The sequence below is a fragment of the Streptomyces sp. NPDC000880 genome (assembly GCF_053599675.1).
In genome coordinates this window covers 1-57,064 of the sequence record NZ_JBSFMS010000002.1, presented here as the reverse complement: position 1 = coordinate 57,064, position 57,064 = coordinate 1, and the positions used below count along the sequence as shown (strand labels likewise).

Here is a 57,064-nt window from a genome sequence, read left to right as displayed (position 1 = left end):
CGACGACGTCCTCAACTCCCGCAAGGTCGCGGTCATCGGCTCCACCACGGCCGCCAATGTGTTCGGCACCGTGGACCCGGTCGGCAAGATCATGGTGCTCGGCGGCACACCGTTCACGGTCGTGGGTGAACTGGCCACCAAGGGCGGCAGCGGATTCCAGGACCCGGACGACGTGGTGATCGCACCCCTGCCCACCGTGCAGAACGCGTTCAGCGGTTTCGGCTCCCTCAACCAGATCCTCGTGCAAGCCGTATCGGCCGACGCGACCACCCCGGCACAGAGCGAGATCACCACCGTCCTGATGGGGAAGCACGGCATCACCAACCCGAACGCGCTGGACTTCCGGGTCAGCAGCCAAACCACCCTGCTGACCACCCAGGCTTCCACCAACGACACATTCACTGTCCTGCTCGGCGCGGTAGCCGCCATCTCGCTGCTGGTCGGCGGGATCGGCATCACCAACATCATGCTGGTGACCGTGACCGAGCGGACCCGGGAGATCGGCATCCGCAAGGCGATCGGCGCCCCCAAGGGCGTCATCCTCGGCCAGTTCCTGACCGAATCCACACTGCTGTCGCTGATCGGTGGCGGCCTGGGGGTCGCCGTCGGGGTGCTGGGCTCCCGGTTCAGCATCGTCGGCATCAAACCAGTGATCATCCCGGCGTCCGTCTACGGCGCCCTCGGGATTGCCGTGGCCATCGGCCTGTTCTTCGGCAGCTACCCGGCGAACCGGGCCGCGAGCCTGCGGCCCATCGACGCGCTACGGCACGAATGACCCGGTCCGCATGACCCCCCGACACCACCAGCGCTCCCGGCGGCGGCCATCGGCCGCCGCCCCCGCGATGACGACGATCCACCGTATGGACAGGAGTACCCGGACATGGCCCGCCACCGCCCCCTTGTGAAGGCTGCCGCCCGCGAACCCGCTCCGGCGCCGCCGGACGAGCCGCTGCCCAGCACGGCTCCCGGCACCCCGGACGCGCCCGATTCCGTTGGCCGGCCCGACTACGCCGAGCAGCCCGAAGACGTGCTCGCAGACCCTCCGGACATGCGGGACATCAGTGCAGAGCTGAACGCCCCGCCCCGGCGCAAACTGCCCTGGCCCGCCCTGCTGCTGAGCAGCGCGGTCATCGCGGCGCTGGCCTTCACCGGCGGCGTGCTGGTGGAGAAGGGCCAGTCGTCCGGCTCCTCCGGGCCGGGCGGTGCCCCGGCGGGGGGCGCGGCGGGCGGGCGCCCCGGGGGCGCCCAGGGCGGCGGGGCGGGCGGACAGGCGTCCGGCGCCGGCAGCGCCTCCGCCGGCGGAAGCGGGATGACGGTCGGCACGGTGAAGGTGATCGATGGCAGCACGATCTACGTCAGCGATCCCCAAGGCGCCATCATCAAGGTGACCACCGGCGAGTCCACTCAGGTCAGCCGTTCCGCGAGCGGCAAAGTCTCCGACCTGAAGCCTGGCCAGACCGTCACCGTGCGCGGCAGCCAGAACTCCTCCGGCGACATCACCGCCACGACGGTGACGGAGGGCGGCGCCATGGGAGGGGGCGGCGGAGGCGGGCAGGCCGGAGGCGGTTCCAGGGGCTGATGCCGCGCGTAGACGGTGAGGCGTAGCGCTCAGCCTTTCGTACATATAAAGAGGCTAGATGTCCAAAGATGCACCCGAGGCCAGTTTGCTGGTCGTCGACGACGAACCCAACATCAGGGAACTGCTGGCGGCATCCCTGCGCTTCGTCGGGTTCAAAGTGGTCTCTGCGGCAACAGGTGCCGAAGCACTGGCAGCGGTGGCCAATGAACCCCCTGACCTGGTTATTTTGGATGTGATGCTGCCAGACATGGACGGTTTCACCGTGGTAAAGCGGCTGCGTGAGGACTCCGGCGCCTACAACCTGACAGCAGCCGCCAGCCGCGAGCATCTACCCGTCCTGTTCCTCACCGCCAAAGACGGCACCGACGACAAAATCAGCGGCCTGACCGCCGGAGGCGACGACTACGTCACCAAACCCTTCAGCCTGGAAGAACTGATCGCGCGCATCCGGGCCATACTGCGCCGCACCGGCGGCCCGGACACCAACGGCACCCTGATGGTCGACGACCTCGAACTCGACCCTGTCGGCCATCAGGTGCTGCGCTCCGGCCGCCCGGTCCCGCTGTCACCCACCGAGTTCAGACTGCTCGAACACCTCATGGCCAACGCCGGCCGGGTGCTGTCCAAAGCGCAGATCCTCGACCACGTCTGGGCCTACGGCTGCAGCGGGGACCTCAGTATCGTCGAGTCGTACATCTCCTACCTGCGCCGCAAGATCGACTCCGGCGAGGACGGCGCCCCCAAACTCATCCACACCGTACGCGGCGTCGGCTACGTGCTGCGCGCCCCGCACGGATGACCGCGATGCGTATCGGATTGGCCCGTTGGACGCGTGCCTGGCGTCCGTCGCCACTCTCCCTGCGGTCCCGGCTCGTCGTGCTGTCCGTCGTGCTGGTCGTAGTCGGCCTCGGCGTGAGCGACACCGTGGTGCTCGGCTACGTTCGGGGCGATCTCGTTCAGCGCGTCGACCAACAGCTCAAAAGGTACGGAGGTCCGTTGGCGCGTCGGCTCGCCAACGGTGGCCCGCCTTCGTCGAACACGCAGAACAACGGCCTCAGCAAGCCCTGGCTGCCCAGCCAGTACGTGGTCGCCTTCGCCGCGTCCGACGGCAAGATCTCCCAGCAACTGAGCGTCCCGGTCTCCCCCGGTGATGCTCGTCCACAGTGGCCGGTCATGGACGCCGCCCAGTTGCGCGCCCGCACCGGCACACCCTTCGAGATCCCCAGTGACCATGGCGAGAGCGACTGGCGGGTGCTCATCCTCCCCGTCCCGGGGGCCACCGCCCGGCACCCGCTTCGGTCCGGCAACGAACAGACCACCGGACACGCAGGCGCCCTCCCCGCGAGGATCGTGGTGGCCGCATCCCTCCACGACGTGACCTCCACGACCGACAGCCTGCGCACCGCCTTCCAGCTGATCGGCGCGGTCGTGGCGGCTCTGCTGGGCCTGGCCGGCTGGTTCGCGATGGGGGCCGGACTCCGCCCGCTGCACCTCATCGAGGCCACCGCCACTGAGATCGCCGCCGGCCGCCCGCTGTCGCACCGGATGCCGTACGCCTCAACGCGTACCGAGGCCGGACGGTTGTCCACCGCGCTCAACATCATGCTCGCGCGGATCGAGTCCGCCTTCGCCGCCCGCGCCGAATCCGAGGCCCGCATGCGGCGCTTCATAGCCGACGCCAGCCACGAACTGCGCACCCCGCTCGTCAGCATCCGTGGCTTCGCCGAGCTGTACCGGATGGGTGCGCTGCCCGACCAGGCCGACGTCAGGCGCACGATGGCCCGAATCGAGAGCGAGGCGATACGGATGGGCGGCCTGGTCGAGGACCTGCTTACCCTGGCCCGCGCCGACGAAAGCCGTCCCCTGCAACTCGCCCCGATGGATCTGCGCACTCTCGCCGCCGACGCCCTGCACGACACCACGGCCCTCGACGCCACCCGGCTTGTCCACCTCACCGGCCCCGGCGGCGACAGCCCGTCGGCACCCGCCGTCGTCCTCGGCGACGAAGCCCGCCTGCGCCAGGTCGTCGCCAATCTCGTCGGCAACGCCATCGCCCACACCCCACCCGGCACCTCCATACGCATCGGCGTCGGCATCGAGAACGGCCACGGCGTCATCGAAGTCGCCGACCAAGGCCCCGGCCTCCAGCCCGACCAAGCCACCCGGGTCTTCGAACGGTTCTACCGCGCAGACGCCGCCCGCACCCGCCGCGAAGGGGGCGGCGCCGGCCTCGGCCTCGCCATCGTCACCGCTCTGGTCACCGCCCACAACGGCCACGTCGACCTCACCACCACCCCAGGAAGAGGTGTGACCTTCCGCGTACGCATCCCATCAGCGGAATGAACACACCTGGGTCCTGGTGAAGTTGGTCGGCCGGTTTTCCCTGTCCTGGGGCGTCCGGTGCCCGCCGGTGCGGCGGGCGGTGCCGTGAGACGCGGATCTTAACGATTGAACCCGAGCCGTAACACTGAGTTAATAAATCTAGGAAACCCTTCCTCCAGAAAATATTTCGGGTAGCGGGAACTTAACTCCACCTGGCGAGATCTCGGCATGCCTTCGCTCGCTCCGACCACTAAGGAACACCTGTGATACGAGTCAGACGTTCGGTAATGGCGGCTTTCGGCCTCGCGGTGCTCGCGCTGACCAGCGCCTGTGGAGGCGGTCCCGCAGCCGGATCGGGTGACACGATCAACATCGGCCAGCTCGAGGACCACTCGGGCAACCTGGCGATCGTCGGCAACCAGAAGTACCACGCGGCCCAGCTGGCCGTGGCGCAACTGAACGCCAAGGGTGGGCTTCTGGGCAAGAAGATCAACCTGATCGCCCCGGACACGCAGTCCGACAACACCCGCATGCAGCAGCTCGCGCGAGAGCTGATCGTCAAGAACAAGGTGCCGGTGATCTTCGGCGCGCAGACCAGCGCCCAGCGCGAGGCCATCCGCCCGATCATCGACCAGTACAAGCAGCTGTACTTCTACACCAACCAGTACGAGGGCGGTGTGTGCGACTCGAACGAATACAACACCGGCGCGGTGCCCGAGCAGCAGGTCGCCACCCTCATGCCCTACCTCGTCGAGCACTTCGGCAAGCGCGTCTACGTCATCGCCGCGGACTACAACTTCGGGCACCTCACCTCCGACTGGGTGAAGGCGATCACCAAGGCCTCCGGCGGCAGCGTCGTCGGGCAGGAGTTCGTTCCGCTGTCGCAGAACGAGTTCAGCAGCTCGATCGCCCGGATCAAGGCGGCCAAGCCCGACGTCCTGATCCCGCTGCTGGTCGGTAACGACCAGTCCTCCTTCTTCCCGCAGTGGGCCTCGTCCGGCATCAAGAACCTGCCCATGGGCTCCACCGTGATCGTGGCCCAGGGCTACGAGCACCTTCGCTTCGCGCCCCCGGCCGCGGCCAACATCTACGTCCCCACCAACTTCATCAAGGAGTTGGGCCAGAACAACCTGCCGTCCGCCAAGCCCTTCGTGGACGAGTGGATGAAGATGTTCCCGAAGGACCCGTACATCAACGAAGAGGCCGAGTCCGAGTACGACGCCATCATGCTGTGGGCCGAGGCCGTCAAGAAGGCCGGCACCACCGACAAGGAGAAGGTAAAGGCCGCGCTCAACAGCGGCCTCACCTACCAGTCCCCGTCGGGCCCGGTGACCATCGACCCCAAGACGCACGCCGCCGTCCGTGACATCTACCTGGCGCACACCACCGAGCAGCAGAAGATCGAGTTCCCGGTGATGTGGAAGGGCGTCCAGCCCAACTGGCTCAGCACGGTCGCCGGCTGTGACCTCACCAAGAAGGACGACACCACGCAGTACACCCCCTCCGCGAAGATGCCGGCGAAGGTGACGCAGGAGCTGAAGGCGATCCCGTTCAAGGCGAAGCCGTGACCGAGGTCCTGTGGCATGGAAGCCGGCACCCCCGAGGGGGCGTGTCATGTCAGCGGTGATCAGCGTCTTCTTCCAGGCGTCCCAGATCTTCGGTGTCTTCCTGATCGTTTCGCTGGGGCTGTCCATCATCTACGGGGTGCTGGGCGTCATGAACCTCGCGCACGGCGAGCTCATGACGATCGGCGCCTACGCGACGGTCCTGGCCGTGAACGCGGGACTCCCGCTCCCCCTGGGAATCCTGCTCGCGACGGTGCTCGTCGCGCTGCTCGGCCTGGTCCTGGACCTGGCCATCATGCGCCGGTTGTACACCCGGCCCACGGACGCGATCGTGGTCACCTTCGGGGTGAGCCTGGTGGTGATCCAGGCGTTGCTGCTCATCTTCGGGTCGACGCAGAGCAGTCGCATCCCGAGTCCCGGAGGCGAACTGACCATCGCGGGTGAGTCCGTCCCCACGTACCGGTTGCTCGTGACGGTCGTCGGCATCATCGCGACCTACGGGCTGTATCTGGCCTTCCAGAAGACGAAGCTGGGGACCAATATCCGGGCGGTGTCCAAGGACGAGGACATGGCGGGCTGCTTCGGGATCGACACCCGCGCCACGTACACCATCGCGTTCGTGCTCGGCGCGGCGCTGGCCGGGCTCGCCGGAGGTCTGGTCGCTCCGACCATCAGCCTCACGCCGAGCCTGGGGCAGGGCTTCGTGGTGTACGCGTTCGTCATCGTCGTCGTGGCCGGTGAACGCACCTTCCAGGGAACCTTCCTGGCCTCGGCCGCGTATGCCCTCCTCGACGCGGTGGTCTCGTACCGATTCGGCAGTTTCTACGGGGTTCTCTCCCTCCTGGGCGCCACCCTGGTGCTGATCCGGATCCTTCCGGGAGGGTTCTCCGCAATTCTCCGGCGACCCCGGTTGGCGGCCATATGACACTCTCAATTGGGCGGCTTCGCCCGTCCGCTCTCGGTATCCAAAGTCGCTCCGGTCATCCCTCACCCGGTGGGTCGAGAATCGCTCTGCTGCTCTGTACGGCCGGTTTCCTGATCTTTCCGTTCGCGGCGCCGGAGTACACGGTTCTCGTCTCGGTCAGCTTCCTGACCTTCGCGATCCTGACCGTGAGTCAGGTGCATGTCTGGGGCTTCGGCGGGATCTTCTCCTTCGCGCAGGCGGCGTTCTACGCTCTGGGCGCGTACGCCTACGCGGTCATCGCGGGCAACCTCGACGCGGACATCGGCCCCATCGTCGCTCTCGTGACCGCTCCGCTCGTGGTGCTTGCGCTGGCCGCATTCTTGGGGTTCTTCATCTTCTACGGGCGGATGGGCGCCCTCCTGCTGGGCATCGTCACCCTCTCGTTCAGCTTGATGCTGGGAACGTTCCTCAACCAGACCGGGGGGGAGAACTACCACATCGGCAAGGTCCTGCTGGGCGGTTACAACGGCATCAACAACGTCGCCCCGTTGTTCGTCGGCGGCGTTCCGGTGGGCACGACGACCCTGTATTTCCTGACCGCCGCCGTGCTGCTGGCGGGGGTCGCCGCAGTGTCGCTGTTGCGTTTTTGGCGCATCGGCATCGGCATCCGGGCGGTGGCGGAGCATCCCGTTCGGGCCGAGCTCTTCGGCTACAACGTGCGGGCCTATCGTTTGGGCATCTTCGTCACCGGGGCCGCGTTCGCGGCGGCCGGCGGCGAGTTCTACGCCCTGTGGGGCTCGTACACCAGTCCCACGCTCCTCACCCTGCAGAGCATCACCCTGCCCGTCGTCATCGCGGCGATTGCGGGCCGCGACCGGGCCATCTCCGCGATGCTCGCCGCGCTCGTCTACTCGCTGGTGTCGCAGAACCTGGCCTCCGGCGGTGCCTCGTACGCACTGATCGTCCTCGGGGTCGGCCTGGTCGTGGTGATGCTCGTGACTCCGGGTGGCGTCGGCGGCTGGGTGACGAAGCAGGTCGGCAGGCTCCTGTCCGGTTCCGGAAAGGACGCGCCCGCACCGCCCTCGAAGGGCTCCGGCCAGGTCGATCGGGTCACGGCCGGGTCGACGGCGGGAGGCGGCGCATGAACGCGACCAAGTACGCGGGTCCGCACGGCGGTTCGCGCAGCTCGGCCGCCTCGCTGGTGGTGAAGGACCTCACCGTGGCGTTCGACGAGTTCCGGGCGCTGGACGGGCTCAGCCTCGAGATCCCCGCGGGAAGCTGCCTGGGTCTCATCGGACCGAACGGAGCCGGGAAGTCCACCCTGTTCCGGGCGGTCCTGGGGCTGGTGCCCGTGGCGTCCGGGACCATCGAGATGGACGGGCAGAACGTCACCGGCTGGTCGATGGTGCGGCGGGTGCGCCGTGGCATCGGGACGACGCTGCAGTCCGGTGGCGTGTTCCTCGGACTGACGGTCCGGGAGAGCCTGGTCATGGCGGCCAGGCGGGGTCCGCGCAAGTGGGACCTGGCCGGTGCGCTCGAGACCCACCATCTGACCGACATGGCTGACCTCCCGGTCTCGGAACTGTCGCACGGCTACCAGCAACGCCTGGAACTGGCCATGGCCGAGGTGTCCTCGCCGAGGATCCTGCTCCTGGACGAGCCCGTCGCCGGGATGAGCGCCGTCGAGACCGAGGCCATGGTGCAGAGCGTCCAGGCGGTCAACCGGGCCGGCATCACGGTCATGTTCATCGACCATGACCTCGCCTTCGTCCGTGCCCTGGCGGAGGAGATCGCGGTGATGCATCAGGGCAAGCTGATCGCCAAGGGGACGCCCGACGAGATATCGGAAGACCCGGAGATCATGTCGATTTACTTCGGTACCGCCGACGGCCACAGGAAAGCGCCTGAGACGTCCGTAGAAGGGGCGACACGATGAAGCCTCTGCTCGAGGTGCGGGGATTGGACGCCGGGTACGGCAAGACCCGCATTCTGCGTGACATCACCTTCTCCGTCGGACCGGAGATCGTGGGCATGGTCGGCCGGAACGGAGTCGGCAAGACCACGCTGGCCCGCACGCTGATGGGAAGCCTTCCGTATCTCGGCGGAGAGGGCACGCTGTTCGGCGATGAATTCCTGAACAAAAGGGCCCACGCTCGCTCCAGGGCGGGTCTGGGATATGTCCCGCAGGGAGCGCGGCTCATCGCCGACCTGAGCGTCCAGGAGAACATCACCCTGGGGCTCTCGTCCGGCGACGTCGATGGCGAACTTCTGGAGATGCTGTACCAGGAATTCCCGCGGCTGCCGAGCCTTCTCGGCCGCCGGGCGGGCAGCCTCAGCGGCGGCGAGCGCGCGGCGGCCGCCTTCGCGCGGTGCCTCGTGCGCCGACCGCGGCTGATGGTGCTCGACGAGCCGACCGAGGGCGTGCAGCCCAACCTCATCCAGGCCATGTCGCGCGTCCTGCGCACGTACGCCGAGCAGGCCGACGCCGGGGTCCTGATGATCGAGCAGGACCTGGACATGGTCGCGGGACTGGCGAGCCGCTGCCTCGTGGTGGACCAGGGGTCGATCGTCGATGAGCTGGCTCCGTCCGAGCTTCTCGTGGAAGAAAACCGCCGTCGGATCCTCGCGCTGTGACCCCTCACGGCGCGCGCGAAAGGAATTGTTTTTATGTCAGAGAGCTCATCGCCCGAGACCATTGTCGTCAAGGCCGGTCCTGAGTACCCATATGTTTACTCCCGTTACCTTGAGCCCATTGTCACGGTGCCGGTCGGCGTTCCCGTTGAGATCTACACCGAGGACGCCTTCGAGGGGCATCTGCACAGCTCGGATCAGCGGCCGACCGAGGTTCTCGGCAAATACCTGAACCCGCAGACGGGGCCGATCTTCGTTGAGGGCGCCGAGCCGGGGGACACCCTGGTGGTGGACATCGCGGATGTCGAGCTGACTCGTGACTGGGCGGTCAGCACCCATATCCCGGACTTCGGGGGGCTGACGTCCACGACGTTCACCCGGACCCTCCAGGACCCGCTTCCCGAGAAGGTGTGGATCTACCGCCGGCAGCCCGACGGGAACTTCGCCTACTCGGACAAGTTCTCGGTCACGCCGCACCCCTTCATGGGCACGATGGGCACCGCTCCCGACCTCGAGGTGCTCTCGGCGCTGACCCCGTCCATGCACGGCGGCAACATGGACGTCCGTGACGTCTGCGCCGGGCGGCGCGTGTACTTCCCGGTGAACGTCCCGGGCGCGTACTTCTACACCGGAGACTGCCACGCCGCGCAGGGCGACGGCGAGGCGTGCGGTGTCGCGCTGGAGATCAGCGGCAAGGTCACCCTCACGTTCGGGCTGATCAAGGGCAAGTCCATCACGTGGCCGCGGATCGAGTCGCCCGATGAGATCATGGTGGTCGGCAGCGCCCGTCCCATGGAGGATGCCGCGAGAATCGCCTACGCGGAGCTGGTCGGCTGGCTCGAAGAGGGCTTCGGCTTCGACAAGTGGGACGCCTACCAGTACATCAGCCAGTGCGGAAAGATGTACGTGGGGAACATGGTCGACACCTACTACTCCGTCGTAGGAAAGATCCGCAAGCCCGGCCCCATCCCCGGTCAGGAGATCGAAGGCCTCGCCCCGTGGGAGGGCGGCGAATGACCGCCTGAGTTGGCCTCGCGCCCCCCAGTTCGACCCCACCCGCGAACGGTCCACAACGACTGACGACGTCCCTCCGATCATCATGATCGGGCGGGACGTCGTCTTTTGTGCATCGAGATGGTGCGTGACCGTTGCGCATGCCGTCCTGGCGAATCGGGCTTCTAATGCGGAATGTCCGCTTCGGTTTCTCGTCGGGAGACACACATGACGAAGGCTGAGCTGCCCCCGCAGACCTCCCGCCTGTCCGAACCCGCGCCCCGTAAGGGGCTCCTGCGCAGGCTCGGTGAATGGTGCGCCCGCCGCTGTGTCTTCGTCCTCGTCGCCTGGCTGGTCGTCCTCGCCGGCCTTCAGGTCCTGCATCACGCGTACGGCGGTGACTATTCCGACGACTTCTCGCTGCCCGGCGTCCAATCGACACAGGGGCTGGACGTGCTCGAGAAGCATCAGCCATCCGCCGGGGGCTACAGCGGCCAGATCGTTCTGCACGACACCTCGAACCCGCTCACCGCCCACGGAACGCAGATGTCCACCGTGATCGGCGATCTGCAGAAGCTGCCGCATGTGATCTCGGCGCAGAATCCGCTGCCTCCCGCCGGGGCCACTCCACCGCCGCAGCCGTCCGGCCAGAACGTCGGTCCGCTGTCCTCGGACGGTTCAACGGCGTACATCACGGTCCGCTTCGACGAGCAGCCCTCCACCTTTGAGGAGTCGTATCTCGACGGGGTGGACAAGGCGGTCCAGCCGCTGCGGGCCGCCGGAGTGGATGTGGAGTACGGCGGTCCGCTGGGTGAGCTGGCCCGGCCCGCGGCCAACGACCGGCTCAGTGAGGTGATCGGCTTCAGCGTGGCGATCGTGGTCCTGCTGGTCGGCTTCGGCAGTGTTCTCGCCGCCCTTGTGCCGCTGCTGACGGCGCTGATCAGCGTGATCTGCGGGCTTGCCCTGCTCGGGATGCTCGCCGCCGCGTTCACCTTCGCGACGGTCTCACCCACGCTGGCCACCATGATCGGCCTCGGTGTGGGTATCGACTACGCGCTGTTCCTGATCACCCGGCACCGGCAGAACCTCATGGACGGCGCAGACCCGGTGAACGCCGCCGGCCAGGCGGTGGCCACCAGCGGCCGGGCGGTGCTCGTCTCGGGTTGCACGGTCATCATCGCCCTGGCCGGACTGTCCGTCTCCGGCGTCAGCTTCATCGCCAAACTCGGGGTGGCCGCCGCCGTCACCGTGGTCACGGCGGTCATCGGCGCGCTCGCGCTGGTGCCCGCTCTGCTGGGGCTGATGGGCCGGCGAATCGACAAGTACCGGGTGCGCAAGCCGATCGCGGAGACGGACGCCGAGCCGGGTGAGGAGGCGCACGGAACCTGGCACCGGTACGCGCAGCGCGTCCAGCGCCGGCCGTGGCAGTTCCTGGCCGGCGGGGTGGCCGTCATCGCGGTGCTCGCCGTACCGCTGTTCTCCATCCAGCTCGGCCATATCGGGGACGGCGCCGACCCGAAGTCCTTCACCGACCGGCGGGCGTTCGACCTGATGTCCGAGGCCTTCGGGCCGGGCTCCAACGGGCCGATGACCCTCGTCATCGACCAGACCTCGGTGGCGTCGGCCGACCGGGCGGCACTCTCCGCGCAGGCCCAGCAGGCGCTCAGCAATGTGCCGGGCGCCGCCACCATCACGCCGCTGCAGCCGACTCAGGACGGGGACGTACTTGTCGCGACCGCCTACTCGCAGCAGGCGCCGCAGGACGAGGAGACCACAAAGCTGGTCAACCGGCTGGTGGACGACGTCATGCCCCAGGCCGTGTCCGGCACCTCCGCCGACGGCTATGTGACTGGCACGACCGCCGCCCAGGTCGACTTCCTGGACATCGTCTCCAGCCGGCTGCCCCTGATCATCGCCGTGGTGGTCGCCCTCGCCTTCATCATCATCCTGATCGTCTTCCGCGGAGTGCTGGTCGCCCTCAAGGCGGCCGCGTTGAACGTCCTTTCCATCGCGGCCTCGTACGGAGTCGTGGTGGCCGTCTTCCAATGGGGCTGGGGCGGCCCGGCGCTGGGGGTGTCGGGCAAGGTACCCGTCGAGAGCTACGTGCCGATGATGATGTTCGCGATCGTCTTCGGTCTGAGCATGGACTACGAGATCTTCCTTCTCTCCCGCGTCCATGAGGCGTGGCTGCGCACCGGCGACCCGCAGGCGAGCGTCGCGCACGCGCTTGAGATCACCGCGCGGGTGATCACCTGCGCTGCGCTGATCATGGTCAGCGTCTTCGCCGCCTTCATCATCAGCGACAGCATCGTCGTGAAGATGCTCGGTCTCGGCCTCGCCGTGAGCGTGCTGATCGACGCGACCGTGGTGCGGCTGCTGCTGGTGCCGGCGGTGATGACGCTGCTCGGGCGGGCTGCCTGGTGGACGCCGCGGTGGCTGGACCGGATCCTGCCGCACGTGGACACCGAGGGCGTGCACGAGACGGCGGTCGCGCCCCGGGGCGGCGGGGGCTGAGCGGCCCCCGCCGGCCCGAGTGGCTCAAGCGGTTCAGGAGACCTGGGCCTTGTCGTAGACGGCCTTGGCCTCATTGCCGAAGTACGGCCCGAACATCCGGTTCGGCAGGAAGGTGTAGCCGAAGCTGTTCACCGAGGCCTGCAGGCCGGTGCCGGTGGCCTCGCTGAACGAGGTGAACCAAGGGCCGCCGCTGGAGCCGCCGGTCATATTGCAGCCCAGGCTGTGGTCCGTCGAGAACAGGAAGTCCTTCGAGGAGTTCCCGCTGCAGTAGATGAGCTTCGTGCCGTCGTACGGAGAGGCCGCGGGGAAGCCGAAGGCGTACATCGCCTTGTTGTAGCCGCCGTTGAAGCTCAGGCCCTGAGCGCCGACCGTCTCGGCGAGCTTCTTGCCGCCCAGCGGGGCGACGACGGCCGCGCCGACGTCGTAGTTGATGTCCTCGCTCGCCACCCACTGGTCGGTGGAGAAGGTCTTGGTGGCGGGCCACTGGCCGTAGGGCGCCTGGCCGTTGTTGTACGCCGGTACGAAGACCCAGTTGGTGTGCCAGCTGCCCTGGTACTTCACGCAATGGCCCGCGGTGATCACGGTGCCGCCGTTCTGGCTGGTGACGGAGTTGCCGGAGCAGGAGGCCGTACGCCCCTGGAAGGTGAAGAACACCCGCCCGGACGTCTTGACCACGGCGCCGCCACCCGTCCACGGGCCGCCGGCCTGCGGGAAGGCGGTGGGCGAGACGGCGGTGGGGGATATGACGGTTTCCTTGCCGCCGCGCTTGGGCGTCCCGAGCGCCTTGAGGCCGTCGCGGGTCAGCGGCAGCAGATCGAGCGGGGTGGCGTTGCGCATCCGCTCAGCGGTCCAGAAGCCCTGCGTCTGCCGCTGCTTGAAGACCGTGGGGGCAGGAGCGGGGGCGGGGGCGGCGTCCGCGGCGGTGGCCGACAGCGCGCCGGCGAGCAGGGCGGCGACGGTCAGCAGGATCCCGGCGGGGGTGCGATGGCGTCTCACGCATGTCTCCTTCTGCCGCGCCCGCGCGTGGTGTCGCGCGGGCAGGGTGGGGGATGAGGCGGTGCGGATCGGCGTGCGTGAGGCAGAGTGCCACGGGAAGCACGTTTATGTCAGGGGCGCGACAAGGGCTTGGCGAAGCAGCGGCTGTTCTCGTACTCCCGGTAGTGGCCGAATTTCGAGCACGGCAGATAGCCGGCCGAGGTGTAGAGCCCGATCGCCTCGGGCTGCATGATGCCGGTCTCCAGCACCATCCGGGTACGGCCGGCGGCGCGGGCGTCGTCCTCCAGGGCGGCCAGGATGCGACGGGCGAGACCGAGGCCGCGCGACTCGGGGACCACGTACATGCGCTTGAGCTCGGCGTCACCGTCCAAGTAGCCCTCGGGGTTCGCGTCCTGCGAGCGCCAGCCGCCGGTCGCGACGGGCCGGCCCTGATCGTCGTACGCGAGGAGGTAGAGGCCGCGGGGCGGCAGGAACATCGAGGGGCCGAGTGGTGTGACATCGCCCTCATCGCCGTACCGCTCGGCGTATTCGAGCTGAACCTGGTCGTTGAGTTTGACGGCGTCGGGGTGGTCGAACGCCATGGCGCGGAAATTCATGGGCAGATCGTACGGGTATGCGAAGGCGGGCTGCCGGTGTGGTGCTCGGTAGGGTGCCGGAATGCTCACCGTGACAACTGTGAATGTGAATGGACTCCGCGCCGCGGCCAAGAAGGGCTTCGTCCAGTGGCTGGCCGGCACCGATGCCGACGCGATCTGCCTGCAGGAGGTCCGGGCCGAGGCCCACCAGCTCCCGGACGAAGTGCGCGAGCCGGACGGCTGGCACACGGTGCACGCCCCGGCCGGGGCGAAGGGGCGCGCGGGTGTCTCCCTCTACACGCGGCGGGAGCCGGACGCGGTGCGGATCGGCTTCGGGTCGACCGAGTTCGACGGAAGCGGGCGGTACGTCGAGGCGGACCTGCCGGGTGTCACGGTGGCGAGCCTGTACCTGCCGTCGGGAGAGGTGGGGACGGACCGCCAGGACGAGAAGATCCGGTTCATGGGCGAGTTCCTGCCCTATCTGCGCGAACTGAAGGCCCGCGCGGCGGCGAACGGGCGCGAGGTGGTGGTCTGCGGCGACTGGAACATCGCGCACCGGGAGGTGGACCTCAAGAACTGGAAGGGCAACAAGAAGAACTCCGGCTTCCTGCCCGAGGAGCGGGAGTGGCTGTCCCGGGTCTTCGACGAGGCGGAGTACGTGGACGTGGTCCGGGCGCTGCACCCGGACCAGGACGGGCCGTACTCGTGGTGGTCGTACCGCGGGCGGGCCTTCGACAACGACACGGGCTGGCGCATCGACTACCAAGTGGCAACGGCGGGCCTGGCGGGGCGCGCGGTGAAGGCGTGGGTGGAGCGTGCGGCGACGCACGGGGAGCGGTGGAGCGACCATGCGCCGGTGACGGCGGTGTACGAGCTGTAGCCGGACTCGCTTTCGCGGACGGCTTCCTCCGCATCCTTAACTGTGGTCGTGGTCCATCGCACCATAGCCATGGATGCGCGCGCCGGTCATGAACTCCCGCTGCGGCACCGCGCTTTGACCAGAAGTGATCAAAATGATCAGCGGGGGCCGGACTCGGGCACCTTGCGCAGATACCGGGCCAGCGCCATCGAAAGTTCCGCGTCCACCACGCTCTTCGCCAGCGGCCGCAGCCTGTCCACTTCGCCCTCCGCGGTGTGAGCGCGCAGGACTTCGACGAAGAGTTCCGCCAGCGCGTCCGCGTGGGCCCGGACCCGGCGGCCGGCGTCCAGGACCGTCGCCAGTGGGACGCCCTCGCGGACCAGGGCGGATGAGACGTCCAGCAGGCGGCGGCTGATGTGGACGATCTCTTCGCCGTCCGTCGCCAGGTAGCCGAGGTCCAGCGCGGCCGCCAGGTTCTCGGGGGTGACCTCGCCCTCGAAGTAGTCGGCGAGTTCCTCGGGGGTGAGGCGGACCGGCTCCTCCTCGGTGGGGGCACCGAGGCCGAGGACGTCACCGACGTCGCGGCCGCTCTCGTAGGCGGTGGCGAGATCGGCGATGCCGTTGAGAGTGTGGCCGCGCTCCAGCAGGGCGGCGATCGTACGGAGCCGGGCCAGGTGATGCTCGTCGTACCAAGCGATACGGCCCTCGCGGCGCGGCGGCGGGATCAGCCCGCGCTCGCGGTAGAAGCGCAGAGTGCGCACCGTGATGCCGGCCTCCCTGGCCAGCTCCTCCATGCGGTACTCGCGTCCGTCTGCCACAGGGGAAGCCTATGTTGTACCGCCGGTAACTTGTTGGGTCCTGCCCCTACCGCTCGGTATGACAGTGCTCTACTCTCCCCATCACGCCAGTGATCGCTGGCGGTTTTTGGCGGTGGCAGGGTTGGGACGTTCCAGCGGGAGGCGGCGGCATGGGCCAGCAGAACGAGCACGTACGGGCGGCGGTGATCGGATCCGGATTCGGCGGCCTGGGGGCCGCGGTCCGGCTGCGCCGCGAGGGGATCACCGACTTCGTCGTCCTGGAACGGGCTGACTCGGTCGGCGGGACCTGGCGGGACAACAGCTATCCGGGGTGCGCATGCGACGTGCCCTCGCACCTCTACTCGTTCTCCTTCGCGCCCAACCCCGACTGGCCGCGCACCTTCTCCGGGCAGGAACACATCCGCGCGTATCTGGAGCATGTCGCGGACATCTTCCGGCTCCGCTCCCACATCCGCTTCAACCATGAAGTGCTGATGACGCGCTGGGACAACGACGAGCTGCGCTGGGAGATCGAGACCTCGCAGGGCACGCTCACCGCCGATGTCGTCGTCTCGGCGACCGGTCCGCTGTCCGACCCGAAGATGCCGGAGATCGACGGTCTTGCCGGCTTCCCCGGGAAGGTCTTCCACTCCTCCCGCTGGGACCATGACTACGACCTGCGCGGCAAGCGCGTCGCGATGATCGGGACCGGCGCTTCGGCGATCCAGATCGTGCCGTCGATCCAGCCGGAGGTCGGGAAGCTGACGCTGTTCCAGCGGACCCCGCCGTGGGTGATGCCGCGGATGGACCGCGCGATCAGTGGGGCCGAGCGCCGGCTGCACCGGCAGTTGCCGTTCACCGGGGCGGCTCGGCGCGGACTGCTGTGGGGCATCAGGGAGTTGCAGGTCAGCGCGTTCACCAAGCGGCCGAAGCAACTGGGACTCGTCGAGTCGCTCGCCAAGGCCAATATGGCCAGGGCCATCAAGGACCCGGCCCTGCGGGCGAAGCTGACGCCCTCGTACCGCATCGGCTGCAAGCGGATCCTGCTGTCGAGCGAGTACTACCCGGCACTCGCGAAGACCAATGTGCATGTGGTGGCTTCGGGGCTGGTGGAGGTGCGCGGTTCGACGGTCGTCGCTGCCGACGGTACGGAAGCCGAGGTCGACGCGATCATCTTCGGCACCGGCTTCCATGTGACCGACCTGCCGATCGCCGAGCGGGTGGTCGGCGCCGACGGGATCACGCTCGCGGAGGCATGGAAGGACGGGATGGAGTCGCTGCGCGGCGCCACCGCGGCGGGCTTCCCCAACTGGATGACGATCATCGGCCCCAACACGGGCCTCGGGAACTCCTCGATGATCCTGATGATCGAGTCGCAGCTGAACTACATGGCCGACTACATGCGGCAGTTGAATGTGCTGGGCGGCCGTGCCGCGCTCGCCGCCCGGCCGTCCGCCGTGGGCGGCTGGAACCGGCGGGTCCAGGAGCGGATGGCCCGGACCGTGTGGAACACCGGCGGCTGCACCAGTTGGTACCTGGACGCCAATGGCCGTAACACGACCATCTGGCCGGGGACGACAAGGGAGTTCCGCAGCGCGACGCGTGAGGTGGACCTCGCCGAGTACGAGGTTGTACGGGTGCCGGCGAAGGACGCGTCGGCGGAGACCGCTGCCGAGACGGTGGAAGCCGCTGCCGAGACCGCGGAGGTTGTTCGATGAGCCTTACGAGCCGGACTCTGATCGCCGTCTCGGCCGACGGGTCACCGATCCATGTCGAGGTGTACGGCCCGGACGGCGCGCCCGCCGTCGTGCTCGCCCACGGCTGGACCTGTTCCACGCTCTTCTGGGCCGCGCAGATACGGGAGTTGGCGGGCGACCACCGGGTGGTTGTCTACGACCAGCGCGGCCACGGCAGCACCCCGTTCGCCGCGGTCGGTACGGATCTCCTTGCCGACGACCTGGAAGCGGTGCTCGGTGCCGTACTGGCTCCGGGCGAGAAGGCCCTGCTGGCCGGGCACTCCATGGGCGGGATGACGCTGATGGCGGCGTCCGGGCGGGCGGCCTTCGCGGAGCACGCGGCCGCGGTGCTGCTGTGCAGTACGGGCAGTTCGCGGCTGGTCGATGAGTCGCTGGTGCTGCCGATGCGCGCCGGGCGGCTGCGGACCCGGATCACTCGGATGGTTCTCGGGGCGCGGGCGCCGCTCGGACCCGTGACGCCGGTCTCCAGGCGGATCCTCAAGTACGGGACGATGGGCCCCGGTTCGGCGCCGGAACGGGTAGCGGAGTGCGCCCGTATCGTGCACGCCTGCCCGCGGCCCGCCCGGGTGGCCTGGGCGCATGTGCTCGCGGTGCTCGATCTCGACAGTGGCGTACGGGAGTTGCGGGTGCCCACGGTCGTGCTGGCGGGCACGGCGGACCGGCTCACCCCGATGGTGCACGCGCGGCGGCTGGCCGCAGAGCTGCCCGACTGCCGTGAGCTGGTGGAGCTCGCCGGGATGGGGCACATGACGCCGGTGGAGGCCCCGGAGGCCGTCACCGCGAAGATCCGCGAGCTCGTCGCTACGTTTGTGAACGCGAGCGCGAAGGCGAAGGAGGAGGCCGTATGAGCAGGACGAGCCTGGAGGGACAGGTCGCGGTCGTCACCGGCGCGGCGCGGGGTGTGGGCGAGCTACTCGCCCGCAAGCTGTCGGCGCGCGGCGCGAAGGTGGCGCTGGTGGGCCTCGAGCCGGACGAGCTGAAGCAGGTCTCGGGCAGGCTGCACACCGAGAGCGACTGGTGGCATGCGGATGTGACCGACCACGAGGCGATGGCGCAGGTCGCGCAAGAGGTCAAGGAGCGCTTCGGCAAGGTCGACATCGTCGTCGCGAACGCGGGGGTGGCCTCGGGCGGTCCCTTCGTGGACTCGGATCCGGTCGCGTGGCGGCGGGTGATCGAGGTGAATCTGATCGGGAGCGCGGTCACGGGCCGGGCGTTCCTGCCGGTGCTGGTGGAGAGCCGGGGGTACTTCCTGCAGATCGCGTCACTGGCCGCGATCACGCCGGCACCGATGATGACGGCGTACTGCGCGTCGAAGTCGGGCGTCGAAGCCTTTGCGCACAGCCTGCGGGCGGAGGTCGGGTACAAGGGCCTGCGGGTGGGTGTCGGCTATCTGTCCTGGACGGATACGGACATGGTGCGCGGGGCCGACCAGGACGAGGTGATGCGGGAGCTGCGGCAGCGGCTGCCCTGGCCGTCGAACCGTACGTATCCGCTGGGCCCGGCGGTGGACCGGATCGTGGCCGGGATCGAACGACGGTCGTCGCATGTGTACGCGCAGTGGTGGCTGCGCGGGATGCAGTCGGTGCGGGGCTGTCTGCCGGGGCTCATCGGGGCGGTCGGCCAGCGGGAGATGCGGCGTTTCGACTCGCGGCTGCCTGGGGTCGGCAAGGGGCTCGTGGGGGCGGGCGGGGCTGCGGACGAGGCTGCGCGGGAGGCGAGTACGCAGCGTCAGTGATCGAAATGCGAGGCATGTGCCGGCGTGCCACGCTGGTGTCGAGGCGCGGGGGGCGTACTGGGCCCCGCCCTCCTCACACCCCCTCTAGGAGTGAACGTTCATGGGCATCGCAGACCAGTTCAAGGACAAGGCTGACGCGCTCGAGGAGCGGGCGCGGAAGGCCGAGGGGGGCGCGAAGAAGGAAGCGTCAAAGCGGTCTGGCAAGCCGAAGGAAGGACCCCGGGAGCGGTCCACCGCGGAGGCCATGCAGGACGCCGAGGACAAGTTCAGGCAGAACTACGACATCTGAATCCACGCAGCAAAGGGGCGCACCCGTGCCGGCGGGCTGCGCCCCTCTTGCGTGCGGGATGCGGGGCTCGCCCACGCCCTTGAGGAGTGCGGCGGTTGCGTGTCGCTGGGGCATACGCGTGGGCACGCTCACCGGTCCCGGGGCGTCACCCGCGACACCCCCCCTCACGCCCTCCTCGGCAGCAGCTTCGGGCGCCGGAGGACCGGGGCCCGGGAGTAGTCCGGCGGCTCTGCCGCCGGGTGGATCTTGAGGAGGTCCTGGGCCAGTTGGATCGCGTCGTCCAGCTGGACGTGGCGGCCCTCCGCCCAGTCCAGGGGGGTGCGCAGCGCGTCCAGGTCCGGGTCCACGCCGTGGTTTTCGATGGACCAGCCGTACTCGTCGAACCATGCCGCGTTCATCGGGACCGTGATCACAGTGCCGTCGACCAGGCGGTGGCGGCCCGTCATGCCCACCACGCCGCCCCAGGTGCGGCTGCCCACCACCGGGCCCAGGTCCAGCAGTTTGAAGGCCGCGGTGATCATGTCGCCGTCCGACGACGTCGCCTCGTCGGCGAGGGCGACAATCGGGCCGCGCGGCGCGTTCGACGCGTACGAGACCGGCTGGGCGTTCCGCGTCAGGTCCCAGCCGAGGATCTTTCTCGTCAGCTTCTCGATGACCAGTTCGCTGATGTGGCCGCCCGCATTGCCGCGTACGTCCACGATCAGCGCCGGCCGGGACACTTCGAGCCGCAGATCGCGGTTGAACTGCGCCCAGCCCGACCCGCCCATGTCCGGGATGTGCAGATACCCGCACTTGTCGCCGCTCAACTCCCGTACCACCTCACGGCGTTTGGCCACCCAGTCCTGGTACCGCAGCGGCCGTTCGTCCACCAGCGGGACGATCGCCACCCGCCGCGCGTGCCCCTCGCCCTCCGCGAGTTGGAAGGTCAGCTCGACCGTCGTGCCGCCCGCCGCCGAGAGCATCGGGTAGGGGCCCGCCACCGGGTCCACGGGGCGGCCGTCGACATGCGTGAGGATCGCGCCCTCGCGGATGCCCGTGCCGGCCAGCGGCGAACGCGCCTTGGAGTCGGACGACTCGCCCGGCAGGATCCGATCGATCAGCCAATTCCCGTCGCGGCAGACCAGGTTCGCGCCCAGCAGGCCCATCGCCCGCTGGTAGTGCGGCGGTCCTTCGTTGCGCCGCGCGGGCGTGACGTATGCATGGGACGTGCCCAGCTCGCCCAGTACTTCGCGCAGCAGATCCGCGAACTCGTCCGGCGTCGCGACCCGTTCGACCAGCGGACGGTACTGGTCGAGCACCGCGTCCCAGTCGATGCCGCACATCCCCGGCTCCCAGAAGTACGCGCGGGTGATGCGGCCGGCCTCCTCGTACGCCTGGCGCCATTCGGACGGCGGGTCCACCTCGTGCAGGATCCGGCGCAGGTCCAGATAGACCGTCGAGTCGCTGTCCCCGGACTCGGTGGCCGGGACCGCGCGCAGCTCCCCGCCGTCCACGACCACCAGCCGGCTGCCGTCGCCGCTGACCGCGAACCAGTCGAGATGGCCGACCAGTTCGGTCTTGCGGGCCTTGGTGATGTCGAAGTGCTCCAGCGTGGGGCGGCCCGAGGTGTCCGCGGGGTTGGCGAACGTCTCGCCGAGCGCCCCGGAGATCGGCCAGCGCAGCCAGACGAGCCCGCCGCCGCCGACCGGACGGAGCGCCGAGTACTTGGAGGCGGTGACGGGGAAGGGGGTGACCCGGTCCGCCAGCCCCTCGACCTCGACCATGACCGTGCCGTCGCCCTCCTCGGATTCGTCCAGCGGGTCGAGCCCGCCCGCCGCGGGCCGTCCGTCCGGCAGTACCGCGAAGGGCGAAGGTGTCGCGGATGACAGCGGTACGAGATAGGGGCGGCAGCCCAGCGGGAAGGACAGGTCCCCCGTGTGCACGTCGTACACCGGGTCGAAGCCCCGCCAGGACAGGAATGCGAGGTAGCGGCCGTCGCGCGTGAAGACCGGATTCTCGTCCTCGAAGCGGCCGTTGGTGACGTCGATGATCGTACGGTCCTTGATGCGGGCCATCTTGATCTGCCGCAGTGAGCGGCCGATGCCCGGGTGTGCCCAGGTGAGCCAGGCGCCGTCCGGCGAGAATGCCAGGTCGCGGACCGGCCCGTTGATGGAGCGGATCAGCTCCGTCACCTCTCCGCTCCCGGAGCCTTCGGCCCCGGGGGTGTCCCCGGGCTCCTCCGTCGTGTCGATCAGCAGCAGCCGGCCGTCGTTCGATGCGATCGCGAGCCGCTCCCCGTCCGGGTCCGACACCATTTCGTGAACGCGTCCCAGCTGCCCCGAGGCCAGTCGGCGCGGCTCCCGTTCGCCGCTCGCCCGCGGCAGATACGCGATCTCGACGGCGTCCTCGCCGTCCGCGCTCGTGACATAGGCGACCTGGCCGCCGCTGCCGAGCATCTCCGGGAGCCGGACCCGTACGCCCGGGGTGTCCGCGATGGTCCGCGCCGGACCGTCGCGGTGCGTGAGCCAGTACAGGCTGCCCCGTACGTTGACGGCGCTGGCCCGCCCGGTCGTGTCGACCGAGATCGCGTCCACGTGGCTGGAGGCGGGCACCTGGTAGGCGCGGCGTCCGGCGCGTGGGCCCCCTAGCCGTACCTCCAGCTTGCGCGGCGCCGCGTCCGGCACCGTCAGATCGTCGACGATCCACACCTCACCCGCGCACTGGTACACAACCCTGCGACCGTCGCTCGAGGCATGCCGGGCATAGAAGGCGTCATGGTCGGTGTGGCGCTGGAGATCGGTCCCGTCGGGCCGGCAGGAGTAGAGATTGCCGACGCCCTCGTGGTCGGAGAGGAACGCGATACGTCCCGAGACGAACATCGGGGAGTCCAGGTGGCCGCCCAGGTCTGCGAGCAGCCGCTCCCCGTGCAGCCAGAGACGGCCCGTCGCTCCGCCCCGGTACCGCTTCCACGCGGCCGGTTCGTGCGGTGGCTTGCCGGTGAGGAGCAGCGAGCGGTGCTCTCCCTCGATGTCCACGACCTGGATGTCGGACGTCGGGCCCCAGGGGAGTCGCCGGCCGGGGGAGCCGTCGGTGGCCACCTTGTAGGCCCACGAGAAGTACGAGAAGGGCTGGCTGTGCGAGGAGACGGCCAGGATGTTGCCGTCCGGGTCCCAGCCGCAGACCCGGGTGTCGGTGGAGCCCCAGTAGGTCAGCCGCCTGGCAGGCCCGCCGGCGACCGGCGCGAGATGTATCTCCGGGTCGAGGCTGCGCCAGGTCGTGTACGCGATGTGCGCGCCGTCGGGGGAGAAGCGCGGATGGCCGATTCTGGTCCGGTCGACGGTGACCCGCCAGGCGCGGCCGGGCCTCTGCCCGGCGGGCACCAGGGGCGCGATCCAGAGATCGTCCTCGGCTGCGAAGCACAGCGATTCGTCGTGCAGGTGCGGGAAGCGGAGATACGCGACGTCGTCAGTCACCCTCCAATGCTTTCCGCGTCAGGGTGGTGCGGCAACTTGTGACGCAGAGCACGATCGAAACGATTTCGTTTCGCAGAGGCTCCGGGTTATCTTCGTACTGTACGAAACCGTTTCGTTCAGGTTGGAGCTCGACCATGGCAGGCAGCAGGATCACGCCCGAGCGTGAGGCGGAACTGTACGAAGCCGTGCTCGACCTGCTGCGTGAGGCCGGCTACGAGGGCCTCACCATGGACGCCATCGCGACCCGCACCCGTGCCAGCAAGGCCACGCTCTACCGCCAGTGGGGGAGCAAGCCGGAGCTGGTCGCCCGCGCGCTGCGCCACAACAAGCCGGTGAGCATCGCGGAGATCGACACCGGCTCGCTGCGCGGCGACTTCCTCGCGGTGGTCGACCGCATGGACGACTGTCAGATGGAGAAGGACTCCGCGCTGATGCGGGGTCTGGCCCATGCCGTCCACGACAACCCCGATCTCCACCGGGCGCTGAGGGACCTGCTGATCGACCCGGAGATCACCGGGCTCGACGCACTGCTGCAGCGCGCCGTGGGCCGGGGTGAACTCCCCGCGGACACCCCCGCGCTGAGCTACGTCCCGCACATGATGCTCGGCGCTTTCGTCGCCCGTCCGCTGATCGAGGACCGGTCGGTCGACCGGGCCTTCATCGCCGCCTACATCGATGCCGTGGTCCTCCCCGCACTCGGCGTCTGATCTCCCCGCACTTCCCCGCAGCACCTCTCCCCGCACCACCCAGCACAGCACCTGACGCGCGCCGCTCTCGTCGTCGGGCCGGCTCCCCATGCCCTGTTCACCTCACACACGGGAGTACGCCGTCGTGGCCTCGTTCCTCTACAAACTCGGGCGGTCCGCCTTCCGGCGCCGCCGCCTCGTCGTCCTGCTGTGGGTGGCGCTGCTGGCACTCGCCGGAGTCGGCGCGGCCAACGCGTCCACCGCCACCTCATCGTCCTTCTCGATTCCGGGCACGGAGGCGCAGAAGGCCTTCGACCTGTTGGAAGAGCGCTTCCCCGGGGCCAGCGCCGACGGCGCGACCGCCCGGGTCGTCTTCAAGGCGTCCGACGGCGGCAAGATGACCGACGCGCCCAACAAGGCCGCGGTGAACAAAGCGGTCGCCGCGCTGAAGGCCGGCTCCGACCAGATCGGCTCCGTCACCGACCCGTACACCGGCAAGGCCGTCTCCAAGGACGGCGCCACCGCGTACGTATCGGTCTCGTACAAGGTCAGCTCGATGGAGCTGACCGACGGGACCCGTACGGCGCTGGAGAAGACCGGCACCGAGGCGCGCGACGCCGGGCTGACCGTGGAGATCGGCGGCGACGCGCTGCAGACCGTCCCGGAGACCGGGGCCGGCGAGATCATCGGCGTCATCGTCGCCGCGGTCGTCCTGGTCATCACCTTCGGCTCGCTGGTCGCCGCCGGGCTTCCCCTGCTCACCGCGATCATCGGTGTGGGCATCGGGATCTCCACGATCACCGCGCTCGCGAACGTACTCGACCTCGGCTCCACCACCTCCACATTGGCGACGATGATCGGCCTCGCGGTCGGCATCGACTACGCGCTCTTCATCGTCTCCCGCTACCGCGCCGAGTTGGCCGAGGGCCGCGAACACGAGGAGGCGGCCGGCCGGGCCGTCGGCACCGCGGGCTCCGCGGTCGTCTTCGCGGGCCTGACCGTGGTCATCGCGCTGGTCGGCCTCGCCGTCGTCAACATCCCGATGCTCAGCAAGATGGGCTTCGCCGCGGCCGGCACGGTCGTGATCGCGGTCCTCATCGCGCTCACCCTGATACCCGCGCTGCTCGGGTTCGCGGGCAACCGGGTGCTCGGCCGCAAGGTCCGCAAGGGCAAGCCGGCCGGCGAGAAGCCGAACATGGGCACCCGCTGGGCACGCTTCGTACTGCGCCGCCCGGTCACTGTGCTGCTCGCCGGCGTGGTGGGCCTCGGCGCTGTCGCCATACCGGCCGCCTCGCTGGAGATGGGTCTGCCCGACGACGGCTCGCAGCCGGTCAGCACCACTCAGCGCAAGGCGTACGACCTGCTGTCCGACGGCTTCGGCCCCAGCTTCAACGGCCCGCTGATGGTCGTCGTGGATGGCGACAAGGCCGCAGCCGACCGAACGGCCAAGAAGATCCAGGGCCTTGACGGTGTCGCGGCCGTCACCCCGCCGACCCTCAACAAGGCGGGCGACACCGCGATGGTCACGGTCGTCCCCAAGGGCCGGCCGTCCTCGGTCCAGACCGAGGGCCTCGTCCACTCCATCCGGGCCGGCAGCGGCGACGATGTGCTGGTCACCGGCGCGACGGCGATGAACATCGACTTCTCGCAGAAGATGAACGACGCACTGCTGCCCTATCTCGCGCTCGTCGTCGGACTCGCCTTCCTGCTGCTGATGGTGGTCTTCCGCTCGGTGCTGGTGCCGCTCAAGGCGGCCCTCGGCTTCCTGCTCTCCGTCGTCGCGGCACTCGGCGCCGTCGTCGCCGTCTTCCAGTGGGGCTGGCTCGGCTCACTGTTCGGTGTGGAACAGACCGGCCCGATCATGTCAATGATGCCGATCTTCATGGTGGGCGTCGTCTTCGGTCTCGCGATGGACTACGAGGTCTTCCTGGTCACGCGGATGCGTGAGGCGTACGTCCACGGGGAGCGGCCCCCCGAGGCGATCGTCACCGGCTTCAACCACGGGGCACGGGTGGTCACCGCCGCCGCGGTGATCATGATGGCGGTCTTCTCCGGCTTCATCGGCTCCAGCGAGCAGATGGTCAAGATGATCGGCTTCGGCCTCGCGATCGCGGTCTTCTTCGACGCGTTCGTGGTCCGGATGGCGATCGTGCCGGCGGTGCTGGCACTGCTGGGCCACAAGGCGTGGTGGCTGCCGCGCCGGCTGGACCGGGCGCTGCCCAATGTCGACGTGGAGGGCGAGAAGCTGCACAAGGAGCTCGCCGACCGTCCCGAGGGCGCCAGCGAAGGCCCGGACGGGGAGCGGCAGTTGGTACGCGTCTGACGCACAAGGGGTACGCGTCTGACGCACGCGACGGCACCGTGGGGACGGGACTCGTCCCGACGGCACCGTGGGGACGGGACCCGTCGCGGTACCCAGTGGCCGCGCTCGTCACCTTTGGGTGGCGGGTGCGGCCATCGTGTATGTGTGCCGCAGGAAGCGGATCAGCGACTTGGTGTCGAACTGCACCACCGCTACGCCGTCCGGGGTATGGAACTCCACAATCGCCTGGACCCGGCCGCAGGGCCAGACCTCGACATCGCCCCGGCGGGCAGGCGCTCGCAGCCCCGTCTCCAGCAGTTCGCGGGGGAAGGTCCACTCGCGGCCGCTGGGGAACGCGAAGCGCACCGAATCAGGGCTGTCGCCGGGGTCGTAGCGGAGGGCGACGCGGACGGACCGGTGCTGCGGAGCGTCGGTGACAATCCGGGCCAATGCGTAATCTTCGACGACTGTGGACATTGCCGCTCCTCCCACTCGCCCGCCTTTGCTCTCTAATGTCCCATATTTCCGGACGGAGTCTCGAACTCTATTAGTGACAGGCACGCTCTTGCGAACTGTTTGCAATAAGGCACAATCATTGAACAGTCATTCATCTGTCCGAAGCGGAGCCCGCCATGCATGTCCCCGACGGATTCATCAACGCCCCGGTATCAGTGGCCGCCGGAGTCACAGCCGCCGGCGCCGTCGCCGTCAGCCTGCGCGGCGCCCGCCGTGAGCTGGGCGCATCCCCGGTCGGGATCGTCGGCGCCGAGCGGACCGCGCCACTGGCCGGACTGGTCGCCGCGTTCATCTTCGCCGTACAGATGCTGAACTTTCCTGTGGCGGCCGGCACCAGCGGACATCTGCTGGGCGGCGCGCTTGCCGCGATCCTCGTCGGTCCATACACCGGCGTGCTCTGCATAGCCGTAGTCCTCCTGATGCAGGGCATCCTGTTCGCGGACGGCGGTCTCACCGCGCTCGGCGTGAACATCACCGTCATGGGCGTGGTCACGGTCCTCGTCGCGTACGCGCTCTTCCGCGGCCTGGTCAAGGTGCTGCCGCGGACCCGCCGCTCGATCACCATCGCGTCATTCGTCGGCGCGCTCGCATCCGTACCTGCCGCGGCCGGCGCCTTCACCCTGATCTACGCCATCGGCGGGACGACGAACGTACCCGTCGGCAAGGTCCTCACCGCGATGGTCGGCGTGCATGTCCTGATCGGCATCGGCGAGGCCGTGATCACCATGCTGACCGTCGGCGCCGTCATCGCCGTCCGGCCCGACCTGGTCTACGGCGCCCGCGGTCTCTCCACCCCGCTCAAGCTGCGCGTCGGCGGCGAACTGGTCGACGCCCAGCCCGCCGCCCACACGCCGGTCGCCGCCCGCTCGCCGAAGGCGGTCTGGGCCACCGGCCTGGTCACCGCCCTCGTCCTTGCGGGCTTCGTCTCCTTCTACGCCTCCGCCAGCCCCGACGGCCTGGAGAAGGTCGCCACCGACCAGGGCATCGACAAAAACGTCGGGGAGCATGCCGCCGTCGGCTCCCCGCTCGCCGACTACGGCGTCAAGGACGTCTCGAACGCCCGGATCTCCGGCGGTCTCGCGGGCGTGATCGGCGTCGGCGCGACGGTCGTGGTGGGCAGCGGCGTCTTCTACGTGGTGCGCCGCCGCCGTACGGACGCGCCCGCATCCGCCGCCGTACGAGAGACCGTCTGACATGGGCGCGGGTCACACCCACAAGCTCTACCGGCAGGGGCACTCACCCGTCCACGACCTGCCCCCGCACTGCAAGCTCGTGGCCGTCTTCTGCTTCGTGCTCGTCGTGGTCTCCACACCGCGCGAGGCCGTGTGGGCTTTCGGCCTGTACGCGGTCCTGCTCGCCGCGGTCGCGGCCGTCGCCCGCATCCCCGCCGGGTTCCTGCTGCGCCGTCTGCTGATCGAGATCCCGTTCGTGGCCTTCGCGCTGCTGATGCCGTTCGTGGTACCGGGCGAGCAGGTCTCCGTACTGGGCATCTCGCTGAGCGTCCCCGGCCTGTGGGGCGCGTGGAACATCCTCGCCAAGGGGACGCTCGGTGTCGCCGCGTCCGTGATCCTCGCCTCGACGACCGAACTGCGTTCGCTGCTGCTCGGACTGCAGCGGCTCAAACTGCCGCCGATGCTGGTCCAGATCGCGTCCTTCATGATCCGTTACGGCGATGTCATCACCGACGAGATGCGCCGGATGTCGATCGCGCGCAGGTCGCGCGGGTTCGAGGCACGCGGCGTGCGCCACTGGGGCGTCCTCGCCAAGTCCGCGGGCGCGCTCTTCATCCGCTCCTACGAACGCGGCGAGCGCGTCCATCTGGCGATGGTGAGCAGGGGGTACGCGGGGACCATGCCGGTCATCGACCAGGTGACCGCCTCACGGGCCCAGTGGTCGTACGCCGTGGCACTCCCGCTGACCGCGTTCGCCGTCTGTCTGCTGGGATGGACCCTATGACTGCGTCTCTTGAAGTGCGGGGCCTCGCCTACGCCTACCCCGACGGCCATCAGGCGCTCTTCGGCGTCGATCTGACGGTCGCGCGCGGGGAGCGGGTTGCCCTGCTCGGACCCAACGGCGCGGGCAAGACCACGCTCGTCCTGCACCTCAACGGCATTCTGGCGGGCGGTGTCGGCTCGGTCTCGGTCGCGGGCCTGCCGGTGGCCAAGGCGAACCTCGCCGAGATCCGCCGACGGGTCGGCATCGTCTTCCAGGACCCGGACGACCAGCTGTTCATGCCGACGGTCCGGGAGGACGTGGCCTTCGGCCCGGCGTCGTCGGGCCTGCGCGGCGCGGAGCTCGAGGCGCGGGTCGTATCGGCCCTCACCCAGGTGGGCATGGCTCAGTACGCGGACCGGCCGCCGCACCATCTCTCCTTCGGCCAGCGCCGCCGGGTCGCGGTCGCCACGGTTCTCGCAATGGAGCCGGAGATCCTCGTACTCGACGAGCCCTCGTCCAACCTCGACCCGGCGTCGCGGCGCGAACTGGCCGACATCCTGCGGTCGCTGGACGTCACCGTGCTGATGGTCACGCACGACCTGCCGTACGCGCTGGAGCTGTGCCCGCGGGCGGTGGTCCTCAGCGAGGGCGTGATCGCGGCGGACGGGCTTACGCGGGAACTGCTGGGCGACGAGGACCTGATGCGGGCGCACCGCCTGGAGCTGCCGTTCGGCTTCAACCCACAGGCGGCGGTCTGACCGGGACGGGCCCCGCGCCTCAAACTCCCCCCAAGACTTCGTCCGGGGGAGATTGAGGACAACGCCCGAAGGGCGTACGGGGGTCCGGGGGCTTGCCCCCAGCTCCACCCACCCCCGCGGCGTCCGCCGCACCCCGCACCCCGCACCATGGAGGGATGAGAACCGCAGGCGTGGAGGTTGTGGCCGGTATGGATGTCCAGGGCACGGTGGCAGCCGGCTTCGAGCCGGTCAGGCACGCCTTCGTACGCAACTTCGAGCAGCGCGGCGAGCGCGGCGCGGCCGTCGCCGTCTACCAGGACGGGCGCAAGGTCGTCGACCTGTGGGCCGGCAGCCGGGACGTGGACGGGCACGAGCCGTGGGCCGTGGACACCGCGCAGGTCGTCCGGTCCGCGACCAAGGGCGTCGCCGCGGCCGTCGTGCTGCTGCTCCACCAGCGCGGCCAGATAGACCTGGACGCCCCGGTCGGCACGTACTGGCCGGAGTTCAAGGCGGCCGGCAAGGAGCGCGTCGTCATACGCCAACTGCTCTCGCACCGCGCCGGGCTGCCGGTGCTCGACCGCCCGCTCACCCCGGCCGAGGCGGCCGACGGCGTATCCGGACCGGCGAGGATCGCCGCGCAGCGCCCCGTCTGGGAGCCCGGCAGCGACCACGGCTACCACGCGCAGACGTACAGCTGGCTGCTCGGCGAACTGGTCCGCCGCGTCACCGGCCGCACCATCGGCCGCTGGGTCGCCGAGGAGATCGCCCGCCCGCTCGGCCTCGACTTCTGGATCGGCCTGCCCGCCGACGAGGCGGGCCGGGTGGGCCGCAGCGGTCCGGTCGAGGAGCCCGCCGCGGCCGACGGCGGCGGCCTCAAGCTGCGGCCCAAGCGCGCGGTCTCCGAGGCCTACCGCGACCCCGAGTCCCTCACCCGCCGCGCCTTCGGGGCGATCGACCCGGCCCCGGACGAGAACGACCCGGCGTTCCGCGCCGCCGAACTTCCGGCTTCGAACGGCATCTCCACCGCCCGCGCGCTGGGCCGCTTCTACGCGTCGACGATCGGCGAGGTCGACGGCGGACCCCGGCTCTTCGCCCCGGCCACCGTCACACTCGCCCGCACCGAGGAATCGACGGGCCCCGACCGCGTCCTGGTCGTCCCCACCCGCTTCGGCCTCGGCTACATGCTGCACGGCCCCGCATCCCCGCTGCTCGGCCCCGGCTCCTTCGGCCACCCCGGCCGCGGCGGCTCGCTCGGCTTCGCCGATCCCGAGTCGGGCATCGCGTTCGGCTACGCAACCAACGGCATGCGCAAGGGAGTTACGGCGGATCCACGTGCCCAGGCACTGATCAGGGCGGTACGTTCAGCGATATGAGCAGCCAGATGAGACGTTTCGAGGGGTACGGCGTACTGATCACGGGCGCGGCGCGCGGCATCGGCGAGGCGACCGCGCGCAGGTTCGCCTCCGAAGGAGCCAAGGTCCTCGTCACCGACGTGGACGCCGAGCGCGCCGCGAAGACGGCCGGGGACATCCCGGGAGCCGCGTCCTTCGGCTGCGACGTGGCCGACCGTACGGCGGTCGAAGCGGCCGTCGCGTACGCCGTCGAGCGCTTCGGCACCCTGGACGTGCTGGTCAACAACGCCTTCTCGTGCAGCCTCGACACCCCGATCTTCGAGGACCAGCCGGACGACACCTGGCACCTGGACCTGGACATCAGCCTGACCGGCGCCTTCCGGTGCGCCCGTGCAGCGCTGCCCCACCTCGCCGCGTCGGGCCGCGGCGCGATCGTCAACATCGGCTCCGTCAACGGCGAGCAGGACTTCGGCAACCACGCCTACAGCGCGGCCAAGGCGGGCCTCGCCTCGTTGACCCGCACCCTGGCGGGGGACGTGGCAGCGCGCGGCGTCCGCGTAAACCAGGTCAACCCGGGGACGGTCCGCACGCCCTCCTGGTCCGGGCGCGAGGCACAGCTCGACGCGGTGAGCCGCCTCTATCCGCTCGGCCGGGTCGGCGAGCCGGAGGACATCGCGGCCGCGGTGGCGTTTCTGGCCTCGCGCGACGCGGCCTGGATCACGGGCACGACGCTGCGCGTCGACGGCGGACTGCTCGCGGTGAACACGGTGTTCAGCGAGGTTGTGGCGGGGGAGTGAGCGACGGGAACTGACGACGGGAGGGCATCGGTCAGGCAGCGCCCGCGGCCGCGGTTCGATCAGCGGTTCGGGCGGGTCAGCTCGCGCGCAGCATCAGGCCGATGGTCACAACCATCGGAAGATCAGCGCCCCGGGATGGTGTGCGCGATCGCGTTCCAACTGGGGTGCTCCCCCATGGCCTCCGGCATGGGGTACTCCCATCCGCGGCTGTCAGGACCGCCGCGGCGACAAGAACCGTCACGCCGTGCGCTCGCGTACGTCCACCAGCGCGCCGCCCGCGTGCGCGATCAGCGTCTTGGGGTCGAGCGGGAAGACGGTGTGCGGGGTCCCGGCCGCCGCCCACACCACGTCGTGGTCGAGCAGCCCGCGGTCGGCCAGCACCCGGCTCCTGGTGGCGTGGCCGAAGGGCGGCACGCCGCCGATCGCGTACCCGGTGGTCTCCCTCACCAGATCGGCGCCCGCGCGCTTGACGGACTCGGCGCCGAGTTCCTGCCGTACGCGCTCGACGTCGACCCGCGACGACCCGTCCATCAGCACCAGCACCGGCGCGCCGTCCGCCTCGAAAATCAGCGACTTGACGATCTCGCTGACGTCGCAGCCGATCGCGGCGGCGGCCTCGGCGGCGGTCCGGGTGGCGTCGGGGAAACGGCGGACCGGGACGTCGAGTCCGAGGTCGCGCAGCGCCTGGGCGAAACGGGGGTGGGCGTCGGTGTCTTGAGTGCTCATGGCCCGCACGCTAGCGGCAGCCGTACGGGCCACGCGAGCACGTATTCACAGCGGGCGGTCAGCGGGCGCCCAGCACCTCGGCGACCACCGGTCCTGCCGCGTCGCCGCCGTGCCCGCCGGACTGCACGACCGCGGCTGCGGCCAGGTCGTCGGCGTACGCGGTGAACCAGCTGTTGGACTTGCCCTGTCCGTCGACCTCGGCGGAGCCGGTCTTCGCGCCCTTGTCGCCGCCGACCCCGGCCATCGCGGACTGGCCCGTGCCGTACTCCGCGGTGGCGCGCATCATTTCGCGCAGCGCCTGGGCGATGGAGCCTGGCAGCCGCTGTGCCGTGGCCAGTTCACGGTTGTCGAGGGACTGCGGGACGATCACCGGCTGGCGGAAGCCGCCGCTCTTCGCGGTGGCGGTGATGGCCGCCATGTTGAGGACGTTCATAGTGATCTTGCCCTGCCCGATGTACGAAGCGGCGGTCTCGGGGCCGGCCGACTCGGGCACATTGCCGTCAACGGAGACGATGCCCGTCTGCCAGTCGAGGCCGATGCCGAAGTACTTACGGGCGGTGTCGCCCAGCGCCGTACCGGCGATGTTCTTCTCGGTGAGGGGCTTGACGGCCTTGATGAAGGCCGTGTTGCACGAACGGCGGAAGCTGTCCTTGAAAGTGCCGCCCCTGATTTCGAACTTCTCGAGATTCTCGAACGTCACCCCCTCCCACGAGACGGTCGGCGGGCACTCCACCTGCGACCCCGGGCCGCCCACGATCCCGTTGTCCATCATCATCGTCGCGGTCACGATCTTCATCGTGGAGCCGGGCGCCTGCGCGCCCATCATCGCCGTGTTGTAGCCCTCGGCCGGGCTGTTGGCGACGGCCATGATCTCTCCCGTGCTGGGCTTGATCGCGACAACCGAGGCCTGGCTGTACTTCTTCACCGCCTTCTCGGCGGCCGCCTGCACATCCGCGTCCAGGGTGGTCTTCAGCGTGCCCTCCTTGCCCTCGGTCAGGGTCAGCAGGGTCTGGTCGGGCGTGGACTCGTTCGTGGACGCGATGGCCAGTTCGACGCCGGCGGTGCCGCCCGCGTCCGCGCCGTACTTCTTGCGCAGCGAGTCCAGAACGGGCCCGAGCGACGGGTACTTCTCCTTCGTCAGCTCCCGCTCCTGGCGGTCCACGGCCTTGATCGGCGGGGCCGACGCCTGGGCCGTCCTGAGGGTGGTGCCCTTCGTCAGCTTCGGGTGGACGACGGCGGGCGCCCAGTTGACCAGTGGCCTGCCGGTGGTCAGCCCGCGCACGACGGTCAGTTCGGAGGAGTAGGACCAGGGCTTGGACTGCCCCTCGTACGTCACTGTCGCCTTGACCGTGAACGGCACCTTGGCGCCGACCGCCTTCCCCTGCGTGATCACGGCCTCGGAGACGTAGGCCTGCTCGCGGTACCCGGCGAGCAGCGGCTCGGCCTCCGCCGCGTTGTTGGTCAGCTGCGCGGCGGCCGGCGCGTTGCCGCCCGCCCACGCGGCCAGAAAGTCCTTCGCGGTCGTGTCGATCTCGTCGGCGTCCGGCGGCCCGGTCTTCTTGGGCGCGGATGCGGACTTGGTGTCCGTGCCACCGCCGCCGGTCAGCCCGTTGTACAGGTTGTAGCCGCCGTAGCCCACGCCACCGGCGACCACCAGGAATACGCCGCCCACGACGGCGACCTTCGCTCCACTGCGCATCTGTGCAGTCCCCCTCCCCAGGAGCTCCTTGACTGCGCCGATTGAAAAGCGTGTCAAGGCCATACATCCCGTGCACTCTACGGGACGGCAGTGACACATGTGAGGCGGACGGGCACGGGCGCCGGGCCCGAGGCGTCAGGCGAGAGGCAGACCGGTGATGGCGCTGATCATCTCGGCCGTACGGCGGCCCGCGTCGCGGGGATCCATCTGCTCGGTGAGCACGGTCTCCAAAAGCGCGTGGAGCTGCGCGGAGACACGCGCGTACGGCGGTGTCGGCGGGCGTACCACCGCCCGCTCCAGCAGGTTTGCCGTGGCCCGCAGGAACGGCGAATTCACGGCCGCCAGGTCAAGCGCGGTGCGCCGGGGAGCGAGCTGCCAGGTGGTACGGGACATCTGGGTCAGCGCCTCGACCGAGGTCACGGCGCGCAGCAGGCGCATGGCCTGTCGCGGGGACGGCGCCTGCCGGAACACGCCGTAGACCATGCCGCCTGCGAGGGTGGCAGCTGCGGCCCGCGGCCCTGCGGGCATGGGGATGAAGCCGAACCGGTCGAGTACGTCCGCGGTGTCGAGCGAGGCCGCCGCCAGGGCGGGCGCGTCGTAACTGCCGCCGAAGGCCATGCTGGCCTCGCCTTCCGCGAGTTGCCGGATGGGGACATGGCGCTCGTACGTCACGGCCTGAGCCGGGATGACGCCCGTGTGCAGCAGCTCGAGCAGGAAGCGCAGGCTCTCGGCGGCCGCCGGGCTGTCCAGGGTGACGGTCTCGGGGCCGAGAATGGCGGCGCCGTTCGAAGCGAGCAGCGACAGGAGGCAGTAGGTCGCCGTCTCTCCCGCGCGGGATCCACCAGGCAGTGTGAGCGGGATCGCGGCGTCACGGCCGGCCAGGGCGCGGCCGACGGCGGCGAGTTCGTCCCAGGTGCGGGGCGGCTTGTGCCCGACGGCTGCCAAGTCCTCCAGCCGGTACCAGATACCGGCGACGTCCACCTCCGCCTGCACCGCGACGGGACGGCCGTCGAACTTGTTGGCCGAGCGGAACGGCTCCGCGAAATCCTCCTCGTACTCGGTGTCGACCCAGTTCTCGTCGAGCTCCTCCAGCGGGGTGAGGAAGCCGGAGGCGGCGAACTCGTGAACCCACACAGAGTCCAGGATCGCCAGGTCCGGGGCCCTGCCCTCGGCCACGGCGCGGATCAGCGTCTGCCGGAGGTCCGTCAGACTCACCTGCACGATGTTGAGCGAGAGGTCGGGCGGCGCCGCGGCGCGCACCATCGCCTCCCAGCTGCCCTTCGGCACCACGACTTCGATCTTGCGGTGCGTGGTGCGGGGAGGCGTCCAGTCGGGGTTGACGAAGGAACCGTGCCGGCGCCGGCGCAGCACGATCCCTTCCTCCGCCATCTCCGACAGGGCGCGATTCACCGGGGTCCGGCTGATCCCGTACTGGGCGCACAGCTCCTGCTCCGTGGGTAGCCGGTCGCCCGGGCCGTATCTGCCGTCGAGTATTTCCTGCACCAGCAACTTCTTCAGCTGGATGTAGACCGGCAGCGGCTGCTTCGGATCGATCGCCGGGGTCATCAGCGACTCCTCATCGTGAAATGCGCCGTCTGTCGGTGGGAAACATCGCCGGTGGGTGGGGTGGGGTAGGCGTGCTGAACAGGGGCTTGCATCCGTTCGGGTGGGTTTACGAGTCGGTTATATCAAGGTGCAGCAGACCGCAGACCGCAGCGGGCCAGGCGAACCAGTGGCGGGCGAGCCAGTCGCCGCTGTCGGCCTCGTAGGTCTCGGGCAGCATCCCGTCCACACCGGCGACTCTGCCCAGCCTGTTCACCACCGCGAGCGCTCTGGCGTCGTCCCCGGTTGCCCGGGCGACGGCGAGCTCCTGGGCGTCCCCGAGCGTCCAGGTGCCGGGAGTGTGTGCCGAACCGAGCCCTCCGTAGCGTCCTTGCACGTACCCGGAGTTGTGGGGTGAGAAGGCGAAGCGCATGGTCGCGGCCCACCGCTCGTCGCGGGCGGAGCAAAAGCCCCACTGCGGCGCAAAGGCGGTCGGCAGATCGTTGGCATCCTGGTAGAGACGGTGGCCTCCCGCCGCGTCGCTTTCGTACGCCCATTGGGGACCGTAGGGCCCCTCACAGCCGAAGACGCGCTCGACCGCTCGGCGTAGTCCCTCCGCGACGCTCGCCGGACGGAGCTGCTCGATTCCCAACTCCTTTTGCCAGGGGTCGAGTTGGCGGCAGGTGTGCCAGTAGAGAATCTGGGTGGACAGGGCGAACGGCAGCTCGCTGGGGTCGTCCGCCGGGTTCTCCGCACCCGCCAGGAGTCCGTCCCTGCCCTGCCGGGGAAGGCCTGCCCAGACCTCTGCCACCCGCTCGCCCCAGTACCCGGCGGGGTCGTCGGCGCGGTCCGCGGGCGGCTCCGGCCAGGCGCCGGTGACACGCCGGTAGTCCGCGAGTTCCAGCACGGGATAGAGCTGCTGGTCGGCCTGTACGGCGAGGTCCTTGGGCCTGCCGTCCGGCTGGTGGCTGCGCATCCAGAGCCCGCCCTGGACGCAGCCGCGCCCCCACAGCCAGCGCAGATGGGCCGCGACGACGTCCGTCACCGGGCGCTCTCGCGGTGCGGCGCGCAGCAGGAGAAGAGCCTGGTAGTAGGCGTCGCGGGTCCAGCTCAGCGGCAGCAGCCGGTGATCGGTGAGGATCGCTCGTTCCTGGTGTCCGACATCCATGGCGCAGCACCCGAGGGTGTAGCGGAGGGCACCGCTCGCGATCCTGGCCAAGGTGCCGGTGGCACCGCCCGGCAGCCTCGGGGACGCGACCGTGGGAGACGGCCGGTGTTCTGCGGGCCGTTTTGGCGGTGCCAGGGAGACAGTGACTGAGAGCTCGACGGTGTGCCCGTCCGCCGCGTCCGTCCGCAGTTCCAGGTGGGCGCCTTTATAGGGGCCATCCTGTACGCGTGGCGTCCAGCGGCCCGCGGACGCACGGACGGTGATGTGCGCTGAGCTGTCCAGCAGCGGCGCGTGCAGGGTGAGTTGATTGCCTTCGCAGTGCAACACCGTCTCCACGCAGATCGGTGCGGGTGGGTTGACCTCGGTGATCTCCGCGAGGGCGCACCGGTCGAGCCTGCCCCGAAACCGCAGGACGGGACGCAGACCCGGCGTGATGCTCAGTGTGTGCCGCTGGACGAGGGCGTGCTGGTCCGGCAACGCCGAGGCCGTGGTGACACATGTCCACCCGGCACCGCTGCGCCCCCATATCAGCCGCCCGTCGTCGTCCAGTCCAGCGGTCCGGGCCATGACGTTTTCACCAGGCAGGTCCAGCCGGAGGAAGGCGTAGCGCTCTTCGGTCAGCCGGCCTCGGTGCTGCCGCACCTCGGCCGGTTTCCCGCGGTTGCTCTCATCGAAGGGCGGCGCGCCGGACACTTCGATGAACCCGTGCTCCGGGTGCGGTGCGCCCAGGGACAGCCACGATCCGTCCCCGCCGAAGGAGGCGGCCACAAGTCCGTTGCCGAGGTCGAGCGGTTTTCGCAGGTCTGTGGCGGCGGTGATCCGCCCGTCCGGGGCGCTGTCCGTCGTCATTTGCCCATCTCCAGGCCGACGCCCAGGTGGTCCACCGTATGCGCCTGGTACAGGGCTGCCTGGCGCATGCTCAGCGCCGGTTCCTGCTCGCGTTCCCGGGCGATCTCGCTCAGGTCGATGCGCGCTCGGAGGACGGCTTCGTCCAGGCCAGCTTCGGCCAGCACGACTCCCGCGGGATCCACGATCAGTGAATTGCCGCTGAAACCCGCACCCGTGAGGTTGCACGCGACCGCGAATATCTGGTTGTCCTGGGCTCGTGCCCTAGTCCGCAGGGTCAGCAGATACTCGTAGCCGATGGGTACGGCCGACGGAATGACGAGGATCTGCGTCCCGGCCAGCGCCAGTGTCGTGGCCAGTTCCGGGAAGGCGTGCTCGAAGCAGATGAGCGGACCGATCCGGGCGGCGGGAGTGTCGACGGTGATCAGGCTCTCGCCCGCGGTGAAGCGGGGGATCTCCGCCGGGTAGAGGTGGGTCTTGCGGAAGGGGTGGACCGATCCGTCCGGCAGCACGACGGCCACGGTGTCGTAAAGGACATCGCCGGCGCGTTCCAGCAGTCCCAGCACGACCGTGGTGCCCAGCTGTCCGGCCACCTCGGCGACCGCGGTCACGGTCGGTCCGTCGAGAGGCTCGGCGAGTTCCCGGCCCCGCTCGTCGAACATCGTCAAGTCGTAGCCGGTTGTGACGAGTTCTGGTGTCACGACGAGATCGCTGCCGGGGCCGTGGGTGCGCAGGGCTGACAGCAGCCGCTCCACGTTGCCTGTGACATCGCCCGGTACGGCCGCCAGTTGCAGGGCGACAACATCCAGCGCATTCATCCTTTGACTCCTCCGGCGAAAAGGCCGCGTACGTAGTACCGGTTCAGGGCGGTGAAGAGCAGCAGGGGAGGCAGGATCGCCATGACCGAACCGGCCGAGACCAGGTCCTGCTGCGCGAGGTGGGGTGATTGCAAGTTCGCCAGGCCGACCGTGAGCGGCTGGTGGTCACGGTCCAGCAGGGTGAGACCCAGCAGAAGGTCGTTCCACACGAAGACGAAGTCGATGATCGCGAACGACACGAGCCCGGGCATGGCCAGCGGCAGCACCACATGCCTGAGCTGCTGCACGTGTGAGGCGCCGTCGAGCCGGGCGGCCTCGAGCAGCTCTTCGGGCACGTCGGCGAAGAAAGCGGCCATCATGAAGACCGCCCAGCCCGCCCCGAAGGCGGTGTGGACCAGAACGATCCCGAGGTACTGCAGATTTCCCGAGGCCAGTTCCAGCGTGCGCAGCCAGGGCAGCAGCGGGATGAGGATGATCTGGATCGGCACGATCATGGTCGTCAGCAGCAGGAAGTAGGTGAGCCGCTTGAAGCGGAACGTCAGTCTGGCGAAGGCGTACGAGGCCAGCGACCCGGCCACCAGTGACAGCGCCACCGAGCCAAGGGTGATCACAAAACTGCTCACCACGTACTGCGACAGTCCCTGTTCCCAGGCGCGTAGGTAGTTGCCGAAGGTCAGGTCCGCGAACCCGGCCTTCCACCAGCCGTTCCGTGTCTGGCTGATAGGGATGACGGATATGGCAAGCGCCGTCAGTACCGGGACCATCCAGATCAGGCCGGCGGCGGTGAGGGAACCGTAGAGCGCGGTGGCTGTCAGCCGGTTTCTCCTCATCGCGTCTCCTTCCGGGGCAGCATCGACGCGAGATAGGGGAAGCCGAGAACGACCAGCACGACCGACATCAATACGGCGACAGCTGCCGCCTGTCCCGCCTGGGGTGTGGTGAGGAAGGCGAACGCCTCCTGCCATGGCAGGAGCCCGAGGACCATGGAGTCCTTGCCGGGGCCGCCTTGGGTCATCACATAGACGATGTCGAACGTCCGCAGGGCGAAGATCACGCTCACTACGAACACGATCCGCATGGGCTTTTTCAGGTGCGGCACGATGACGTGCCGCACCATCTGCACCGTGCTGCAGCCGTCGACCCGGGCGGAGTCGACGAGTTCCTCGGGGAGGGAGGAGAGCCCGGCCGTGAAGGTGATGACGCCGTATCCCGCGAAGGCCCAGACGCCGGCGATGATGACGAACACATTCACCAGCCGGATGTCGGCGAATCCCAGGTTGAGTGTGCCGGCGTCGGCGAGCCACTGCCCGGTATTCAGGTGCAGGGGCCCCAGGTCGAGGCTGCCGTCGAGATGGAGTGCCTGAAGGACCGCGTTGAGGACGCCGATGCCGGGATCCGCGTTGTAGACGAAGGACCAGATGACTCCGGCCGCAGCCAGGGAGATCGTCATGGGCAGGACGAAGATGGTACGCAGCAGCGCCGACCATCGGCGTGCGTGCCAGACGGCTATGGCCACGAGCAGGGAAAGCCCGGTGACCAGCGAGGGGAAGAGGACCAGCCAGAGCAGGGAGTTGAGCCCGGCGTGCCAGAAGTCGGGATCACCCAGTGTCGTACGGTAGTTGGCCAGGCCTGCGAAGGTCCAGGTGGAGCGGTCGAACAGGCTCCACGGTCGCAGCAGGCCCCAGGTGAAAAAGCTACTGAGCACGCTCTGCAGAACTGGCCACAGGTAGAACAGCGCGAAGACGATCAGAAGCGGCGTCACGAACAGGTAGCCGGCGCGGTGACGGCGGTTGCGGGGAGTTGCCGGTGCGCTGCCGCGGACGGAGTGACCGCCACGGCCGCGCACCGGAATCTTGACGGATACGGTCATCGAAGCCTCAGCCCGCGGAGCGGGTGTCGACCTGCTTCATCGTCGCGATGAAGGACGACACGTTACGGTCGCGAACGAACTGCGACAGCGCCTGCTTGTACTTGACCTGGATCTCCCCGCCGATCCAGTCGTCCAGGTCGTAACCAGCCTGGTCCTTGGCGCTCTTGGGCCACAGCGCCGCTGCCTGCCGGTCGTTGACGTCGGGGTAGGCGGTGGCCGGCACCTTGGCGTTCGGCGCCACGTACCCGCCGACCTTCGCCCAGATCTCCTGGGCGGGTGCCGAGCCGAGGTAGTCCAGCAGAGCCTTGGTGGCCCCCGGGTTCTTCGTCGCCTTGGCGCCCATGAACAGGTCACCGCTCACGAACTGCGGCGGCGGGGTGTCTCCGTAGGACGGCATGAGGAAGAAGGAGAGGTCCTTGCCCGGCACCAGCTTCTTGCCGCACTCCTGACGGTCGACCAGGTTGATGAATGCGCCCTGGTTCTCGAAGAGGTACTTGCCGGCGACTCTCGCGCAGGTGGCGTCCGAGAAGGAGCTGGACAGGTTGTCAGCGGGGAAGTAGGAACCGATCATGTCGCCGAAGACCTGGAACGACTTGACGATCCGCGGATCGTCCCAGCCGATCTTCCCTCGCGCCAGGTCGTTGAAGGCGGAGGCGCCGGCCACCCGCAGGAGCACCGAGTCGGTCCACTGGGTCAGCGGCCACTGGTCCTTGCCACCGACGGCGAACGGTGTCACGCCCTTGGCTTTGGCCTTGTCCAGCACGGAGGTGAACTCCGCCCAGGTGTGCGGCACCGACAGACCGAGCTCGGCCATCTGCTTCGGGTCGTACCAGATCAAAGCGTTGACGTTGCCCTTGAACAGGACCGAGTCGGTGTGCCCGTCGGCGCCCTGGGCTATGTCGCGGACCGACGGTGCGTACTCGCCGTCCGCGATCCATTTGTCCCAGGAGGAGTCGAGGTTCATCAGCAGACCCTGCTGGGAGAAGCTCCGGACCAGCCCGGGAAGGGCTACGGCGACGTCCGGAGGCGATCCCTGGGCGAACTGCTGAGTCAGCAGAGCCTGCCCCTGTTCGAAGGGAACGGGCTCCACCTGCACCTGCACCGACGGGTACTTGGCCTCGAAGCCTTTGATGACTGTGTCGAACGCCTCACCTTCACTGCCCGTCCAGTTGGTGACGACCCGCAGCTTGCCCTCGACCTTGCCGTCGGCCGGAGCCCCGTCGCCGGATGCACCGCCGCTCGAACCGCTGCACGCCGCAGCGCCCACGAGGAGCAGCGCCGTTGCGGCCCCCGTCACCACATTTCTTCGTCCGCCCGTCACCAAGCTCATGGATGTCCTCCGGGATTCTCGGCCATCAGCGATCGACGCTGAATCATTTGTCATTGACCAATGACGAATGTTGGCGAGAGTCTGGAGGTGGAACTTCAGCCATGTCAAGACCCCATCGCGCCGATATTTCGGCGGATCGGGGAAGCCGCATTGCAGGAGCAATCGTTAACGGGAGCGAAACGCCCGGACTTTACGATGGCGGACCGAGCGGTCGGTTGGCGTCCACGGTCCGGCCCTCGGGTGGAGTGCGGAAACGATTGGAGACCCGTCCGGGGCCCTTGGCGGCGCGCACTGCACGGACCGGGTGGGGCTGACCGGCGCGCCGGCGGAGTGCTGCCGGGCGGGGTGGGCACCGGCCGGCGGGACGGGCTCAGGTCCAGCTCGCGGTGGCCATCGCGCTCTGCGCGACGAACCTGCTGGGCCGGGCAACTCCAGCTGCACCACCGCCTGTCGCGCCTGGCGGTGCTGGACGAGGCGACCCTGAGGAAGATCGCAAAGGTGCGCCGGCGGGTACGCCGTCACGTGTGGTCACTGCTGTATGTGCGACCCGGCGGCTACCCCCGGCCGGATTTGCAGTTCCCCGCGCAAATTACCGTCAGCGAACTGATCGCCAACGCCATCCGGTACGGCGCAGCACCGATCAGCTACGTCTGATCCTCGACTCAGTCCTCAGCTGTGAAGAACGGGGCACCCTCCAGGCTCCGCCGGAGCCGACGAACTGTCTGCAAGGGCTTGGGCCGTCTGCGGGCCGTCGAGCGGCGACCAGCAACCACCAACAACGACGACGGCGGGCACGGCGTCAAGTGGTGCCGTGCCCGCCGTCGTCCCAGCTAGACCCAGGTGTCCAGCCACATCCGGTTGCGCCAGTCCTCCAGCGGGATCGACGTGCCCGTGTACAGCGGATAGAAGTAGATGAAGTTCCAGATGATCAGCAGCACCAGCACCCCCGCGCCGATCGCCCCGATCGCCCGCCGTCGTTCGTCCGAGCCCGGTGGGCCCAGCATCGCGCCGATCATCATCGCCACCGCCAGGCACAGGAACGGCACGAACACGACCGCGTAGAACAGGAAGATCGTGCGCTCCTGGTAGAAGAACCAGGGCACCCAGCCCGCCGCGATGGCGCAGGCGATCGCGCCCGCGCGCCAGTCGCGGCGGAACAGCCAGCGCCACAGGATGTAGCAGATCGCGAAACAGGCCGCCCACCACAGCAGCGGCGTGCCGAGCGCCAGGACCTCGCGGGCGCACTTGTCCGCCGCGTCCGACGGGCAGCCGTTCACGCCCGCCTTCGGGTCCTCGTAGAAGTACGAGACCGGGCGGCCCAGGACGATCCAGCTCCACGGGTTGGACTGGTAGGTGTGGCCCGAGGTGAGGTTGACGTGGAACTCGTAGACCTCGTTCTCGTAGTGCCACAGGCTGCGCAGCCAGTCCGGCAGCCAGGTCCAGCTGCCGCCCTTGCCGTCCGTCTGCGCCCAGTTCCGGTAGTAGCCCTTGCCGGTGACGATCCAGCCGGTCCAGGAGGCGATGTACGTGACGATCGCGACCGGCACAGTCGACACGAAGGCCGGTACGACGTCCTTCTTCAGCACCGCCATGTACGGATGCACCGCGCCCGCCGTACGGCGCGCGCCCAGGTCCCACGCCACCGTCAGCAGGCCGAACGCGACCATCACATAGAGGCCGTTCCACTTGGTCCCCGCGGCCAGGCCCAGCATCAGGCCCGCCGCCAGGCGCCACGGACGCAGGCCGAGCCGCAGGGTCTCGGCGACCGTGGCGTCCGGGCGCAGTACGCCCTCCGCGTCGGTCGGCAGCGCCGCGGCGAGGCGTCTGCGCGCCCAGTCCCGGTCGATGAGCAGGCAGCCGAAAGCGGCCAGCACGAAGAACATCAGCACCTGGTCGAGCAGCGCGGTGCGGCTCATCACGAAGTGCAGCCCGTCCACCGCGAGCAACGTGCCCGCCAGGCAGCCCAGGAACGTCGAGCGGAACAGCCGGCGGCCGATCCGGCACAGCATCAGCACCGACAGCGTGCCGAGTACGCAGACCATGAAGCGCCAGCCGAACGGCGTGAAGCCGAAGAACTGCTCGCCGAGGCCGATGACCCACTTGCCGACCGGAGGATGCACCACATAGCCGGGGTCGGTCGGGACGGGGACCTTGTCCGGGTTGGCCAGGATCGCCTTGTCAATGTCCTTCGGCCAGCTGCCCTCGTAGCCCTGGTTGATCAGCGCCCACGCGTCCTTGGCGTAGTACGTCTCGTCGAATATCACCGCATTGGGCTTGCCCAGATTCCAGAACCGCAGCACGCCCGCGACCAGCGCGACCAGCAGCGGCCCGCCCCAGGCCGCCATGCGCAGCAGCGGGTTCACGAGCGCCGGCGGGATGCCGAAGACCGGCCACACCCGCTCGGAGGGGCGCGAGTAGGGCGGCACCAGGCGTTCGCGCAGCCCGATCACGGGCCGGGACGTGTAGCCGAATCTGCGCAGCCGCTGCTGCCAGCCGGGCGGCTGCTGATCGGCGTCCTTGCCCTGAAGGGTCTGTGGCGCGGTACTGGTCACCGCGCCATCGTAGGGAACGCGACTGTGTGAGTCGTACGTCCGGCCCTGCGAGGATGACGTACGTGAACGGAACGCTGGTACTCGCAGGGACCCCCATCGGCGATGTCGCGGACGCGCCGCCCCGGCTCGCCGCCGAGCTGGAGAACGCCGACATCGTGGCCGCGGAGGACACCCGGCGGCTGCGCCGGCTCACTCAGGCCCTGGGTGTGCACACCCAGGGGCGGGTCGTGTCGTACTTCGAGGGCAACGAGTCCGCCCGTACGCCGGAGCTGGTCGAGGCGCTGGCCGGCGGCGCCCGGGTGCTGCTTGTCACCGACGCCGGTATGCCGTCCGTCTCCGACCCCGGCTACCGGCTGGTCGCCGCCGCCGTGGAGAAGAACATCAAGGTCACCGCGGTACCCGGACCGTCCGCCGTGCTGACCGCGCTCGCCCTGTCCGGGCTGCCTGTGGACCGCTTCTGCTTCGAGGGCTTCCTGCCGCGCAAGGCGGGCGAGCGCCTCGGGAGGCTGCGCGAGGTCGCGCAGGAGCGGCGGACCCTGGTGTATTTCGAGGCGCCGCACCGGCTCGACGACACGCTCGCCGCGATGGCCGAGGTGTTCGGCGCCGAGCGCCGGGCCGCCGTCTGCCGCGAGCTGACCAAGACGTACGAGGAGGTCAAGCGTGGCGGGCTCGGCGAGCTGGCCGCCTGGGCCGCCGACGGCGTACGCGGCGAGATCACCGTCGTCGTCGAGGGCGCGCCGGAGGCCGTACCCGGCGAGCTCGACGCGGCCGAACTGGTGCGCAGGGTGCGGGTGCGCGAGGAGGCGGGGGAGCGGCGCAAGGAGGCCATCGCGGCGGTCGCCGCGGAAGCGGGGCTTCCCAAGCGCGAGGTGTTCGATGCCGTCGTCGCGGCAAAGAACGCGGATCGATCGGCCCCCGCAGACAGTAAAGGACTATCGTGAAAGGCAAAGCGCAGACCGCGTCCTGGGCCTTTCTGGCATGGGAACGCCAAAGACCACACCATTAATCGACAGGCGCTGATGCGCTCCCGCCGGAACGGGCGTCCACTGGGTCAGTGGAGAGGAGCTGGCATGAGTGAGATCACAGGCCACGCCAAGGTCCACGAGGCGTACGCCTTCGCCTGCATGCGCTGCGGGCACGGCTGGGAGCAGTCCTACGAGATAGAGCACCACATCGATGGCTCGGGCCAGGAATTCGTTGTTTACAAAGCTGAGGGTCGGCGGGTGCCGTCCCCGCTCTCGAGCCCTTCCTGCCCGACCTGCGGCGGGCATGTCGTACGGATCATGAGGGCGGGGCAGGTCTCCTCGGTGCTGGACTCGATGATGAACCCGAGCCCCGCGAAGAAGCCCGTGTCGCAGGCCGGGCCGGTGCCCGCCGAGGCCGCCGACCGGCCCGGGGGCGCCGAGCGTGTCGATCAGTCCGCGCAGTCCGGGCCGTCCGCCGGACAGCCGGAGTCGGCCGAAGCGCCTCACCACTGGCACCTCTCCGACCTCCTGCACGCGTTCCACCGCAAGTGAGGCGTTGGGCGCGAGCCTCGTAGGATCGCGCCCATGAGTTCGAAGTCCGCCCCGCCGCCGCTGCCCGAACCGCTCAGCGTGCCGGTCGCCGATTCGCACACCCACCTGGACATGCAGGAGGGCACGGTCGAGGAGGCGCTCGCCCGGGCAGCCGCGGTCGGGGTGACGACCCTCGTCCAGGTCGGCTGCGACATCAAGGGCTCCCGCTGGGCCGCGGAGACCGCTGCCGCCCACGACAGCGTGCACGCCTCCGTGGCCCTGCACCCCAATGAGGCCCCGCGCATCGTGCTGGGGGATCCCGGGGGTTGGTCGCGGCAGGGTGCCCGCGAGGCCGGTGGCGACAGCGCCCTCGACGACGCGCTCGGCGAGATCGACCGGCTGGCCGCCCTCCCACAGGTCCGCGCCGTCGGCGAGACCGGCCTGGACTACTTCCGTACGGGGCCCGAGGGCATCGCCGCCCAGGAGCGCTCCTTCCGTGCGCACATCGAGATCGCCAAACGGCACGACAAGGCCCTGGTCATCCACGACCGCGATGCGCACGCCGACGTGCTGCGGATCCTCGCCGAGGAGGGCGCGCCCGAGCGGACCGTCTTCCACTGCTACTCCGGTGACGCGGAAATGGCCCAAGTGTGCGCGGCCGCGGGCTACTTCATGTCCTTCGCCGGCAATGTGACCTTCAAGAACGCCCAGCCGCTGCGCGACGCCCTCGCCGCCGCCCCGCGGGAACTCGTACTCGTCGAAACGGACGCGCCCTTCCTCACCCCGGCCCCGTACCGCGGACGGCCCAATGCGCCGTATCTCATTCCGGTCACGCTGCGCGCCATGGCGGCGGTGACGGGGCTCGACGAAGACACGCTGGCCGCGGCGATCTCGGCCAATACGGCGGAAGCGTTTGGTTACTGACGGGCAGCGGCGGACAGGCTGACGTCGCGACGCTGCGTAGTCGAAATGCTTTGGAGAGTGACCGGAATCCGCTAGTGTCCCGGCCGCAACTGGGGGTACCTCCCGCCGAAGACTGTGGGGGAGGGCGGACCGGACCTTACGGAGCGTCGTGAGCAATTCGCAGGGCAGTCACCATGCCGTACGCGGCGGTCTCCGGGCCGCCGGGACAGCAGAGCCGCACGAAGCACCCGAGACGTCGTCTGCGTACGAAGTGCGCGAGCCGTCTTACGAGGACGAGGCCCGCACCTCGACGTACGGAGCGCCCGAGCCGTCTTACGAGGACGAGGACGAGGCCCGTACGCCGCCCTACGTCCCCTCAGCGCCGACGCTGCCGCGCCAGGGCCCCGCCCCCGCCCCGGCAGTCTCCGGGACCGGCGGCCGCGCCGAAGCCCGCCGGGCCGCCCGCCGCCGCAAGGCCGGCGAGACGCCCGACACCCTGCGCCGGCTCGTCCCGCATGCCCTCGTCGTCGCCTTCCTGGCCGGCGGCACCTCGGCCTTCGTCGCCAGCGACAAGGCGGTGCGGCTCACCGTCGACGGCGTACCGCGCACCATGCACACCTTCGCCGACGATGTGCGAGAACTCCTCGACGACGAGGGGCTCGACGTCAGCGCGCACGACATCGTGGCCCCCGCCCCCGCCGCGGCCATCGCCAGTGGCGACGAGATCGTCGTCCGCTACGGCCGGCCCGTCACCCTCACTCTGGACGGGCAGCGCCAACGGGTGTGGACCACTGCCCGCACGGTCGACGGCGCACTGCGCCAGCTCGGGGTGCGCGCGCAGGGCGCGTATCTGTCGGTCTCGCGCTCCATGCCGATCTCCCGCGATGGCCTGGCCCTCGATGTGCGGACCGAGCGGACCGTGACCTTCATGGCCGACGGGCGCGAGCACACCATCCGTACGAACGCGGCGAGCGTGCGTGAGGCCCTGGACGAGGCCGGGATCGCGCTGCGCGGCCAGGACACCACGTCCGTGCCGCCCCACAGCTTTCCGCGCGACGGGCAGACCGTCACCGTCATGCGGATCACCGACACCAGGGAGGTGCTCGAGGAGCACATCGACTTCGACGTCGAGAAGGCCGAGGACCCCTCGCTGTTCTCCGGCACGGAGGTCGTCGTACAGCAGGGCAGGCCGGGCGCGCGGCGGGTCACGTACACCCTGCGAACCGTCAATGGCGTCAAACAGAAGCCGCAGAAGGTCGCCGAGGAGGTGGTGCGGGAGCCCGTCGCCCAGCGCGTGAAGGTGGGCATCGAGCCGATGCCGAACTCCGTGGCGGGCGCGGACAGGCTGAACTGGGGCGCTCTCGCGCACTGCGAGTCCGGCGGGTGGGCGGGCGCGGTCGACCCGTCGGGGACGTACGGCGGGCTGTACCAGTTCGACACCGGGACCTGGCGGTCGCTCGGCGGGCGCGGGCGCCCGCAGGACGCGCCCGCGGAGGAACAGACGTACCGGGCGAAGAAGCTCTACGTGCAACGGGGGGCGAGTCCGTGGCCGCACTGCGGCCGTAGGCTGTATCAGTGAGCACCACTGAGCCCGACGCACTCCTCGGCCCCGCCGACATCCGTGAACTGGCCGCAGCGCTGGGCGTACGCCCCACCAAGCAGCGCGGCCAGAACTTCGTCATCGACGCCAATACGGTCCGCAGGATCGTCCGCACGGCCGAGGTGCGCGAGGACGACGTGGTCGTCGAGATCGGCCCCGGGCTCGGGTCGCTGACCCTCGCCCTGCTGGAAGCGGCTGACCAGGTCGTCGCCGTCGAGATCGACGATGTGCTGGCGGGTGCGCTGCCGTCGACGATCCTGGCCCGTATGCCGCAGCGGGCCACGCGCTTCTCGCTGGTGCACTGCGACGCGATGCAGGTGCGGGAACTGCCGGGCCCGGAGCCGACGGCGCTGGTCGCGAACCTTCCGTACAACGTGGCCGTGCCGGTGCTGCTGCACATGCTGGACCGCTTCCCGACGATCGAGCGCACGCTGGTGATGGTGCAGGCGGAGGTCGCGGACCGGCTCGCGGCCCAGCCCGGGAACAAGGTCTACGGCGTCCCGTCGGTCAAGGCCAACTGGTACGCGGACGTGAAGCGGGCGGGCTCGATCGGGCGCAATGTCTTCTGGCCCGCGCCCAATGTCGACTCGGGTCTGGTCTCGCTGGTGCGCCGCGATCCGCCGAAGACCACCGCCACGAAGGCGGAGGTCTTCGCGGTGGTCGACGCCGCGTTCGCGCAACGGCGGAAGACGCTGCGCGCGGCGCTTGCGGGTTGGGCGGGGTCGCCCGCCGCCGCGGAGACCGCGCTGGTCGCGGCGGGGATCTCACCGCAGGCGCGCGGCGAGTCCCTGACGGTGGAGGAGTTCGCACGGATCGCGGAGGCCAAGGCGTGAGCGTCACGGTACGAGTGCCGGCGAAGGTCAATGTCCAGCTGGCGGTCGGCGCGGCGCGTCCCGACGGTTTCCATGACCTCGCCAATGTCTTTCTGGCGGTCGGCCTGTACGACGAGGTCACGGTGGCGCCGGCCGAGTCGCTGTCGATCACGTGCTCCGGCCCGGACGCCTCGCAGGTGCCGCTGGACCGTACGAACCTGGCGGCCCGCGCGGCGGAACTCCTCGCCGCCCGCCACGGCATCGATCCCTCCGTGCACATCCACATCGCGAAGGACATCCCCGTCGCGGGCGGCATGGCGGGCGGCAGCGCGGACGGCGCGGGCGCGCTGCTGGCCTGTGACGCGCTGTGGGGTCTTGACTCGCCGCACTCCGAACTCCTCGCCATCTGCGCCGAGTTGGGCAGCGACGTGCCGTTCGGCCTGGTGGGCGGTGCGGCGCTGGGCACGGGCCGCGGCGAGCAGCTGACCGAGCTCGAGGTCGGCGGAGAGTTCCACTGGGTCTTCGCGGTGGCTGACGGCGGCCTGTCGACGCCCGCGGTGTACGCCGAGTTCGACCGCCTGGGCGAAGGCGTCGCAGTCCCCGCCCCGGCCGCGTCCCCGCCCCTGCTCGAAGCCCTCCGCACCGGCGACGCGACGGCCCTGGCCGCGGCCCTGACGAACGACCTCCAGCCCGCGGCCCTCTCCCTGCGCCCGTCCCTGTCGGCGACGCTGGCATCGGGCATGGCGGCGGGTGCGCTGGCGTCGCTGGTCTCGGGCTCGGGGCCGACGACGGCGTTCTTGACGAAGGACGAGGAGTCGGCGGGGGCGGTGGCTCAGGCCCTGCTGGCGTCGGGCACCTGCCGTACGGCAAGGGTGGCGGTGTCCCCGGCGGCGGGTGCGGTGCGGGTTTAGCTGGGGCTCCGCCCCAGACCACTGGCCTCAATCGCCGGCGAGGCTGGGTTTCCCGCCGCAGCCGGTAGTCAAGCCCCCCGACCCGGGCCCACCCCCACGCACCCCGTACTCACGCCCAAGTTGAGTACAAGCGCCCTCACCCACCCCCGCACTCCCGCGGCACCGTACCCCCATGGGATCAAGCGTTCGTGAGCTCGCCGCGGCCACTCCCGGTACGCGGGACCGGTATATCGACCTCCTGCGGGTCGCCTCGCTCGGGACCGTCGTGGCCGGGCACTGGCTGATGGCCGTCGTCACCGGCGACGGGGTCGGGAATCTCCTCGCCGTCGTGCCGGAGCTGCAGCCCCTCACCTGGGTGCTGCAGATCATGCCGGTGTTCTTCTTCGTCGGGGGCTTCTCGCACGCCCTCTCCTACCGCTCCCTCTCCCGCAAGACCGACGGCTCCGTCTACGCGGCCTTCCTCCGGGCCCGACTGCAGCGGCTCCTGCGGCCCACCATGGTCTTCATCCTGGTATGGGGCACGGGCGCGCTGATCGTTCAACTCCTCGGCGGGGACGGCGGATTGACCGCAGTGGCCCTGCGCCTCGTCGCCCAGCCGCTCTGGTTCATCGGCATATACCTGGCGATGGTCGCCTTCACCCCGCCGCTGCTGAAGCTGCACGAGCGCTACGGCTGGGGGGCCTTCGGCGCGCTCGTCGCGGGCGCCGCCGTCGTCGACGGGCTCCGCTTCGTCGGCGGCGTGCCCTTCGTCGAGTTCCTCAACTTCGCCTTCGTCTGGCTCGCCGTCCACCAGCTCGGCTTCCTCCGTGCCGACGGGATGATCAAGGTGCCCTCGGCGCTCGCCGCGGCCGGGCTCGTCGGCGCCGCGGGGCTGGTCGCCTTCGGCCCGTACCCACTGAGCATGGTCGGGATGCCCGGCGAGAAGGTCTCCAACATGGCCCCGCCCACCCTCGCGCTCCTCTGCCACGGCCTGTGGCTGGTCGGCGCGGTGGAGTTGCTCCGTGCGCCCGGTACCCGCTTCGTGCAGCGGGCCGCGGTCTGGCGGGCCGTCGTCGCCGCCAACGGCATCGCGATGACCGCGTTCCTGTGGCACCTGACCGCGATGCTCGGCGTGTACGGCGCGGTGCTCGCCCTCGATGTACCGCTGCCCGCCCCCGCCTCCGCCGCCTGGTGGGCGCAGGTACCGGTCCGTATCGCGGTCGCCGCCGCCGTGACCGCGCTGCTCGTCGCCGCTTTTCGCACCTTCGAGCGGCCCGTACGGGCGGCCCCGGCCACTGGCTCGGGCCCGGTCGCCGCCCTCGGGATCACGCTCTGCCTCTTCGGCGTGCTCGGCCTCTCCATGGTCGGCTTCGGCGGAATGCTGGAGGGCAAGTCCGCGATGCTGGTCGCGGTACGTGTCACCGCGCCCGCCGCGGTCGCCATGGCCCTGGCCGGCTGGCTGCTGGTCGAGACCGCGGGCAGGGGCCGGCGCTCCTGACAAGTACGCTGGGGGGTCGATCGTTCCCCCTGTCAGGAGAGAAATGGCCATCAACCTGGTCAATGTCGAGGCAGTCAGCAAGGTGTACGGAACACGTGCCCTGCTCGACGGAGTCTCCCTCGGCGTGTCCGAGGGGGACCGCATCGGCGTCGTCGGCCGCAACGGCGACGGCAAGACCACCCTCATCCGCATGCTCGCCAAGCTCGAGGAGCCCGACACAGGCCGGGTCACCCAGAGCGGCGGACTGCGCCTCGGGGTGCTCACCCAGCACGACTCGCTCGACCCCGAGGCCACCGTCCGGCACGAGGTCATCGGCGACATGGCCGACCACGAGTGGGCGGGCAACGCCAAGATCCGCGACATCCTGACCGGGCTCTTCGGCGATCTGCACCTGCCAGGCTTCGAGCAGGGCCTGGACACCGTCATCGGCCCGCTCTCCGGCGGCGAGCGCCGCCGTATCGCGCTCGCCAAGCTCCTCATCGCCGAGCAGGACCTGATCGTCCTCGACGAGCCCACCAATCATCTCGACGTGGAAGGCATCGCCTGGCTGGCGAAGCATCTGCGGGCGCGCCGCTCGGCGCTCGTCTGCGTCACCCACGACCGCTGGTTCCTCGACCAGGTCTGCACGCGGATGTGGGACGTCCAGCGCGGCGCGGTGCACGAGTACGAGGGCGGCTACAGCGACTACGTCTTCGCGCGCGCCGAGCGCGAGCGCATCGCCGCCACCGAAGAGGTCAAGCGGCAGAACCTGATGCGCAAGGAGCTGGCCTGGCTGCGGCGCGGCGCCCCCGCCCGTACCTCCAAGCCGCGCTACCGCATCGAGGCGGCGAACGAGCTGATCGCCGATGTGCCGCCGCCGCGCGACACCTCCGAGCTGATGAAGTTCGCCAACGCCCGCCTCGGCAAGACCGTCTTCGAGCTGGAGGACGTGACCGTCCAGGCCGGCCCGAAGGTGCTGCTGAAGCACCTAACCTGGCAGCTCGGCCCCGGTGACCGTATCGGTCTGGTCGGCGTCAACGGCGCGGGCAAGACCTCGCTGCTGCGGGCGCTCACCGAGGCAGCCCGCAGCGCCGGCGATGTGCAGCCCGCGGCCGGGCGGATCGTCGTCGGCAAGACGGTGAGGCTGGCCTACCTCTCCCAGGAGGTCGGCGAACTCGACCCCGCCCTGAGGGTGTTGGAGGCCGTACAGCAGGTACGGGACCGCGTCGACCTCGGTAAGGGCCGCGAGATGACGGCGGGGCAGCTGTGCGAGCAGTTCGGCTTCACCAAGGAGAAGCAGTGGACGCCCGTCGGCGACCTGTCCGGCGGTGAGCGCCGCCGGCTCCAGATCCTGCGGCTGCTGATGGACGAGCCGAACGTCCTCTTCCTCGACGAGCCCACCAACGACCTCGACATCGAGACGCTGACCCAGCTCGAGGACCTGCTCGACGGCTGGCCGGGTTCGATGGTCGTCATCTCCCACGACCGGTTCTTCATCGAGCGGACGACGGACAAGACGTACGCACTGCTGGGCGACGCCACTTTGCGGATGCTGCCGCGCGGCATCGACGAGTACCTGGAGCGCAGGCAGAAGATGATCGAGGCCGTCGCCCCGGCGCCGGCCGCCGCGCCCGCCGCCGCGACGACCGAGAAGTCCGCGGCGGACGTGCGCGCCGCGAAGAAGGAACTGCAGAGGATCGAGCGGCAGTTGAACAAGATCTCCGACCGGGAGACCAGCCTGCACGCCCAAATCGCGGACAATGCCACCGACTTCGGGAAGGTGGCGAAACTGGACGCGGAACTGCGTGAACTGATCGGCGAGCGCGACGAGTTGGAGATGCGCTGGCTGGAGCTGGCCGAAGACGCGTAGAGGCGGCGTTCAGGTCTCGTAACGAGGGCATCACGGGCCGGTCCTCCCTTGGGAACAGGGGCGGACCGGCCCCTTGTTCGACACTCCCCGAGTGATAGAAAGAAGCTCCGCTCGCCGGCTTCATGGAGCCGCGGATGGTGTATGCGGACGGCCGGTTCTTCCTCATCGCCACCCGTATCAACGGCCTCAACGACGCGGAAGAGAGGGAGACGAAAACGATGATGGCCTTCGGCAAGTGACCGCGTTCTGAGTCGTCCGAGTCATTCGGACATCCCAGCTCCTTCTCCCATCTCCCCATTTCCAGAGGTAGCCACCCCATGACACAGCCGCCGAACCAGCCGCCGCAGCCGCCGAACCAGCCGCCGCCGGGAGGCTTCGGAGCTCCGCAGGACTCGCAGCACGGAGCCCCCCAGCCGCCCGCGCAGCCGCCGCAGATGCCGCCCGCCCCGCAGGGGCCGCCGCCCGCGGCTCCCCCCGGGGCACCCGGTTACGGCTATCCGCAGCAGCCGCCCGCCCAGCCCGGTTACGGCTATCCGCAGCAGGCCCCGGGCCAGCCCGGTTACGGCTACCCGCAGCAGGCCCCCGGCCAGCCGGGTCCGTACAGCCAGCAGCCCGGTCCGTACAGCCAGCAGCCCGGCCCGTACAGCCAGCAGCCGGGCCCCTACGGCGGCTACCCGACTCAGCCGCAGTACCCGGGCGCGCCCGTCCCGCCCGGCGGTGGTGGCGGCTTCTTCAAGGGCAAGCCCGGCGTCATCATCGGCGCGGCCGTGGCCGGACTGCTGGTGATCGGCGGCGGCACCTGGTTCGCGCTCAGCGGCGGTGACAACAACAAGACGGACGGCAAGAACGTCAGCAAGAGCGATGACCCGGGGCCCACCGGCTCTCAGTCCGTCGACCAGGGCGACGGCAGCGGCGACGGCCGCCAGGCCAACGACGACCTCAACGCCGGGCGCAAGCCGGGCGAGGCGAAGGTCATGTTCCTCACGAAGAACGACGTCGACCTGCCGCGCAACGGCGCCGAGGTGTTCGGCCCGTGGGTGGTCGGCGACACCGTCGTCAAGGGCATGTACAAGGAGGTCGTCGGCTACTCGGCGACCGACGGCACGAAGAAGTGGACCCTGCCGCTCGGCACCGAGATCTGCTCCGCGCCGAGCCAGACCACGGCCGACGGCAAGATTGTCGTGGGCGTCAAGGACGGCCTCACCGAGAAGTCCAAGTGCCTCGATCTGCAGATGATCGACCTCAAGACCGGCAAGGCGGGCTGGAAGAAGCCGATCCCGAAGGCCAGCGGCGCCTTCAGCTCGCTCTCCGACTTCACCCTGTCGATCAGTGGTAACACCCTTGCTGCGGGTGGCACCGGCAACTCCTACGGCTTCTCGATCACCGACGGCCGGCAGCTCTTCAAGGGACCCACCGAGGGCTGCAAGCCGTTCGCCTTCGCCGGCGGCCCCAAGCTGCTCGCCGCCGCCAGCTGCCCGACATCGGACTACAACAAGCCCAAGCACCAGCTGTCGGAGGTCGATCCCACCACCGGCAAGGCCAAGTGGACGTACAACGCCCCCACCGGCTGGGAGATCGACAAGGTCTACTCGGCCAGCCCGCTCGTCATCTCCCTGACGCAGCGTGAGCCGAAGAAGTGGTCGATCGTCGCGCTCAAGGACAACGGCACGCCGCGCTCGCAGATCGACGGCGGCAAGGACAAGTTCCAGCCGCGCTGCGGCGGCGCGTTCGTGATCTTCGGCCAGAACCTCGAGGGCTGCACCGGCGTCGCCGCCGACGCCACGAACTTCTACATGGCGACCGAGACCGCCTACGGCACCGCCAACGAGGTCGTCGCCTTCAGCCTCGACACCGGCAAGGCCGCGTGGCGTTCGCCCGCCGACGGCAAACGCCAGATGACGCCACTGCGCACGGAGGGCGGGAACGTCCTCGTCTACATGAATGCTTCGTACGACTCGGGCGGTGCGGTCGCCGCGATCGCGCCGACGGGTGGCGCGCCGAAGGTGCTGCTGCAGCACCCGGCCTCGACCGCCCAGATCGAGAGCTCTTTCTACTCCCCGAAGCTGGTGTACGCGGACGGCCGGTTCTTCATCGCCAGCGGCCGGGTCAGCGCCAGTAACGACACGGAGGAGAAGGAGACGAAGACCATGATGGCCTTCGGAAAGTGACGCGTCCTGAGCTTTCCGACCCACTTCCTTTCTCCACGCATCCTTTCGAGGTAAGCACGCCATGACGCAGCCGCCACCGCCGCCCAACCAGCCCCCGCAGGGAGGGTTCGGGGCACCTCAGGACCCTCCCCCTGGCTTCGCCGGGGGGACCCCCACCCCAGGCTTCGGAGCCCCGACGCCGCCGCCCCCGCAGGACCCTTCGTACGGCTATCCGCAGACGCCGCCGCCCGCTCAGGCGCCGCAGGGCCCGCCGCCGGGACAGCCCGGCCACGGCTACCCGCAGGCGCCGGGCCAGGTGCCCGGTCAGCCCCCCAACTACGGCTATCCGCAAGGTCCGCCGCCTGCCCAGCCGGGCTACGGCTACCCGACCCAGCCCATGCAGCCGCAGTACATGCCGCCCCAGCCCGGCGGCAGCGGCGGCAAGAAGCTGAGCACGCAGATGCAGATCATCATCGCGGCGGCCCTCGCCGTGGTGCTGATCATCGGCGGCGGCATCTGGTTCGCCTCCTCGAACGGGGGCGGCAGCAAGAAGGACGACAGCAAGAACAGCTCGGCCGGCAGCTCCGGGGGCTCCACCGGCGGTGACACCGGGGGCAAGGCCGCCGACGGCCCCGGCAAGGAGAAGGCGCCCGCGAACACCAACTCCAAGGTTGCCTTCCAGCTGCCGGAGCCGACGCGCACCGACATCACCAGCGTCAAGGGCTCCTGGGTCACCGACAAGGCCTACGTCAAGCCCGGCGTGAACTCCCTCGTCGGCTACGACGCGGCCAAGGGCACCCCGCTGTGGACCCTCCAGCTGCCGGGCCAGATCTGCGCGGCGTCCCGCTATCTGTCCGAGGACAACAAGGCCGCGATCGTCTTCGAGGCCACCAAGCGGGTCCCGCCGAAGAACTACCAGGCGTGCACCGAGGTCGGCGTCGTCGACCTGAGCGCCGGCAAGCTGCTGTGGAGCAAGTCCGTCAAGGGCACGACCCGCGGCGACGAGAAGATCAGGTTCAGCGAGGTCACCCAGAGCGGCAACACGGTCGCGGCGGGCGGCACCGACGGCGGCGCGGCCTTCGACCTCACCAGCGGCGCCGTCCGCTGGAAGCCCACGGCCGGCGCCGAGGGCTGCTACGACATGGGGTACGGCGGTGGCCCGGCGCTCGTCGCGGTCCGCAGGTGCGGATCGTACGACAGCCCGCAGGTCACCATCCAGGGCCTGAACCCGGACAACGGCACTCCGGCGTTCTCGTACAAGATGCCGGCCGGTGTCGGGTACGCGGCCATCGTCTCCACCAAGCCGCTGGTCGTCGCCGCCGACGTCGGTGACACGGGCTCGGGCGGCATCTCGGACTTCTTCTCGCTCGACGACAAGAGCGGCACGCTGCGCGCCAAGATCCCGGCAACGGGCGACAAGTACCAAGCGCGGTGCGGCTCCACCGAGGTCGAGGCCTGCCAGAAGGTCGTCGTCGGCAACGGCCGGCTGTATCTGCCGACCTCGGACCACGAGGGCACCGGGGAGTACGGCGACACCAACGAGATCGTCTCCTTCGACCTCGCCACCGGAAAGCCGACCAGCGACCGGGCGGACGCGGGCGACCGGTACACGATGTTCCCGGTGCGCATGGACGGCGGCAACCTCATCGCGTACAAGTGGCCCCCCTACGACAAGGGCGGCCAGGTCATCAGCATCGACGGCAGCACCTTCAAGCAGACGGTGCTGATGGAGAATCCGGCCGACAAGGCGGTACGGGAAGCGGAGACCAGCTTCTCCTCGGACTACGCCGAGTACCGCTATGCCAATGGGCGGCTGTTTGTCGGGGCGGTTCTGCTGAGCGAGCCGTCGTCCTCCTCGTCGTCCTTCGGGAAGAAGTACCTGGCTGTCGCCTTCAGCACGGCCGACTGATTTCCGGACAACTGGGCAGGTGGCCCGGCACATCGGACTCCGATGTGGCAAGCGGTACGTACCCCGGCACTTGTTACTCCGACCCGGTGTGCCGGGTGGCGCAGGCCACCGGGGAC

At 69.5% G+C, this 57,064-nt stretch carries 48 protein-coding genes (1 of these 48 cut by a window edge); 34 read left to right on the top strand and 14 right to left on the bottom strand.

The window, feature by feature from the left end:
- The 11 genes from ACWDO5_RS01215 to ACWDO5_RS01165 form a co-directional block, all read left to right on the top strand.
- Positions 1 to 775, top strand: partial view of an ABC transporter permease gene (locus ACWDO5_RS01215; RefSeq protein ID WP_450527338.1) — the 3' portion only. The gene continues 437 nt to the left of window position 1, outside the view; the window shows 775 of its 1,212 coding nt (coding positions 438-1,212); the start codon falls outside the window, past its left edge; the stop codon is at positions 773 to 775.
- A gap of 105 nt (positions 776 to 880) precedes the next feature.
- Complete coding sequence (locus tag ACWDO5_RS01210) at positions 881 to 1,579, top strand: DUF5666 domain-containing protein (protein ID WP_450527336.1); 699 nt, start codon at positions 881 to 883, stop codon at positions 1,577 to 1,579.
- Between the two features lie 58 nt (positions 1,580 to 1,637).
- Positions 1,638 to 2,378: a response regulator transcription factor gene (locus ACWDO5_RS01205; RefSeq protein ID WP_450527334.1), complete on the top strand. Its 741-nt coding sequence runs from the start codon at positions 1,638 to 1,640 to the stop codon at positions 2,376 to 2,378.
- Between the two features lie 5 nt (positions 2,379 to 2,383).
- Entirely contained in the window at positions 2,384 to 3,922 is a 1,539-nt protein-coding gene (locus tag ACWDO5_RS01200) for a sensor histidine kinase (RefSeq protein WP_450527332.1), read from the top strand.
- A 266-nt stretch (positions 3,923 to 4,188) separates the two neighbouring features.
- On the top strand, positions 4,189 to 5,469 hold the full coding sequence (locus ACWDO5_RS01195) for an ABC transporter substrate-binding protein (protein ID WP_450527330.1): 1,281 nt from the start codon (positions 4,189 to 4,191) through the stop codon (positions 5,467 to 5,469).
- A gap of 46 nt (positions 5,470 to 5,515) precedes the next feature.
- Positions 5,516 to 6,391, top strand: coding sequence for a branched-chain amino acid ABC transporter permease (locus ACWDO5_RS01190; RefSeq protein WP_450527328.1), 876 nt, complete (start codon positions 5,516 to 5,518; stop codon positions 6,389 to 6,391).
- On the top strand, positions 6,388 to 7,515 hold the full coding sequence (locus ACWDO5_RS01185) for a branched-chain amino acid ABC transporter permease (RefSeq protein ID WP_450527327.1): 1,128 nt from the start codon (positions 6,388 to 6,390) through the stop codon (positions 7,513 to 7,515). Before ACWDO5_RS01190 ends, ACWDO5_RS01185 begins: the two co-directional genes overlap by 4 nt.
- Positions 7,512 to 8,306: an ABC transporter ATP-binding protein gene (locus ACWDO5_RS01180; RefSeq protein ID WP_450527326.1), complete on the top strand. Its 795-nt coding sequence runs from the start codon at positions 7,512 to 7,514 to the stop codon at positions 8,304 to 8,306. Before ACWDO5_RS01185 ends, ACWDO5_RS01180 begins: the two co-directional genes overlap by 4 nt.
- Complete coding sequence (locus ACWDO5_RS01175; protein WP_450527324.1) at positions 8,303 to 9,004, top strand: ABC transporter ATP-binding protein; 702 nt, start codon at positions 8,303 to 8,305, stop codon at positions 9,002 to 9,004. Before ACWDO5_RS01180 ends, ACWDO5_RS01175 begins: the two co-directional genes overlap by 4 nt.
- Positions 9,005 to 9,037: 33 nt before the next feature.
- Entirely contained in the window at positions 9,038 to 10,018 is a 981-nt protein-coding gene (locus ACWDO5_RS01170) for an acetamidase/formamidase family protein (RefSeq protein ID WP_450527322.1), read from the top strand.
- Positions 10,019 to 10,222: 204 nt separating this feature from the next.
- Positions 10,223 to 12,508: an MMPL family transporter gene (locus tag ACWDO5_RS01165; RefSeq protein ID WP_450527321.1), complete on the top strand. Its 2,286-nt coding sequence runs from the start codon at positions 10,223 to 10,225 to the stop codon at positions 12,506 to 12,508.
- 33 nt (positions 12,509 to 12,541) lie between these two features.
- Here the strand turns inward: ACWDO5_RS01165 and ACWDO5_RS01160 are convergent, their stop codons facing one another.
- The gene (locus ACWDO5_RS01160) at positions 12,542 to 13,504 is read right to left on the bottom strand and encodes a trypsin-like serine peptidase (protein WP_450527319.1); all 963 of its coding nucleotides are present in this window, start codon (positions 13,502 to 13,504) and stop codon (positions 12,542 to 12,544) included.
- A gap of 110 nt (positions 13,505 to 13,614) precedes the next feature.
- Positions 13,615 to 14,100, bottom strand: coding sequence for a GNAT family N-acetyltransferase (locus ACWDO5_RS01155; RefSeq protein WP_450527318.1), 486 nt, complete (start codon positions 14,098 to 14,100; stop codon positions 13,615 to 13,617).
- A gap of 61 nt (positions 14,101 to 14,161) precedes the next feature.
- On the opposite strand from ACWDO5_RS01155, the gene ACWDO5_RS01150 reads away from it, so the two are divergent.
- Positions 14,162 to 14,959, top strand: a complete 798-nt coding sequence (locus ACWDO5_RS01150; protein ID WP_450527316.1) for an exodeoxyribonuclease III — start codon at positions 14,162 to 14,164, stop codon at positions 14,957 to 14,959.
- Positions 14,960 to 15,096: 137 nt separating this feature from the next.
- Here ACWDO5_RS01150 and ACWDO5_RS01145 read toward each other — a convergent pair whose 3' ends face one another.
- Positions 15,097 to 15,732, bottom strand: coding sequence for a MerR family transcriptional regulator (locus ACWDO5_RS01145; RefSeq protein WP_450527467.1), 636 nt, complete (start codon positions 15,730 to 15,732; stop codon positions 15,097 to 15,099).
- A gap of 173 nt (positions 15,733 to 15,905) precedes the next feature.
- Between ACWDO5_RS01145 and ACWDO5_RS01140 the strand changes: the two genes are divergently transcribed.
- From ACWDO5_RS01140 to ACWDO5_RS01125, 4 genes are all read left to right on the top strand, one after another.
- On the top strand, positions 15,906 to 17,453 hold the full coding sequence (locus ACWDO5_RS01140; RefSeq protein WP_450527315.1) for a flavin-containing monooxygenase: 1,548 nt from the start codon (positions 15,906 to 15,908) through the stop codon (positions 17,451 to 17,453).
- The gene (locus ACWDO5_RS01135; RefSeq protein ID WP_450527313.1) at positions 17,450 to 18,340 is read left to right on the top strand and encodes an alpha/beta fold hydrolase; all 891 of its coding nucleotides are present in this window, start codon (positions 17,450 to 17,452) and stop codon (positions 18,338 to 18,340) included. The genes ACWDO5_RS01140 and ACWDO5_RS01135 overlap by 4 nt, the downstream gene beginning before the upstream one ends.
- On the top strand, positions 18,337 to 19,227 hold the full coding sequence (locus ACWDO5_RS01130; RefSeq protein WP_450527311.1) for an SDR family oxidoreductase: 891 nt from the start codon (positions 18,337 to 18,339) through the stop codon (positions 19,225 to 19,227). The genes ACWDO5_RS01135 and ACWDO5_RS01130 overlap by 4 nt, the downstream gene beginning before the upstream one ends.
- Before the next feature lie 100 nt (positions 19,228 to 19,327).
- Complete coding sequence (locus tag ACWDO5_RS01125; RefSeq protein WP_450527310.1) at positions 19,328 to 19,516, top strand: hypothetical protein; 189 nt, start codon at positions 19,328 to 19,330, stop codon at positions 19,514 to 19,516.
- A gap of 164 nt (positions 19,517 to 19,680) precedes the next feature.
- Here the strand turns inward: ACWDO5_RS01125 and ACWDO5_RS01120 are convergent, their stop codons facing one another.
- Positions 19,681 to 22,968: a S41 family peptidase gene (locus ACWDO5_RS01120; RefSeq protein ID WP_450527308.1), complete on the bottom strand. Its 3,288-nt coding sequence runs from the start codon at positions 22,966 to 22,968 to the stop codon at positions 19,681 to 19,683.
- A gap of 134 nt (positions 22,969 to 23,102) precedes the next feature.
- Here ACWDO5_RS01120 and ACWDO5_RS01115 point away from each other — a divergent pair, with 134 nt between their 5' ends.
- Together ACWDO5_RS01115 and ACWDO5_RS01110 are read left to right on the top strand one after the other, a co-directional pair.
- Positions 23,103 to 23,675, top strand: coding sequence for a TetR/AcrR family transcriptional regulator (locus ACWDO5_RS01115; RefSeq protein ID WP_450527307.1), 573 nt, complete (start codon positions 23,103 to 23,105; stop codon positions 23,673 to 23,675).
- A 124-nt stretch (positions 23,676 to 23,799) separates the two neighbouring features.
- Positions 23,800 to 25,977 carry an MMPL family transporter gene (locus ACWDO5_RS01110; RefSeq protein ID WP_450527306.1) on the top strand — a complete coding sequence of 726 codons (2,178 nt, stop codon included), beginning with the start codon at positions 23,800 to 23,802 and terminating at the stop codon, positions 25,975 to 25,977.
- Between the two features lie 108 nt (positions 25,978 to 26,085).
- Here the strand turns inward: ACWDO5_RS01110 and ACWDO5_RS01105 are convergent, their stop codons facing one another.
- Positions 26,086 to 26,433, bottom strand: coding sequence for an SsgA family sporulation/cell division regulator (locus ACWDO5_RS01105; RefSeq protein ID WP_450527304.1), 348 nt, complete (start codon positions 26,431 to 26,433; stop codon positions 26,086 to 26,088).
- Between the two features lie 155 nt (positions 26,434 to 26,588).
- Between ACWDO5_RS01105 and ACWDO5_RS01100 the strand changes: the two genes are divergently transcribed.
- The 5 genes from ACWDO5_RS01100 (at position 26,589) to ACWDO5_RS01080 (ending at position 31,293) form a co-directional block, all read left to right on the top strand.
- Positions 26,589 to 27,665, top strand: coding sequence for an energy-coupling factor ABC transporter permease (locus tag ACWDO5_RS01100; protein WP_450527302.1), 1,077 nt, complete (start codon positions 26,589 to 26,591; stop codon positions 27,663 to 27,665).
- Between the two features lies 1 nt (position 27,666).
- Positions 27,667 to 28,428 (top strand): cobalt ECF transporter T component CbiQ, encoded by a 762-nt coding sequence (gene cbiQ / locus ACWDO5_RS01095; protein WP_450527300.1) that lies wholly within the window; start codon positions 27,667 to 27,669, stop codon positions 28,426 to 28,428.
- Entirely contained in the window at positions 28,416 to 29,165 is a 750-nt protein-coding gene (locus ACWDO5_RS01090; protein ID WP_450527298.1) for an energy-coupling factor ABC transporter ATP-binding protein, read from the top strand. The genes cbiQ and ACWDO5_RS01090 overlap by 13 nt, the downstream gene beginning before the upstream one ends.
- A gap of 188 nt (positions 29,166 to 29,353) precedes the next feature.
- Positions 29,354 to 30,517 (top strand): serine hydrolase domain-containing protein, encoded by a 1,164-nt coding sequence (locus tag ACWDO5_RS01085; RefSeq protein WP_450527465.1) that lies wholly within the window; start codon positions 29,354 to 29,356, stop codon positions 30,515 to 30,517.
- An 8-nt stretch (positions 30,518 to 30,525) separates the two neighbouring features.
- Positions 30,526 to 31,293 (top strand): SDR family NAD(P)-dependent oxidoreductase, encoded by a 768-nt coding sequence (locus ACWDO5_RS01080; protein WP_450527463.1) that lies wholly within the window; start codon positions 30,526 to 30,528, stop codon positions 31,291 to 31,293.
- A 237-nt stretch (positions 31,294 to 31,530) separates the two neighbouring features.
- Here the strand turns inward: ACWDO5_RS01080 and ACWDO5_RS01075 are convergent, their stop codons facing one another.
- From ACWDO5_RS01075 to ACWDO5_RS01040, 8 genes are all read right to left on the bottom strand, one after another.
- Entirely contained in the window at positions 31,531 to 32,019 is a 489-nt protein-coding gene (locus tag ACWDO5_RS01075; RefSeq protein WP_450527297.1) for a YbaK/EbsC family protein, read from the bottom strand.
- 58 nt (positions 32,020 to 32,077) lie between these two features.
- Positions 32,078 to 33,718 (bottom strand): penicillin-binding transpeptidase domain-containing protein, encoded by a 1,641-nt coding sequence (locus tag ACWDO5_RS01070; protein ID WP_450527295.1) that lies wholly within the window; start codon positions 33,716 to 33,718, stop codon positions 32,078 to 32,080.
- A 135-nt stretch (positions 33,719 to 33,853) separates the two neighbouring features.
- Positions 33,854 to 35,284, bottom strand: a complete 1,431-nt coding sequence (locus ACWDO5_RS01065; RefSeq protein WP_450527293.1) for an extracellular solute-binding protein — start codon at positions 35,282 to 35,284, stop codon at positions 33,854 to 33,856.
- Positions 35,285 to 35,390: 106 nt separating this feature from the next.
- Entirely contained in the window at positions 35,391 to 37,277 is a 1,887-nt protein-coding gene (locus tag ACWDO5_RS01060) for a glycoside hydrolase family 125 protein (RefSeq protein ID WP_450527292.1), read from the bottom strand.
- Positions 37,274 to 38,092, bottom strand: coding sequence for a carbon-nitrogen hydrolase family protein (locus ACWDO5_RS01055; RefSeq protein ID WP_450527290.1), 819 nt, complete (start codon positions 38,090 to 38,092; stop codon positions 37,274 to 37,276). Before ACWDO5_RS01055 ends, ACWDO5_RS01060 begins: the two co-directional genes overlap by 4 nt.
- On the bottom strand, positions 38,089 to 38,922 hold the full coding sequence (locus ACWDO5_RS01050; protein ID WP_450527288.1) for a carbohydrate ABC transporter permease: 834 nt from the start codon (positions 38,920 to 38,922) through the stop codon (positions 38,089 to 38,091). The genes ACWDO5_RS01055 and ACWDO5_RS01050 overlap by 4 nt, the downstream gene beginning before the upstream one ends.
- Positions 38,919 to 39,962 carry a carbohydrate ABC transporter permease gene (locus tag ACWDO5_RS01045; protein ID WP_450527286.1) on the bottom strand — a complete coding sequence of 348 codons (1,044 nt, stop codon included), beginning with the start codon at positions 39,960 to 39,962 and terminating at the stop codon, positions 38,919 to 38,921. The genes ACWDO5_RS01050 and ACWDO5_RS01045 overlap by 4 nt, the downstream gene beginning before the upstream one ends.
- A gap of 7 nt (positions 39,963 to 39,969) precedes the next feature.
- Positions 39,970 to 41,292 (bottom strand): ABC transporter substrate-binding protein, encoded by a 1,323-nt coding sequence (locus ACWDO5_RS01040; RefSeq protein WP_450527284.1) that lies wholly within the window; start codon positions 41,290 to 41,292, stop codon positions 39,970 to 39,972.
- Positions 41,293 to 41,754: 462 nt separating this feature from the next.
- On the opposite strand from ACWDO5_RS01040, the gene ACWDO5_RS01035 reads away from it, so the two are divergent.
- Positions 41,755 to 41,946: a hypothetical protein gene (locus ACWDO5_RS01035; protein WP_450527282.1), complete on the top strand. Its 192-nt coding sequence runs from the start codon at positions 41,755 to 41,757 to the stop codon at positions 41,944 to 41,946.
- A 176-nt stretch (positions 41,947 to 42,122) separates the two neighbouring features.
- Here the strand turns inward: ACWDO5_RS01035 and ACWDO5_RS01030 are convergent, their stop codons facing one another.
- Positions 42,123 to 43,844 carry a dolichyl-phosphate-mannose--protein mannosyltransferase gene (locus ACWDO5_RS01030; RefSeq protein ID WP_450527280.1) on the bottom strand — a complete coding sequence of 574 codons (1,722 nt, stop codon included), beginning with the start codon at positions 43,842 to 43,844 and terminating at the stop codon, positions 42,123 to 42,125.
- A 53-nt stretch (positions 43,845 to 43,897) separates the two neighbouring features.
- Here ACWDO5_RS01030 and rsmI point away from each other — a divergent pair, with 53 nt between their 5' ends.
- The 10 genes from rsmI to ACWDO5_RS00980 all read left to right on the top strand — a co-directional run bounded on the left by rsmI (position 43,898) and on the right by ACWDO5_RS00980 (position 56,948).
- Positions 43,898 to 44,785, top strand: a complete 888-nt coding sequence (gene rsmI, locus ACWDO5_RS01025; protein ID WP_450527279.1) for a 16S rRNA (cytidine(1402)-2'-O)-methyltransferase — start codon at positions 43,898 to 43,900, stop codon at positions 44,783 to 44,785.
- A 129-nt stretch (positions 44,786 to 44,914) separates the two neighbouring features.
- Entirely contained in the window at positions 44,915 to 45,361 is a 447-nt protein-coding gene (locus tag ACWDO5_RS01020) for a hypothetical protein (protein ID WP_450527278.1), read from the top strand.
- Positions 45,362 to 45,394: 33 nt separating this feature from the next.
- Entirely contained in the window at positions 45,395 to 46,264 is an 870-nt protein-coding gene (locus tag ACWDO5_RS01015; RefSeq protein WP_450527277.1) for a TatD family hydrolase, read from the top strand.
- Positions 46,265 to 46,514: 250 nt separating this feature from the next.
- Positions 46,515 to 47,822 (top strand): ubiquitin-like domain-containing protein, encoded by a 1,308-nt coding sequence (locus ACWDO5_RS01010; RefSeq protein WP_450527461.1) that lies wholly within the window; start codon positions 46,515 to 46,517, stop codon positions 47,820 to 47,822.
- Positions 47,819 to 48,676, top strand: a complete 858-nt coding sequence (gene rsmA / locus ACWDO5_RS01005) for a 16S rRNA (adenine(1518)-N(6)/adenine(1519)-N(6))-dimethyltransferase RsmA (protein ID WP_450527276.1) — start codon at positions 47,819 to 47,821, stop codon at positions 48,674 to 48,676. The genes ACWDO5_RS01010 and rsmA overlap by 4 nt, the downstream gene beginning before the upstream one ends.
- A complete protein-coding gene (locus ACWDO5_RS01000) occupies positions 48,673 to 49,566 on the top strand; it encodes a 4-(cytidine 5'-diphospho)-2-C-methyl-D-erythritol kinase (RefSeq protein WP_450527274.1) in 894 nt (297 codons plus the stop codon). Before rsmA ends, ACWDO5_RS01000 begins: the two co-directional genes overlap by 4 nt.
- A 172-nt stretch (positions 49,567 to 49,738) precedes the next feature.
- On the top strand, positions 49,739 to 51,043 hold the full coding sequence (locus tag ACWDO5_RS00995; RefSeq protein ID WP_450527273.1) for an acyltransferase family protein: 1,305 nt from the start codon (positions 49,739 to 49,741) through the stop codon (positions 51,041 to 51,043).
- A gap of 43 nt (positions 51,044 to 51,086) precedes the next feature.
- The gene (locus ACWDO5_RS00990) at positions 51,087 to 52,892 is read left to right on the top strand and encodes an ABC-F family ATP-binding cassette domain-containing protein (protein ID WP_450527271.1); all 1,806 of its coding nucleotides are present in this window, start codon (positions 51,087 to 51,089) and stop codon (positions 52,890 to 52,892) included.
- 317 nt (positions 52,893 to 53,209) lie between these two features.
- The gene (locus tag ACWDO5_RS00985) at positions 53,210 to 55,060 is read left to right on the top strand and encodes an outer membrane protein assembly factor BamB family protein (RefSeq protein WP_450527269.1); all 1,851 of its coding nucleotides are present in this window, start codon (positions 53,210 to 53,212) and stop codon (positions 55,058 to 55,060) included.
- A 61-nt stretch (positions 55,061 to 55,121) separates the two neighbouring features.
- Positions 55,122 to 56,948, top strand: a complete 1,827-nt coding sequence (locus tag ACWDO5_RS00980) for an outer membrane protein assembly factor BamB family protein (RefSeq protein ID WP_450527267.1) — start codon at positions 55,122 to 55,124, stop codon at positions 56,946 to 56,948.
- Positions 56,949 to 57,064: the final 116 nt, after the last annotated feature.

Excerpts from the sequence above, each read along its gene's own strand:
- ACWDO5_RS01130 (WP_450527311.1), top strand. The coding sequence starts at position 18,337 with ATGAGCAGGACGAGCCTGGAGGGACAGGTCGCGGTCGTCACCGGCGCG.
- ACWDO5_RS01180 (WP_450527326.1), top strand. The coding sequence starts at position 7,512 with ATGAACGCGACCAAGTACGCGGGTCCGCACGGCGGTTCGCGCAGCTCG.
- ACWDO5_RS01060 (WP_450527292.1), bottom strand. The coding sequence starts at position 37,277 with ATGACGACGGACAGCGCCCCGGACGGGCGGATCACCGCCGCCACAGAC.
- ACWDO5_RS01020 (WP_450527278.1), top strand. The coding sequence starts at position 44,915 with ATGAGTGAGATCACAGGCCACGCCAAGGTCCACGAGGCGTACGCCTTC.
- ACWDO5_RS01080 (WP_450527463.1), top strand. The coding sequence starts at position 30,526 with ATGAGACGTTTCGAGGGGTACGGCGTACTGATCACGGGCGCGGCGCGC.
- ACWDO5_RS01195 (WP_450527330.1), top strand. The coding sequence starts at position 4,189 with ATGGCGGCTTTCGGCCTCGCGGTGCTCGCGCTGACCAGCGCCTGTGGA.
- ACWDO5_RS00990 (WP_450527271.1), top strand. The coding sequence starts at position 51,087 with ATGGCCATCAACCTGGTCAATGTCGAGGCAGTCAGCAAGGTGTACGGA.
- ACWDO5_RS01175 (WP_450527324.1), top strand. The coding sequence starts at position 8,303 with ATGAAGCCTCTGCTCGAGGTGCGGGGATTGGACGCCGGGTACGGCAAG.
- ACWDO5_RS00980 (WP_450527267.1), top strand. The coding sequence starts at position 55,122 with ATGACGCAGCCGCCACCGCCGCCCAACCAGCCCCCGCAGGGAGGGTTC.
- ACWDO5_RS01145 (WP_450527467.1), bottom strand. The coding sequence starts at position 15,732 with ATGGAGGAGCTGGCCAGGGAGGCCGGCATCACGGTGCGCACTCTGCGC.
- ACWDO5_RS01015 (WP_450527277.1), top strand. The coding sequence starts at position 45,395 with ATGAGTTCGAAGTCCGCCCCGCCGCCGCTGCCCGAACCGCTCAGCGTG.
- ACWDO5_RS01170 (WP_450527322.1), top strand. The coding sequence starts at position 9,038 with ATGTCAGAGAGCTCATCGCCCGAGACCATTGTCGTCAAGGCCGGTCCT.
- ACWDO5_RS01055 (WP_450527290.1), bottom strand. The coding sequence starts at position 38,092 with ATGAATGCGCTGGATGTTGTCGCCCTGCAACTGGCGGCCGTACCGGGC.
- ACWDO5_RS01100 (WP_450527302.1), top strand. The coding sequence starts at position 26,589 with ATGCATGTCCCCGACGGATTCATCAACGCCCCGGTATCAGTGGCCGCC.
- ACWDO5_RS01210 (WP_450527336.1), top strand. The coding sequence starts at position 881 with ATGGCCCGCCACCGCCCCCTTGTGAAGGCTGCCGCCCGCGAACCCGCT.
- ACWDO5_RS01090 (WP_450527298.1), top strand. The coding sequence starts at position 28,416 with ATGGACCCTATGACTGCGTCTCTTGAAGTGCGGGGCCTCGCCTACGCC.
- ACWDO5_RS01125 (WP_450527310.1), top strand. The coding sequence starts at position 19,328 with ATGGGCATCGCAGACCAGTTCAAGGACAAGGCTGACGCGCTCGAGGAG.
- ACWDO5_RS01200 (WP_450527332.1), top strand. The coding sequence starts at position 2,384 with ATGCGTATCGGATTGGCCCGTTGGACGCGTGCCTGGCGTCCGTCGCCA.
- rsmI (WP_450527279.1), top strand. The coding sequence starts at position 43,898 with ATGACGTACGTGAACGGAACGCTGGTACTCGCAGGGACCCCCATCGGC.
- ACWDO5_RS01065 (WP_450527293.1), bottom strand. The coding sequence starts at position 35,284 with ATGACCCCGGCGATCGATCCGAAGCAGCCGCTGCCGGTCTACATCCAG.
- ACWDO5_RS01140 (WP_450527315.1), top strand. The coding sequence starts at position 15,906 with ATGGGCCAGCAGAACGAGCACGTACGGGCGGCGGTGATCGGATCCGGA.
- ACWDO5_RS01070 (WP_450527295.1), bottom strand. The coding sequence starts at position 33,718 with ATGCGCAGTGGAGCGAAGGTCGCCGTCGTGGGCGGCGTATTCCTGGTG.
- ACWDO5_RS01165 (WP_450527321.1), top strand. The coding sequence starts at position 10,223 with ATGACGAAGGCTGAGCTGCCCCCGCAGACCTCCCGCCTGTCCGAACCC.
- ACWDO5_RS01050 (WP_450527288.1), bottom strand. The coding sequence starts at position 38,922 with ATGAGGAGAAACCGGCTGACAGCCACCGCGCTCTACGGTTCCCTCACC.
- cbiQ (WP_450527300.1), top strand. The coding sequence starts at position 27,667 with ATGGGCGCGGGTCACACCCACAAGCTCTACCGGCAGGGGCACTCACCC.
- ACWDO5_RS01045 (WP_450527286.1), bottom strand. The coding sequence starts at position 39,962 with ATGACCGTATCCGTCAAGATTCCGGTGCGCGGCCGTGGCGGTCACTCC.
- ACWDO5_RS01190 (WP_450527328.1), top strand. The coding sequence starts at position 5,516 with ATGTCAGCGGTGATCAGCGTCTTCTTCCAGGCGTCCCAGATCTTCGGT.
- ACWDO5_RS01075 (WP_450527297.1), bottom strand. The coding sequence starts at position 32,019 with ATGAGCACTCAAGACACCGACGCCCACCCCCGTTTCGCCCAGGCGCTG.
- ACWDO5_RS01115 (WP_450527307.1), top strand. The coding sequence starts at position 23,103 with ATGGCAGGCAGCAGGATCACGCCCGAGCGTGAGGCGGAACTGTACGAA.
- ACWDO5_RS01185 (WP_450527327.1), top strand. The coding sequence starts at position 6,388 with ATGACACTCTCAATTGGGCGGCTTCGCCCGTCCGCTCTCGGTATCCAA.
- ACWDO5_RS01040 (WP_450527284.1), bottom strand. The coding sequence starts at position 41,292 with ATGAGCTTGGTGACGGGCGGACGAAGAAATGTGGTGACGGGGGCCGCA.
- ACWDO5_RS01085 (WP_450527465.1), top strand. The coding sequence starts at position 29,354 with ATGGATGTCCAGGGCACGGTGGCAGCCGGCTTCGAGCCGGTCAGGCAC.
- ACWDO5_RS01205 (WP_450527334.1), top strand. The coding sequence starts at position 1,638 with ATGTCCAAAGATGCACCCGAGGCCAGTTTGCTGGTCGTCGACGACGAA.
- ACWDO5_RS01155 (WP_450527318.1), bottom strand. The coding sequence starts at position 14,100 with ATGAATTTCCGCGCCATGGCGTTCGACCACCCCGACGCCGTCAAACTC.
- ACWDO5_RS00995 (WP_450527273.1), top strand. The coding sequence starts at position 49,739 with ATGGGATCAAGCGTTCGTGAGCTCGCCGCGGCCACTCCCGGTACGCGG.
- ACWDO5_RS01150 (WP_450527316.1), top strand. The coding sequence starts at position 14,162 with ATGCTCACCGTGACAACTGTGAATGTGAATGGACTCCGCGCCGCGGCC.
- ACWDO5_RS01105 (WP_450527304.1), bottom strand. The coding sequence starts at position 26,433 with ATGTCCACAGTCGTCGAAGATTACGCATTGGCCCGGATTGTCACCGAC.
- ACWDO5_RS01135 (WP_450527313.1), top strand. The coding sequence starts at position 17,450 with ATGAGCCTTACGAGCCGGACTCTGATCGCCGTCTCGGCCGACGGGTCA.
- ACWDO5_RS00985 (WP_450527269.1), top strand. The coding sequence starts at position 53,210 with ATGACACAGCCGCCGAACCAGCCGCCGCAGCCGCCGAACCAGCCGCCG.